At 57.8% G+C, this 46,065-nt stretch carries 33 protein-coding genes and 4 pseudogenes; 19 read left to right on the forward strand and 18 right to left on the reverse strand.

Going from position 1 to position 46,065, the window contains the following annotated elements; genetic code table 11:
• Positions 1-555 precede the first annotated feature (555 nt).
• Both HU762_RS25410 and HU762_RS25415 read right to left on the reverse strand, forming a co-directional pair.
• The gene (locus HU762_RS25410; protein WP_238340439.1) at positions 556-1,197 is read right to left on the reverse strand and encodes an endonuclease NucS domain-containing protein; all 642 of its coding nucleotides are present in this window, start codon (positions 1,195-1,197) and stop codon (positions 556-558) included.
• A gap of 533 nt (positions 1,198-1,730) precedes the next feature.
• On the reverse strand, positions 1,731-2,534 hold the full coding sequence (locus HU762_RS25415; protein WP_186641567.1) for a hypothetical protein: 804 nt from the start codon (positions 2,532-2,534) through the stop codon (positions 1,731-1,733).
• Positions 2,535-3,710: 1,176 nt separating this feature from the next.
• Between HU762_RS25415 and HU762_RS25420 the strand changes: the two genes are divergently transcribed.
• Entirely contained in the window at positions 3,711-5,102 is a 1,392-nt protein-coding gene (locus HU762_RS25420; protein WP_186641568.1) for a hypothetical protein, read from the forward strand.
• 372 nt (positions 5,103-5,474) lie between these two features.
• Here the strand turns inward: HU762_RS25420 and HU762_RS25425 are convergent, their stop codons facing one another.
• From HU762_RS25425 to HU762_RS27005, 6 genes are all read right to left on the reverse strand, one after another.
• The gene (locus HU762_RS25425; protein WP_186641570.1) at positions 5,475-7,196 is read right to left on the reverse strand and encodes an ABC-three component system protein; all 1,722 of its coding nucleotides are present in this window, start codon (positions 7,194-7,196) and stop codon (positions 5,475-5,477) included.
• On the reverse strand, positions 7,193-7,441 hold the full coding sequence (locus HU762_RS27000; RefSeq protein WP_123487461.1) for an ABC-three component system middle component 6: 249 nt from the start codon (positions 7,439-7,441) through the stop codon (positions 7,193-7,195). Before HU762_RS27000 ends, HU762_RS25425 begins: the two co-directional genes overlap by 4 nt.
• Positions 7,438-8,358: an ABC-three component system protein gene (locus HU762_RS25430; RefSeq protein WP_186641572.1), complete on the reverse strand. Its 921-nt coding sequence runs from the start codon at positions 8,356-8,358 to the stop codon at positions 7,438-7,440. The genes HU762_RS27000 and HU762_RS25430 overlap by 4 nt, the downstream gene beginning before the upstream one ends.
• 50 nt (positions 8,359-8,408) lie before the next feature.
• Positions 8,409-8,600 (reverse strand): type II toxin-antitoxin system RelB/DinJ family antitoxin, encoded by a 192-nt coding sequence (locus tag HU762_RS25435; protein ID WP_123487459.1) that lies wholly within the window; start codon positions 8,598-8,600, stop codon positions 8,409-8,411.
• Between the two features lie 533 nt (positions 8,601-9,133).
• Complete coding sequence (locus tag HU762_RS25440) at positions 9,134-10,846, reverse strand: ATP-dependent helicase (protein ID WP_186641574.1); 1,713 nt, start codon at positions 10,844-10,846, stop codon at positions 9,134-9,136.
• Entirely contained in the window at positions 10,843-12,693 is a 1,851-nt protein-coding gene (locus tag HU762_RS27005) for an AAA family ATPase (RefSeq protein WP_186641576.1), read from the reverse strand. The genes HU762_RS25440 and HU762_RS27005 overlap by 4 nt, the downstream gene beginning before the upstream one ends.
• Positions 12,694-12,848: 155 nt before the next feature.
• Between HU762_RS27005 and HU762_RS25450 the strand changes: the two genes are divergently transcribed.
• From HU762_RS25450 to HU762_RS25500, 11 genes are all read left to right on the forward strand, one after another.
• Positions 12,849-13,799, forward strand: coding sequence for a PAS domain-containing protein (locus HU762_RS25450; RefSeq protein WP_202883651.1), 951 nt, complete (start codon positions 12,849-12,851; stop codon positions 13,797-13,799).
• 100 nt (positions 13,800-13,899) lie between these two features.
• Positions 13,900-14,838, forward strand: coding sequence for a serine/threonine dehydratase family protein (locus tag HU762_RS25455; protein ID WP_186641578.1), 939 nt, complete (start codon positions 13,900-13,902; stop codon positions 14,836-14,838).
• Positions 14,839-15,015: 177 nt separating this feature from the next.
• A complete protein-coding gene (locus tag HU762_RS25460; protein ID WP_186641580.1) occupies positions 15,016-16,008 on the forward strand; it encodes a transporter in 993 nt (330 codons plus the stop codon).
• Positions 16,009-16,063: 55 nt separating this feature from the next.
• Positions 16,064-17,245: an MFS transporter gene (locus tag HU762_RS25465; protein WP_186641582.1), complete on the forward strand. Its 1,182-nt coding sequence runs from the start codon at positions 16,064-16,066 to the stop codon at positions 17,243-17,245.
• Between the two features lie 48 nt (positions 17,246-17,293).
• The gene (locus HU762_RS25470) at positions 17,294-18,742 is read left to right on the forward strand and encodes a carotenoid oxygenase family protein (protein ID WP_186641584.1); all 1,449 of its coding nucleotides are present in this window, start codon (positions 17,294-17,296) and stop codon (positions 18,740-18,742) included.
• Positions 18,743-19,057: 315 nt separating this feature from the next.
• Positions 19,058-19,909 carry a fumarylacetoacetate hydrolase family protein gene (locus HU762_RS25475; protein ID WP_186641586.1) on the forward strand — a complete coding sequence of 284 codons (852 nt, stop codon included), beginning with the start codon at positions 19,058-19,060 and terminating at the stop codon, positions 19,907-19,909.
• 2 nt (positions 19,910-19,911) lie between these two features.
• Positions 19,912-20,733 carry an IclR family transcriptional regulator gene (locus tag HU762_RS25480; RefSeq protein WP_186641588.1) on the forward strand — a complete coding sequence of 274 codons (822 nt, stop codon included), beginning with the start codon at positions 19,912-19,914 and terminating at the stop codon, positions 20,731-20,733.
• Positions 20,734-20,754: 21 nt separating this feature from the next.
• Positions 20,755-22,401, forward strand: a complete 1,647-nt coding sequence (locus HU762_RS25485) for a bifunctional 3-(3-hydroxy-phenyl)propionate/3-hydroxycinnamic acid hydroxylase (RefSeq protein ID WP_186641590.1) — start codon at positions 20,755-20,757, stop codon at positions 22,399-22,401.
• A 22-nt stretch (positions 22,402-22,423) separates the two neighbouring features.
• Positions 22,424-23,272 (forward strand): VOC family protein, encoded by an 849-nt coding sequence (locus tag HU762_RS25490; RefSeq protein ID WP_186641592.1) that lies wholly within the window; start codon positions 22,424-22,426, stop codon positions 23,270-23,272.
• A gap of 74 nt (positions 23,273-23,346) precedes the next feature.
• A complete protein-coding gene (locus tag HU762_RS25495) occupies positions 23,347-24,825 on the forward strand; it encodes an aldehyde dehydrogenase family protein (RefSeq protein ID WP_186641594.1) in 1,479 nt (492 codons plus the stop codon).
• An 88-nt stretch (positions 24,826-24,913) separates the two neighbouring features.
• Positions 24,914-25,912, forward strand: coding sequence for a helix-turn-helix domain-containing protein (locus HU762_RS25500; protein WP_186641596.1), 999 nt, complete (start codon positions 24,914-24,916; stop codon positions 25,910-25,912).
• Positions 25,913-26,046: 134 nt separating this feature from the next.
• Here HU762_RS25500 and HU762_RS25505 read toward each other — a convergent pair whose 3' ends face one another.
• Genes HU762_RS25505 through HU762_RS25515 form a run of 3 tightly spaced genes read right to left on the reverse strand, consistent with a single transcriptional unit; the run spans position 26,047 to position 31,783 of the window.
• Positions 26,047-27,444 carry an efflux transporter outer membrane subunit gene (locus HU762_RS25505; protein WP_186641598.1) on the reverse strand — a complete coding sequence of 466 codons (1,398 nt, stop codon included), beginning with the start codon at positions 27,442-27,444 and terminating at the stop codon, positions 26,047-26,049.
• Positions 27,441-30,587, reverse strand: a complete 3,147-nt coding sequence (locus HU762_RS25510; RefSeq protein ID WP_186641600.1) for an efflux RND transporter permease subunit — start codon at positions 30,585-30,587, stop codon at positions 27,441-27,443. Before HU762_RS25510 ends, HU762_RS25505 begins: the two co-directional genes overlap by 4 nt.
• Before the next feature lie 2 nt (positions 30,588-30,589).
• Positions 30,590-31,783, reverse strand: a complete 1,194-nt coding sequence (locus HU762_RS25515; RefSeq protein WP_186641602.1) for an efflux RND transporter periplasmic adaptor subunit — start codon at positions 31,781-31,783, stop codon at positions 30,590-30,592.
• Between the two features lie 112 nt (positions 31,784-31,895).
• On the opposite strand from HU762_RS25515, the gene baeS reads away from it, so the two are divergent.
• Positions 31,896-33,314, forward strand: a complete 1,419-nt coding sequence (gene baeS / locus HU762_RS25520) for a sensor histidine kinase efflux regulator BaeS (protein WP_186641604.1) — start codon at positions 31,896-31,898, stop codon at positions 33,312-33,314.
• 2 nt (positions 33,315-33,316) lie between these two features.
• Positions 33,317-34,000 carry a response regulator gene (locus HU762_RS25525; protein ID WP_186641606.1) on the forward strand — a complete coding sequence of 228 codons (684 nt, stop codon included), beginning with the start codon at positions 33,317-33,319 and terminating at the stop codon, positions 33,998-34,000.
• Between the two features lie 98 nt (positions 34,001-34,098).
• On the opposite strand, the gene HU762_RS25530 is transcribed toward HU762_RS25525, so the two are convergent.
• The 3 genes from HU762_RS25530 to HU762_RS25540 all read right to left on the reverse strand — a co-directional run bounded on the left by HU762_RS25530 (position 34,099) and on the right by HU762_RS25540 (position 36,598).
• Entirely contained in the window at positions 34,099-34,548 is a 450-nt protein-coding gene (locus HU762_RS25530) for a hypothetical protein (protein WP_186641608.1), read from the reverse strand.
• 107 nt (positions 34,549-34,655) lie between these two features.
• Positions 34,656-35,918 carry an ATP-binding protein gene (locus tag HU762_RS25535; protein ID WP_186641610.1) on the reverse strand — a complete coding sequence of 421 codons (1,263 nt, stop codon included), beginning with the start codon at positions 35,916-35,918 and terminating at the stop codon, positions 34,656-34,658.
• Positions 35,915-36,598: a response regulator transcription factor gene (locus HU762_RS25540; RefSeq protein WP_186641612.1), complete on the reverse strand. Its 684-nt coding sequence runs from the start codon at positions 36,596-36,598 to the stop codon at positions 35,915-35,917. The genes HU762_RS25535 and HU762_RS25540 overlap by 4 nt, the downstream gene beginning before the upstream one ends.
• Positions 36,599-36,822: 224 nt before the next feature.
• Here HU762_RS25540 and bamA point away from each other — a divergent pair, with 224 nt between their 5' ends.
• The 4 genes and pseudogenes from bamA to HU762_RS26825 all read left to right on the forward strand — a co-directional run.
• The gene (bamA, locus tag HU762_RS25545; protein WP_186641614.1) at positions 36,823-39,189 is read left to right on the forward strand and encodes an outer membrane protein assembly factor BamA; all 2,367 of its coding nucleotides are present in this window, start codon (positions 36,823-36,825) and stop codon (positions 39,187-39,189) included.
• An 82-nt stretch (positions 39,190-39,271) separates the two neighbouring features.
• Positions 39,272-41,321: pseudogene (locus HU762_RS25550) on the forward strand (2Fe-2S iron-sulfur cluster-binding protein).
• Between the two features lie 3 nt (positions 41,322-41,324).
• Entirely contained in the window at positions 41,325-41,903 is a 579-nt protein-coding gene (locus HU762_RS25555) for a sarcosine oxidase (protein ID WP_186641616.1), read from the forward strand.
• A gap of 55 nt (positions 41,904-41,958) precedes the next feature.
• Positions 41,959-42,191: pseudogene (locus HU762_RS26825) on the forward strand (IS3 family transposase); the annotation flags it as partial.
• 119 nt (positions 42,192-42,310) lie between these two features.
• Here HU762_RS26825 and HU762_RS25560 read toward each other — a convergent pair.
• Both HU762_RS25560 and HU762_RS25565 read right to left on the reverse strand, forming a co-directional pair.
• Complete coding sequence (locus HU762_RS25560) at positions 42,311-42,655, reverse strand: type II toxin-antitoxin system RelE/ParE family toxin (protein WP_186641618.1); 345 nt, start codon at positions 42,653-42,655, stop codon at positions 42,311-42,313.
• A gap of 13 nt (positions 42,656-42,668) precedes the next feature.
• Positions 42,669-42,917 carry a type II toxin-antitoxin system Phd/YefM family antitoxin gene (locus HU762_RS25565; RefSeq protein WP_186641620.1) on the reverse strand — a complete coding sequence of 83 codons (249 nt, stop codon included), beginning with the start codon at positions 42,915-42,917 and terminating at the stop codon, positions 42,669-42,671.
• A 276-nt stretch (positions 42,918-43,193) separates the two neighbouring features.
• On the opposite strand from HU762_RS25565, the pseudogene HU762_RS26830 reads away from it, so the two are divergent.
• Positions 43,194-43,461: pseudogene (locus HU762_RS26830) on the forward strand (IS3 family transposase); the annotation flags it as partial.
• 90 nt (positions 43,462-43,551) lie between these two features.
• On the opposite strand, the pseudogene serS reads toward HU762_RS26830, so the two are convergent.
• A pseudogene (gene serS, locus HU762_RS25570) lies at positions 43,552-44,831 on the reverse strand (serine--tRNA ligase).
• Positions 44,832-45,184: 353 nt separating this feature from the next.
• On the reverse strand, positions 45,185-45,949 hold the full coding sequence (locus tag HU762_RS25575; protein WP_186641622.1) for an amino acid ABC transporter ATP-binding protein: 765 nt from the start codon (positions 45,947-45,949) through the stop codon (positions 45,185-45,187).
• Between the last annotated feature and the right edge of the window lie 116 nt (positions 45,950-46,065).

Below are 46,065 nucleotides of genomic sequence, written 5' to 3' on the forward strand. Positions count from 1 at the left end.
CCCTTGCCGGGTGTGTAGAGGACTTGCACCTCCAAGTCACCAGCGTGGCCACCACAGCCAAGCTGGTTGCGCTTACGCGCAACGCGCCATGCCTGGCGCACGCACAAAAAAGCCACTCGTCTGAGTGGCTTTCTTTAGATCTTGGAGCGGGAAACGAGACTCGTATCTGGTATCCGACTCATTGAAATCTAAGGGGTTTCTTTCCTTGCCTGAGCAGGAAAAGACTTAATTCTGGACTTGTTTTTAAGGAGTATCAAGGGCCAAGAAAGCGGGATTTCGGGCTGTGCCATTTTCCTTCGCCCCATAGCCAACCAAACTGGAATCGTCCCGGCGGCTGGAAAGTTACTCACTGCTTCTTGGATACCAGATGGATCGTCGAACTGCTCCCGCTGAGCTCAAGACCCCTTGTCTTGGAACTGCTTCAATCAAAGCCGCACACTATCAATTCGTTGGCGTTGCTCTCACGCCTGGGCGACCGCTCAAAGGGCTGCTTTCGGCCAGAAGCGGTCAATCGACGGCTACGAAAGTGGGGGCTATTCGCCCTTCATATTTCATCTACATTGGTCCATCTGCTTCAAGGATTTGGTTCAGGCTGAACGCTACTTCATATTCAAAAAGCGAGACATTAGGGACTGCCACGATAGCGTGACGTAAGTTTGAGCTTATGGATTTCGCAACGATGACGCCCTTCACCATCTTCCCGTGCGCGAGGTTCTTCTTGATCCAGCCCATGTATCGGCTGATCTGACCGATAGCACGGTCTGCCACACGTCCACGTTTCAGTTCGAAAATCACGAACGCGTCATCTGAATCAAGTGCGAGTATGTCGATTGGCCCAACGTCGGTAGGGTATTCAACTCCATCACGACCTTGAGGGTCGACATAGAGGCGAAGGGTTTTATCTTCCAGTTTCAGCGATTCGATATTGTGAGATATGAAATCGCGTAGCTGCCATTCTAGTTCAAAAACTGTCTCTCGATCTGAGTCTGACGTGTCTTCGTCTCCAGGAGCCAGGTCTTCGTCTTCGATGGCTTGGATGGCTGTTTTAGGTGTGCCGGGATGCAGGACCAGAACCTGTGTTTCAGTTTCTTCAGTGATCCATCCCATTCGAGTGAATGCACGACGAAGCTGCTGGGAATTCGTGTTTGGATCGATAGGTGGTGCGTCATTGGGATTCTGACGGCACCATTCTTTCATCGATAGAGCGTGTGCTCACCATCTAAATCGACCAAAACAACAGAGTATTTCTTGGGTGGCTGCATCTGGGGGCGTCCATGACTGATGGCCTAAGACAGGCAGGTTAGCTGGTGGGGTAAGACTACCACTGTGGCAACGTTGCTCGCCTATCGCCACCGGTAGCTACGCGCAGCTCTCAGATGGCCCTGGTTGCCACTCTTGCCGTTCTACGGACGGAGGTCGGTCGGCTAAGAATCCGCTTTAGGCTGGTTCCTTCCGGTGACGAAGGACTGCAAGCGGGCAAAAGCGGACCTTCAATTCGCACTGCTTTCCTCTTTGAAGTGAATATCGCGTATTCGATGACTGCAGGAGCGGATACTCCTGCCGCCGCAGTTAAAAACGGGCTCAATGTAAATGCTGATGCCGCGAATACCGAGATAACCGGCTGAATGGCTCAAGTATCGTGGCTGAGCGGAGCCTTGGGTAGATATAACGATGGTAAGCCGCGTAACCACGTCCCGTTGAGCGCTTTATTATGCATGCATGCTATTCAATCAAAGACGTTCGATCATGTACCTGACACAACCCGTCAGCGCGCTGACGACCAATCCAAAAACAACCATATTCTTGGCTGTAACCATTATCGCCTCTTTCGCTATAGCTCGCATTTCCTTTTCTTCGGGCATGGTGGGATTGACGCCAACTAGAACCATGTTCTTGGATAGAATTAAGGCTCTGTTTAAAAACCAAGAAACGATGATCCGCTGGAAGCGCTCAATTATGCTTAGCCCAAAGTAGCAAAAAAGTCCCAGCCCGGTAGTCAATAACGCTAGCGTTACTTCATAGCCGAAGTTTTGGGCCGCAAGCGCAGATTTAATTATTATTAACTTTTCTGACGTGTCAATGTGATATGCCACAAATAAAGGAAACATCACTGAAAATGGCAGCAGAATATACTTAGTCGCGTCCGCACTTCTTTTTTCGTCTTGAAGTGCATTTCCTACGAATGCTAAAAACCCCAATGATAAAAACATTGCAGGTGCTACAGGTGACAAGAAGTCAGAAAAGAAAAACTGAAGCAGCAGCAGAAACACAAACAAGGCATTCGCAACCTTATAGATGGCGCTCGACAGAGCTGAAAGTTTGGTTCGTCTGACTTTGGGCCAAATCCTTTCAAGAAATTTATTGACTCTTATTTGAAGCGCGTAGCTTTTGAGAAATTCATCGTTTTCAATAATCTGGGGCTGATTATCAAGTATTACACTAATCAATTTTAGCTGATATACCGCATAAGCAAATGCGCCCACCAAGGCCGTATAGCCGGCAGCTATTATCCAAAAAATTAGCTCTATGTGCATGGTTGCTACGCCTTTCAATGTAGGAGACTTGCATCTGCGAAGATGGCTAATTGACATTAAAGCCCGTACTTAAGAAAAACACAATACGGGCCTCCCTAGATGCCTCTGAAAGGATTGAAGGTGTGCATGAAATTTTGAGTATTTCTAACAAAAACCTCGGCTAGGTTCAGATGCTGCGCCATAAAAATTGATGGTCAGAGCATCTCCGATCCGATCCCAGTTTTACCTTCTCATGCTCGAATGTAGTCTGCCTCACTGTCAGCTTTGGGTCGAAAGCTGCCATTAACAGGTGGAGGCAATAATAACTAACAGAGTCAGAACTTATTTAGTTTTCAATAATTGCTGGCAAGCAGCCTTGCGGGTAAGACTGCTTTTACGCTCTCATAGTTCGGGATAAATTTGACGTATTAAATTACGTCCGACTAGACAGCAGCGTCCGTGACAGGTGCGACCATAGGAGTGGTGAACTTGCAGTCAGCCATCGTACAGTTGAGAGAGAATAGCAGGGACTGCTTTCGGCGGGTCACTCTTTGACAGACCATGATAGTTACTGAAAATTTAGTTGAGGCTTACGATTTTGTAGACGCTCCTAGCTATATAGTCTGATATCTCATAAATATGGGCTAATAGACAATTTAAAGCCTGAGTGTTAGCGCGTTGTTGCAAACTGCACCCGCCACTATTTTTACGCCTTTTTGATGAATTCTTGCAATGCCCCTAATTTTTCCAGCGCAGCAAACGCATTGGGAAGTTTAGAACCGAGCGCTAACTTTCAAATTCGTACACACATTCACTCCTGAACCGTAAGATTTCGCAGTTTGGACATATGGATAAGCAGAAGCTTCTGGGTGGAGCATGCAGCGAGTCGGCGGTTCGCTGCTGGCCAACATCCGTCTAGGGTATGCGCGCAAGCCTTAGTCCAAGTCGCCTCTAGGAGCGGCCTGGGCTAGGCTGTGCCAATCACACTTCTCGTAACTCCCCCAGAGGTTACACTTGACCCATTGTGGCGTTTCACATCGGAGATGTATTAGCAATCACAACTCCTGCCCAGGAGCATGGGATGGGGTCGGTTATGGACAGATTGATAGCCAAGGGCTATCATAAAATCTAGTTCTACGGATATCTGTCATACTATCAGTCACCAATCATCCCTCAATAATATCACTACAGTATTCTATGAAGACCTCTCATGTTAACGCTATTTGGCAAAAGACCTCATCAGATGGTGCCACCGAATCAGAACGCTATCTTTCAAAGCTAGCGAGGAAAGCGTTTCTGAACTTCTGGAGTTACTCAAACCCCTATACAAATGAGGGAAATGGCAAAGAGCTTTGCGATTTTCTTGTAGTGTTCGGAAATGACATAATTATATTTTCGGACAAACATTGTAAATACCAAGACAATGAGAACCATAATGTCTCATGGAATAGATGGTACAAAGCAGCCATTGAAAAATCATCGAAGCAACTAGCGGGTGCTTCCTCATTCATTGAAAGATTCCCTGAGCGAATCTATTTAGATTCAGAGTGTAAATATCCGCTACCTATCCCACTGCCACCTGCCATAAGTAGAAAAATACACTTGGTGGCGGTTACTCGAGGATCAGCAGAGGCTGCGGAGAAATACTGGGGGAATGGTAGCTCCGGCAGCCTCTTCATAAACACAACTCTAAGTGAACGAGATCACAAAAATCGTCCATTTATGGTGGGATGGCCAATAAAAAATCGCCGATTTATTCATGTCTTCGACGAATTCACTCTTGATATCATTCTGGATGAGCTGGACACAGCCCCAGATTTCATCGAGTACTTAACAAAAAAAGAGGATCTGCTTTCTGTAAAAGGCAGGGGTTTCGTAATTCCCGGCGAAGAAGATCTGTATGCAGATTATTTTTTGCACCCACTTGAAAATTATCTTGGTTATTCATTTACCCCCATTCCACCGAACGAAAAACTCGTTACGTATGAGGAGGGCACATGGAAAAAGATTTTCCAGAGCAACATATATCGCTCTTGGAAAAGATCGAAGGAAATTAGCTATGAGTGGGACAGGCTGATTGAGCACCAGACATCACATATACTCAATAAAACGGCCGACATATATGCCTCTAACGGTTACGATTTGGCAGATGTGCAAGTGCACGAGATGGTTTTGAGAGCAATGGCCGAAGAAAGGCGCAGTGTCAGAAAGATTCTTGCTGAAACTCATATGGATGCGCTAACAAAAAAACACCCTGGGGACAGGCTTGCGAAAACAATGGTTATCCCTAATCGGCCAAATCGAGCTTATGTCTTAATGTCCTTGAAAGCGCCATCAAATCAAAGCTATGAAGAGTACCGTGCTGTACGAAAAGCGTCACTTATTTGTTATTGTCGCGCCGCACGGCTCAGAGCAGGTGGAATTCAAGAAGTGATCGGTATAGCATCAGAGCAATTGGATTCAGGCACGCTGACGCAAGACTTTGCGTTCCTGAAGTTCGATGCTGAGTTGACAAGTGAGCAAAAAGAACAGGAAGTATGTGCCTTACGAGAAGCGGGCGTATGGAAGGATGACTGGCAGTGCATCTAGGCTCATATCATGGTGTTGAGCGCACTATATTAAGCTGATCCGCACTGGCCAAACCATTAAGTAGACCAGATCATCCATACCACCAATGCTTATCCTGTACAGACGTCGGTTTGAACAATGATAAGCTGCAGACTCATATAGATTTAGTCGCTTGCTATGCGACTAAAATGCCTATCGCCTTAGCAGTGATGGGTCGATTCCAGCCTTTGATGACAGGCTGCTTCCGGCCAAAAGCAGACCCTCAAATGGGTCTACGATATTAGGGCCGATTCAGTGGATCAACCACGATCCTTTGGCCTTCTTATCCATTGTATTTCCCCTAAGGTCCACTGCGACCGCCCTGCCCAGAGCTAAATAGCGCAAATCAGCTCTCTAACCAAACCTTATGCCAAACAAACCGCCGTCTTCGGTGGCGTCAGTCAAACGCTTGGGCAGGACATAGCCATTGAGGTCGAAACCATCGAGGGTCTCTTTGAAGGCATCGTCTTCATTCATCGTCACGATGTACTGAAAACCAAGCTCTTGGGCAATCTCAGAACCAAGGCGCAATGCGCTGATTACCTGGCGGCCGTCAACACCATCGAACAGGTGGCTGTCATGGATCAAGAATCCAGGCCCAATTTGTCGGCTGATGCACAGGCGCATAAGCATCATGTCGAAGCAGAAGATTTGCATGTTCTTGATGCCTTTGCTGCGCTGCCCTTGCATTGGAAACTTGAAGACTGGTCCATTCGAGGTTTCATCGATCGTCATGCTCCCCGCCGATTCATACAGGCGTTGAGAGGTTTCCTCGAAGGCGACGATAGCTTCAGCCAGCCTGTCCTTTTGCTCGGTGAAGTCACGCCGTAGGCGGATCGTGAGGCGGTTGCGCTCGATCTCTAGCTCGTTCTTGGTGCCTTCGAGCTGCTCTGCGGCTTCGAAGCGTTGCCGCAGGGATTCCACTTCGAATTCCAGCCGTCCCAGCTCGCCTTGCAGTTTGAGGAACTGTTCGAGCGCACCATGGCTCCTGAGAATGCCCAGGATTTCTCCGCGCCTCTGGTCGAGCTGCGCCTTCTTACTATCACGTAGCTCGATACGCATCTTGGCGGCTTCAAGTTCGCTGGACAGATAGTCCCTGCGATTGCGCACCACAGAGTCATGAAAACTCTTCACATCCTCGTAGCGGCGTTTGACCAAGTCAGGCAGGACGATGCCCGCCTCTTGGTAGACCGCCTGGAGATCCTCATGGTCAGGAGGAACCTCGGAGGCGAGGGCGTTTTCCAGATCACGAATAGCTGAGAAGTCGATGGTATTGGCGTTGGCTAACTCGTTGAGCTGGCGGGTCAAGCTGGAGCTTTCGACTTCCAATTCCCGGTACTCAGGCAAGACCTGAAACGTCTCAACTTCCGCGTGAAGCCTCTTGAGGCGAGCCTCCTGAATGGTCAGCTCTGTGCGCAAGTCGGCGGCCTTGCCAATAATTGAGCCGAATGCACCGTTCCCGGCCGCCTTCTTTAACTCTTCAAGGGTCTTTTCCCGATCCCGGACAGCTTGCCAGTCCCTGGCAATCTGCCAGTCCAGTCCGAGCAGGAACATCAGCGCCATCTGCATGTCGCCGGTACCCTGCATCGTTGCCTGTTTTTCCGGCGTCATGAAGGCACCGCTCGCCTGTCGGCGCACAAAGTAGGCAAACAGCGATCTGAACGAAGGCGGCTTGCTGCCTGCGGCTTCAAGGCTAGTCAGACCAAACATTTGTTCGCCAAGGAACGTACACCACTCGGTGGCCGAGAACTTCACTTTCGCGGCTGGTGGGGCAGTCACGAAAACTTTGGCTTTGGAGCCACCACTGCGTTCGACGACAGTGGGTTCCGACTTCAAGTCGAAGTCCATGCCGAAAGTGTGCTCCGCCAATTCCTGGGTTCGGAAAATCGAGTCCGGCCCCGCGTCAGCACCAAGCAGAAAATGCACTAACTCCACGAAACTCGTTTTACCAGCGCGATTGCGTGTTTGTTTTGTGGTCGCTCCCTCGGTTTTTTGAGCGAGCAGCACATTTAGACCTGGTTTCAGATCTCCAAGATTCTTAAAGGTCGGCAGAGTACTGAAGATGTTGTGAATCAAGCTTTTCTCCGTGTCACAAGGCCGTTTTCGAGCTCAATGATTCCAAGGGCGTACAGAAGATCGAGGGAAAGTAAGAACCAGTCGTACGTAACTCGCCGAGGCATGGCAGTCACGCCCGTTTCATGCCTACTCAGCTCCTCCCAAAGTGCGGAGACAGTCTTTGGCCGTGTGAGAAACGTCAAAATATGACCGCCGACGGTCAACAATGCGCGATCCTGCGGAAGATGCTTGGATGGAAGGATCATGCTGTCCCCACCGTTTGAGCGTCCTCGAAAATTTCGCACTTGTCGAAAAGGTATGCCATGACTGCCAGCACTGCGGCCTTATGTGTGGGAGTGGTGTTCGCTGAGCCGCCAGCCCACGCTTCAAGGCGACCGAAAATTTCATCAGGATGCAGTAGAGGAGCGCTATCCCGTAGGGCTATGTATTCGCGCTTGAACGTCTGTGCAATTTGTTCGCCGTAGGTAGGGTTCTTCCAGTTATTGAAGAACTGCGCAACGAGCGGTGACTTCTGCATACCGATCTTCAGGAAGTCGGCCACAGCTTGAGACAGAAGGTTTGCTTCGATCTTCCCACGTGATACGTCTTTGACTTCGCTAGTAGTGGGCGCTGGAGTGACACTGATGTGGCTGAGCACGGCCATCAGGTCGCTGTAGCCCAGGTTGACATTTGCCTCCATTGTGAGCGACGGCCCAAACCAAGACTCAAGGTCCTGCAAGCTCAACTGACGAAACTTCGCCAGCATTTCTTCGTAGCCACAGTGGCCGATTCTGATCTGCGGGTTCTCTTGCCCGAGCTTCGCAAGAGCTTCGATGATGTGAGGACCCAAACGGCCATCGGGTGCGTTGTGCACGAAGGTCCACTCATCGAAATGCTGCTCCCAGTGGTCTTTCGCTCCCTCGAAGTCTTCGTTGATTTTCTTGATGGCTTCAGCAGCGCTCAACTCGTTGGGGGCATAACTCTGGAACAAAATTCTTGCCGACGGCAGATATCCATCGTTCTTGCGGTCACCAACATTTCCCCAAGGCCGGCAAGCCATGAAGTCGTTAGGGTGGGCTTTTGACATTAGCCTCTCGAAAAGACGTTGAAACCCGTCCCCCTTGGTTTCCAAAAATGCGATGCGGAAATCTTTTTCATAATTGAGCTGCTGTATGCGATCCATGCGTTTTTAGACCCGTGAAGTATTTTTCTTGATTTTCTTCAGGCAAGCCTTCAAGGCTTTTTGATTTCGGAGTGGGGCTGTGCTCGATTGATATCAAATGGGAGGGCCTTGTCCGCCGCGATGCGAACGAGCAGCATCCGAATCGCATCCGAAAGAGACAGCCCCATACTAGCCAGCACATGGCTAGCTTCATCCTTGATATGGCCGTCGATCCGAGCGCGAACGACATCACTGTTTGCCATTGGATTTCTCATAGCGATTTGTAGCTACATTGTGCTCCAATTGGGCTGCCATGTCATTTGCTTCTTGCTCAATTGGGCAGGTGTCCCGGTGTTCCGCCGTCACGCTCGGGGCTGCCCCCCTTTGCATCGTGCCGAGTTACACGATCCTTGATGCCTTGGGCCCTTTCACGCTTGCGTAATCTGCCTACTAATACGTGGCATGTGTGGACCGCGAAGGCATCCCTAGCGGCGCGGGCCAACTCGGCGCCCAGATCAGGACGTTCTACCGTCAGGCGGTTGGATACAGCGACAACTTGCCACGCGCTTCTGCCGGAAAATTCTGGCCGAAACGGCGCTCCACCATTGGCTGCTATTGGCCGACTCCCGCCCGTCGCGACAGGCAGAGATCGTCAAAAGCGGACTTAACGTGAACCATTCAGTGCCAGCAATTTTGGGGCTGAGGAGCTCTTTATCTCTTCAGATAGGCGCGCCTACGACCGCTTTCAGCTGCGGCCGGATTAGCAGGGAGAGGTGTAAGCAGGGGAAGTCTTGATTCACAGTAAGGGGCAGGGATCGCGCTTCGGAGTCACAATGGTGGTCCGACGTATCGCCCGAGTCACGCCCACCCGCAGTACTAAAAGATCCTGGGCGCAGATTTTTGGATCCTGCGGGGCTTTGGCAATGCGCTGGAAAAGGCCGTCGTAGATGATGACCTCGTCGAACTCCTTCCCTTTGGACTTATGTATCGTCATCAGATGGATGCCACGCCAGTCCTTTTGAGCTGCAGCGAAATGCTCCTGCATCAAGGCACTCCGGACTGCCTCTTCAGCACCCATGTACTCTCCTTGGGCACGCCACAACGCACCCAAATTGGTTCGCAATACTGAGCCTCGGTGCAGCAGTCGTAGGTAGCGAGCATCTGTTGCTACTTGCTTCAAGGCTTCCGCAGTGGACGATGCCAACAGGCCGCGCAGGTGTAACCAGTCTTCCGCAGGGTCGCCCGTTAATTGCAGTTGCCGCCGCAATTCTGAGATGCGCTGAACTTCGCTGACAATCAACAGGCGCTTGGAACCGCGGATCTTTCCCGAGGAGAGGAACCCGCTAAGAGCACCCGCCAGGTCAAGCTCGGTCTGTGGGGTAGGCCTGCCCCCGCGCCGCCCGCGAATGTGCGAGTGAAGTGCGCCGAGCATGCGGCTCGCCACATCGCCAGCGGTACCTCCCGCCAGTAGCGTGGCGATAACGCCAGCGGCTAGAGCCGGCGGTTCAGCATCCATTGCGACGTCGTGATTTAGCGCTGGCAGACCATCAGCTGCAGAAGAAAGGTAGTCAGAAAACTCGAGCATCAGCCGCCTGGATGGCACCAGGATTGCGATCGATTTGTCAGGTACTTTCTTGAGGCGATCCAACGCCGAGAGCACCGCGGCCTTGGCGGTGAAGTGCAGGCTCTTGCCATACATGAAGTTGTAACGCGTGATTTTGACCTGCTGGTAGGCCTTGCCCTTGTTTGCTCCAGTGAGCAGGTCATTCCCATAGGCCGTGATATCGGTACCGCTGCTGCGATGATTTTCACCCGCGAAATCGAAATGGGCGGCGCCGAAGTTCTCCAGAAAGTCTCCCACCCGCCTGGGATCAGCACCTCGAAACTCATAGATCCGCTGTTCGGGGTCGGCCAGTGCAATGAGGCGACTGCGCCTCCCAAGCTGCTGGATCAGCGCCCATTCATCACTGTTTGTGTCCTGAAACTCGTCAAGGATGATGATGGGATATGTGTCGGAGAAGATGGCGCCTAACCGATCACTTCGGCTCAGCAGCTCGCTGGCCAAACTTGCGAACAAGTCGAAATGCAGGCGGCCCTCCTGTTCGAAAAGGCGTCGCTTTTCATTTTCGTGCTGGGCCTTATCGATATCTGCCAAATGCGCTGCTGCTTCGGGCGGAGGCAAAAGCTGCAGGTTCGGTCTGCCATTCAACAGATAGGCATGGCTTCGGAGAATGCTCCATGCGAAACCGTGGTACGTGCTGACCTCTAGTTGCTTCAGATCCTCGGGAGAGATCAGCTCAGAAGCCTTTTCGATGATGCGCGCTACGGTCGGCCTGGCGAAGCTCAAGAAGAGGACCTTCTGGCCTGGCTTGAGTATTCCTGAGCGAATCTCATTGCGAGCTTTGACCAGCGCGACGTGTGTTTTGCCGGCACCAGGGCCACCTAGCGCCAGGGCGTGCCTGACGCATTCCAGAAAGTTGCTCTTCTGATCGCTCCACACTTTCGTCATGCCAGAGGCTGGGGCGGGGACGGTTGGAATTTCCCATAGGCGGCTGCCGCCTCTGGGAGAGGGGGCACGCCGACTAGCTGGGGAGAAAGTGGAGGCAGCGGAGGTGGCTCAATGACGTTCTTGATGGCTGCCAGCGTGGTTCTCACGTATTCAGGCATGTCATTGGCGGTTGGGCAGGAGGCGAGCAAGTCGCCGGCGTCACCACCACCCTTGGCCCAGCTGAAATAGTTCAACAGAGCCGCTTGCAGGTCGGCCAGCGGCGTTGCGGGCGTTGGCGTCCATGCAGCGAGATGCTGCGGCCAATCGCCGCCAGCAACTACAACAGCAGCATAGCTGCGGAGTGCGACCTCAGACACGCCATACAACACAAGGTTCTCGAAGCCCTTAGTCGCGGACTCATAGGCATGATCGACCGAGGCAATGATGGTTGCGAGCGCCTCCTGTGATTGCTTGTCGAACACCGCGAACACGATCTTGCCGAGAGACCGGAAGAATGTACCCAGAGGAGCGACATTGGTCTCGCCGCGAGCATCGACGATAGCCACTCCAAGGTTTTCGAGAGATTTGAATCGCGTGGGATCCAGCTCGGCGAGCCGGCGGGCGGCGGCAGGCAATGCGTCGAACTCCGTACGGCCCTCAAGCACAAGTACGTAGCGGGCAAGTAGAGCTTCGCAGAACCGAGCTTTAAACTCTGTGCGATATGCCTTGGGCTTGACTGCTGGTGGGTATGTTGCAGGGACTCCGGTCATAACACCGGCCGTGCGCTTGAGAACCACCACCTGGGCAGGATCGAACTCCTCCAGCACGTAGGGTGAGTGGGAGGTGAAGATGGCCTGTGCCGACTTCTGGCGTAGCGAATTGATAATTCGTTTCTGGGTGTGCGGCGGAAGCGCGATCTCTGGCTCTTCCATCGCGAAGATCACGCTTTGCTTGAGTTCGGCGATGATAGACAGCAGAGCCAATACCAGCGTGTTAATCGTGCCAGTGCCTTGGTGCTGATATGGGGCGGAATAGACGGAACCGTCCGGCCTTTTCGCTCCAGTGCCCATGAAGACAGTCAGGGTTCGACGGAGCATGTCGCGGGTGAGGTCCGAAACCCGCATGTGGGGTTGCTCTGCCCAGTCGGATGGTACGTAGTGCCGTACTGCATCCTGGACTGCGACAAGTAACTCGCCGATATCCTCGGTCTCTCCAACTGGCAATGCCCTCAGTTGGTCGAGCAAGTCTTCCCACATTGTCAGTCGTGTCTCCTTCAGCCGAAGGATTACGTCCAACAAAGAGCCTCGCTCTAGGCTGAGTGCGCGGGCGCCGGTTCGTAGGGTGCGAAGATAAAGAAAACCGCACTTTCGTTTGTCGGGCGCAGAGAACCGCAGGTAGGAGCCATCCGGCATTTCGGGAGTGGCGTAAAAGGTATCCCCAGCGAAGTCGTCCTCTTCTACGTCATACCAGCCGTTGAAGAAGACGCGTATTGCTGCGCCAACATGGGGGGCGTCTGTTCCCTCTGGGGGTGCCCCCACAAGCAATGTCTTTGCCTGTGAATCCCACCACTCGATATGGTCGCGGAAATGCCGCAGCTGCTCATCAGAGAGTCCAGCGACAATAACCTCGATCTGGATCGGGACGACCTCGTTCTTGGCCGGATCTACGTACGTACCTGCATAGAAATCGTGCTCATCAATTACAGGACGGCGACTCAGGCGCTCCGGGCCAAGTACCAGGTCCACCGCTTCCAGCAATGTGGACTTGCCGGCGTTGTTGTCACCAATAAAAGCAGTGTGTCCATTGAGGTGGACCTCACCGTAGGCGATGCCTCTGAAGTTCCGGACGCGAACACGCACAAGATGCACTTCGACCCTCCTTGTCTATCGAAAACCAATCTACTGATTCTAGTGCCTCATGGTAGGTGCGATTCGACTGTATCGCCACTTGAGAGCTCCTTCGGGTCGATCCGCGTACCGCGCGCGCGCAACCAAGGGCCGCTGTTGGCCGACTGATGCCTCTCATGAAGGACAGCACCGCCAAGAAACAGTCTGTCGCCAGCCTCATCTGTCGAAGAGTGATTCCAAAGACGTCACTTCGTTCGCTGATGTTGCGAGCTCATAGGGAAACGAGCCCATCGAGTCAGCAGCAGAAATATCAACATTTCGTTGACTCGAAAGCCAAAATTGCCCTATATATTCAACACTTTGTTGAGAAGCGCAATTTAATGACTGAGCCACTGTCGGGCCCCCTGTTTCAGGCGCATCTGCTGGGTCTTTTGGCCGGAACCGTACGAGCCCTTGGAAGCGTATTGCCTCGCAATACTGAGGTCGTGCTCCATGACCTGCGAACGCCTGAGTATTCCATAGCCGAAATCGCTAACGGTCACATCACCGGCCGCCGTAAAGGTGATTCAGTCCTAGCAGGAATGCGGGCTGACCTTGCGTTCAGTGACGCGCTTGAGGAGAAGCTGGAGTCGATTTCGCTCCTGGTGGACTATCCGACACTCTCCAAAGATGGCCAGCCTCTGCGTAGCAGCACAGCACTTTACCGTGACCTAAACGGTAAAGCGTTTGCGGCCTTGTGCATCAACGTGGACCAGGCATCCGTCGTCGATGCTCTCAACGTGCTGCAGGGGATGGTTGGTCATCCGGAGAGTAGTGCTCATCCTCCAACTGCGGTTACTCAAGCGCCTGACATAGCCGAACCGGCCCATCACACCCATCAGACCATTGACGAATTGATGCGCGAAATTATTCGTGGCGCCACTGAGCTCAGTCCGGGCACGGGCCGTACCGATATCAAGCGAGCCAACCTCTTGGCCGTATCGGAAATGCAAGATAAAGGGATCTTTTTGATCAAGGGCGGCGTGGAAAAGGCTGCCGCTGCCTTGGGCGTAACCCGTTACTCGATTTACAACTACCTTGCAGAGCTGAAAGGTACGGATCGGTCAGGCCGTCACTTCGAGCAATGAAAGAACGCGGTGATAAATCAGTCTCGTCTGTTGATCAGGCGCGAAGCATTAATAAAAGCGTATGCCTTGGCCTGAACGTGGCCCACGTGGAGAGCACAGCATGTCCCTGAGTATCAAAACACCGCTTCTCGAATCCCTGCCATTGAGTCAGATCAGTGGCACCAGGATCTGGATGAAAATGGAGGCCCTGCAGCCTTCCGGCTCTTTCAAAATCAGGGGTATTGGGCATGCCTGCGAACAGCACCATGCCCGCGGTGCCAAACGCTTCCTCTCCTCGTCCGGAGGCAACGCGGGCTTGGCGGTGGCCTACGCAGGCCGCCGTCTTGGCCTGCCAGTGATCGTGGTTGTGCCTGAAACAACGTCAGAGCGTGCAAGACATCTCCTCGCGCTGGAAAATGCCGAAGTTATTGTCCATGGCAGATCTTGGTTCGAGGCCAATGAGCTCGCTCGGTCCCTACTGACCCCTGCAGACGCATTCTTGCACCCCTTCGACGATCCTTTGTTGTGGGAAGGTCATGCGTCTATGATCGACGAAATCTTAGCGGACGGCGTGGTCCCAGATGCAGTGATTCTATCGGTGGGAGGTGGGGGACTTATCGCCGGTGTCCATGAAGGACTGCGCCGAAACGGACTCACCCAGGTACCGATTTTTGCAGTCGAAACTGAAGGTATGGCTTCGTACAGTGCCTCTTTGAATGCGGGCCATCTGGTCGAGCTGCCATCTCTGTCCGGCGTTGCGACGTCACTGGGCGCGCGCCAGGTCTGCACTCGAGCGTTCGAACTATCCAAGGAGCGCCCGGTTTATTCGGTATTGGTCACTGACCTACAAGCCGTCAACGCATGCCTGACGTTTCTGGATGACCACCGTACTCTTGTCGAACCCGCTTGTGGCGCCTCACTCGCGGTCGTTTACGGAAATACGCTTGACCTTAAAGGCTTCCAAAACGTGGTGGTAGTCGTCTGTGGTGGCTCGACAGCAACTGTCGGCTCCTTGAAGGGATACGGAATTAAAGCTGATACGCCTGGCTCGGCGAGTTAGCCGAAGCTGTCGCGGCCATTCGCTGAAGCCTGGCCCGCGTTGAGGATCATCGCCCCCGGCATGGCACGCTCAGTCAACTCTGGCCGTTGCGCTCAAGCATCACCCACCACCGGGACTTAAAGTCGAAGTGCCAGGGGACATTCCCCCGCTCACAATTCCAAGAATAGAGCCACTTCGATGAGTCTGACCAAATCCCTGCCAGCATGCCTGGCACTCAGCTTCGCCTCATTTGCCGCCCATGCAGCCGACGGCCCTCCTCCACCTTCCGTAAGCCAACCCAGCGGTATCAACCTGGGCGGCACCAGCTTCTACGACGGGTTTGCAGGGCCACCCGGGCTGACTCACCAGACCTACCTGAAATTCAGCACCGCCAGCAGCATCAAGACCAACGGTGGCAAGAATAACGCCGCCTTCGATGATCCGAAGATCAACGTCATCACGATGATCAATCAACTGAGCTACTACTCACCAGACACCTTCGCAGGGGGCGCACACCTGGGTTGGAGCCTTTTGGTGCCCGTGGTTTCCCTGGACGGTGACTTCGGTGACAACGGCGCCAAGCTCAAGGACAACGCCACCGGCCTTGGCGATGTCACAGTGGGGCCCCAGGTACAGTTCGATCCGATCATCGACGCCAGCGGCCGGCCGGTTTTCGTGCAGCGCATGGCCTTCGACACCATTCTGCCAACGGGCAAGTACGACAAACACAAAGACCTTAACCCGGGCTCCAATCACTTCTCGTTGAACCCGTACTGGGCCGCGACCTGGATGCCTGCGCCCCGCTGGGAAGTGAGCTGGCGGCTGAACTACTTGTACAACTTCAAGAATGACGACCCGGCGAGCAGTTCGCAGCAGTTCTTTGAAGGGCAAGCGGTGCGCGATACCCAGTCAGGACAATCGGCATGGGCCAACTTCACCGCCTCGTACGAAGTGTTCCCGAAGGTCTCGGTCGGCATCAACGGCTACTACTTCCGGCAGATTTCGGATGACAAGGTCAACGGCAACACCCTGACCGACTCCCGGGAAAAGGTGCTGGGCTTTGGCCCGGGCCTGTTCTGGAAAATTACCGAAGACAAAGCCTTCTGGCTCAATACCTATAAAGAAACCGGCGTCGAGAATCGCTCCCGAGCGGATTACCAGGTGCAGGTTCGCTACGTTCACAAGTTCTGATTGACGTGTAGGCCGGCTCACGCATGAGCGGGCTCTTTACCTGAGGTGATGCTTCATGAACGCACTCGACTCCATCGACAGCAAAAAATCACTGGGCGCCATCTGCCTGATGATGGTCATTTCCCTGGGGACGCTGCAGATCCAGCCGATCCTGGGCGGTGCCTTGATCGACCAGCTCGGCCTGCCGCTCAATGCGATCGGCGCGATCTTCGCCGCGGAACTCATGGCGATGGCCATCGCTTGCGGGGTCTGCGCCCTGTTCATGGCGAGCGTCGACCGGCGCCGCTTCGCCCTGGTGGCCTTGTTGATCCTGGCATTGGGTAACCTGGCCAGCACGCAACTGCACAGCCAGGCCGGACTGGTCATTTCCAGGATGATCTGCGGCGCCAGCGGCGGCGCGGTCATGGCGGTGGTCTATGCCACCGCAGCGCTGCGCACGTCCAAGGATGCGACCTTCGCGGTCATCAACATCGGCAACCTGTTGTGGGGCATGCTGCTGGTGACCTCCATGCCGCTGGTCCTTCAAACATTTGGCGTGAATGGGGCGTTTTCCCTGTTGGCGATCACCAGCGTGCTCGCGGGGCTGGGTTGCTGGAGAGTGCCCAAGCGCTACCCGGACGCCCATCGCGCGGCCAATGGCTCGATCCAGCCATTCGGTCTGACCGCCATGCTGTTGATCCTGCTGTTTGCCCTGCTGTTCTTCGGTCACTCGGCCCTGTGGGTCTATCAGGAACGCATCGGCAAGAGCATTGGCCTGGAGCCCCAGCAGATTGGTGGAATCCTCGGCGGCAGCATCCTTGCCGGTGCCCTTGGCGCCGGGCTGGCCGGGCTGATCGGACGACGCCTGGGCCTGCTGTTTCCGCAACTGTTGAGCTTCGGCACGGCATTGCTGGCGACCTTGATAATGGTCTATGGCACCAACCCCGTAGCGTTTGTCACCACGGCTTGCCTGATCCATATGGTCTGGTTTTTCAGCCTGCCCTACCTGCTTTCCATGGCAGCGGAACTGGACCCTTCCGGTCGATTGGCGGGCCTGGGTAACGCCGCCATTTTCGTCGGCCAGGGGCTGGGGCCATTCGGGGCCGCACTGGTCGTCGGCGAGGGCCATTTCAGGGCGGTGGGATGGCTGGCCGCTTCCGCCTATTTGCTAGCCTTGGTGGTCTCGTGCCTGGTCGTTGCCCGCTTTCGGCGCGGCGTGAAACCGTCCGGGCCGGCCATGTCTGCACAATCGGCCTGACGCCGCACCTTGCCAATGAATGAAACCGCACACTGATGAGATTGCCCGATGACCACTCCCTATCCCCAGACGCCTGAATTTTGCGGCGCACTCTACACACCCAGTCGCGTTGAAGCAGAGGTGTTCGACCTGGAAATTGAAGGCACTCTTCCCGCTTCGATCCATGGGACGTTTTATCAAGTCGCGCCAGACCCGCAGTATCCCCCCATGCTGGGCACCGATATCTTTTTCAACGGTGACGGCATGGTCAGCCGTTTCCATTTTTTCAACGGCAAGGTCTCGCTGCGACGCCGCTACGTGAAGACCGATCGCCTGCTGGCCCAGCGCCGGGAAGGTCGCTCGCTCAATGGTGTCTATCGCAACGCCTTCACCAATGACCCGCTTGCGGCGAAGAACAACACTACGGCCAATACCACTGTCATCCCGCACAACGGTGTGCTGCTGGCCCTCAAGGAGGATGCCCTGCCCTGGGCGTTGGATCCCGAAACATTGGAGACCCTGGGCGAATGGACTTTTGACGGGCAGATCAAATCCGCAACCTTCACGGCCCATCCCAAGCTCGATCCGGTGACGGGCAATCTCCTGGCCTTCAGCTATGAAGCCAAGGGCGACGGTACGCCTGACCTGGCCTACTTCGAACTTTCGCCGGACGGAAAACTGCTGCACGAGATCTGGTTCCAGGCCCCTTACGCGGCCATGGTGCACGATTTCGCGGTGACCGAACGGTACGTGGTGTTCCCGTTGATTCCGTTGACGGTGGACGTCGAGCGCATGAAAAACGGCGGGCCGCATTTCCAGTGGCAACCCGAACTGCCTCAACTGTTCGCCATCGTGCCGCGCCACGGTAACGCGCAAGATGTACGCTGGTTCAAGGGGCCCAAGGACGGTTTCCAAGGGCATACGCTCAATGCGTTCGACGAAAACGGCAAGGTGTACGTGGACATGCCGGTCACCGGCGGGAATATCTTCTACTTCTTCCCCCAGGCCGACGGCTACGTACCACCGCCCGAAACCCTGGCCGCCAGCCTGATGCGCTGGACCTTCGACCTAAACGGCACCGAGGAGGATGTCCAACCGCAGCCACTGACGGAATACCCCTGCGAGTTTCCACGGTGTGATGATCGCTACATCGGTCGAAAGTACCAGCATGGTTTCCTGCTCGCCTTTGATCCTGAGCGTCATTACAACCCAGCAAATGGGCCGATACCCTTCCAGTTTTTCAACCTGCTGGTCCATTTGGACATGAAGACAGGCATCACCGACGCCTGGTTTCCTGGTGACAGCGGCTGCTTTCAGGAGCCGATCTTCATACCGCGCTCTGCTGATGCCGAGGAAGCCGATGGCTATGTAGTTGCCCTGCTCAACCTCATTGCCGAAGGGCGCAGTGAACTGGTCGTGCTGGATACCCGTGACATGGCCAGCGGTCCCATTGCCCGGATCAGGATCCCCTTCCGGATGCGCATGTCGCTGCATGGCTGCTGGGCACCGAACGATTGATTGGCATCGGGCCCTGATGCCCGTCAATTAAGCACAATCCCTGTGGGAGCGAGCTTGCTCGCGATGGCGGCGGTTCAGTTACATGAGTATTGAACTGGCTGGCCTCATCGCGAGCAAGCTCGCTCCCACAGGTTTAGAGCCCTTTCCGCACCTCCCCTTGCTCCCCTTGCTCCCCAGGTCCGCCAAAAGGGACAGCCTCGTCAAAAAATACATAAATTCCATATTTTAGGATTTCTCCATAATTCCCACTTTACAGGATTTTATAGCAAGACTAGATTAACCCTCATTGCACCCTCCCTCTCTCCAGGAGCCTCCATGAAACTCGCAAGCTTTATTGTCCAAGGCCGTAGCAGCTACGGCGTGGTCGAAGGTGATCAAATCATCGACCTGGAATCGCTCAAGCCAACCCTCGGCAACGATCTCAAACAGGCCATCGCCCACAACCGCCTGAACGAACTGAGCGCTGCGCGCCTGGCAAGCCTGCCGCGTATCCCCTTGGCTGACGTGACGTTCCTGCCGGTGATCCCGAACCCGGGCAAAGTGCTGTGCATCGGCATCAACTACGCCACCCACGTGCGCGAAACCGGTCGGGAAATGCCGACCTATCCGATGATCTTCACCCGCTTCGCCGACAGCCAGACCGCCCACTTGCAACCCATCGTTCGCCCAACGGCGTCCCACAAACTTGATTTCGAGGGCGAGCTGGCGGTGGTGATCGGTAAAGCGGCCCGCCACGTCAAACACGCCGACGCGCTGGACTACGTCGCCGGTTATGCCTGCTACAACGACGGCAGTGTTCGCGACTGGCAGAAGCACACCATTCAGTTCGTCCCCGGCAAGAACTTCCCGAACACCGGCGGTTTCGGCCCCTGGCTGGTGACCGCCGACGAGATCGGCGACCCGCAGGACCTGGAATTGACCACCCGCCTGAATGGCGAAGTGATGCAGCACACCCGCACCAGCGACATGATTTTCGATGTGCGCCATCTGATCGAGTACTGCTCCACCTTCACCGAATTGGCCCCCGGTGACGTGATTGTCACCGGCACCACTGGCGGCGTCGGCGCGTTCCGCGAGCCGCCGGTATGGATGAAGCCGGGCGATCAGGTCGAGGTCGAAATCGCTCGAATCGGCACCCTGCGCAACAGCATCGTGGACGAGCAATAAGCATGGAAAACCTGCATACCCCTGAACACCTGCCCGAGCAGGATGGCGACAACAAAGGCTCGAGCCTGGAGCGCATGCTGCGGGTACTCGACCTGTTCACCGAACAGAGCCCGATCTGGGCGGTGGACGACATGGGCGGCGCCTTGGGTTTTACCCGCTCGACGATCTACCGCTACGTGCGCGAATTGGCCGAGGCCAACCTGTTGTTCCAGGTCGAAGCCGGGCGTTATGCCCTCGGCGCGCGAATTATTACCTGGGACCGCCAACTGCGCCTGAGCGACCCCCTCGTGCGCGCCGCACAAGCGCTTGAGCCCAACTTCCCACAGTGGAGCGAACAACAGGTCTGGCTGATCTGCCGGCTGTTCAAGGACCAGGTCGTCTGCATTCACCAGCACGGGGACTTGTTCAGCGAGGTCAGCTACTCCCGTGGTTCGCCCAGGCCGTTGTTCCTGGGTGCGACGTCCAAGGCGATCCTAGCCAACATGACCCCGCGTCAACACAGCCAGCTGTTTCTCGACCACCCCGAAGAGGCGCGCGCCAGTCAACTGGGCCAGACCTGGGAACAGTTCCGTCGTTCGCTGCAGCAACTGCGTCGCCAAGGCTATGTAGCCAGCGCAGGTGAAGTCGACGCGGGCGTCTATGGCCTGGCCGCGCCGATCTTCGACGGCGATGGCAAGGTCGTCGGCAGCATCAGTTGCGTGCGCCCGGCGCAAGAGCGCGACAGTGCCCAGGAAGAGACACAAGGGCAGCAGATCCTTGCCCTGGCCCAGGATCTGTCGCAACGCATGGCTGCGCTCGCCAACCGCGCCAAGCCACTGGGCTGAGCCATCCGCAAGGGAATAACAATGACAACCCTCAAACGCATCAACACCCAGGTCCTGGTCATCGGTGCCGGCCCTACCGGGCTGACCCTGGCCAACCTGCTCGGCCAAGCCGATGTAGACACGCTGATCATCGATCGCAAGCCGGGCACCGTGACCGAGCCACGGGCGGTTTCAATCGATGACGAATCCTTGCGCACCATGCAGGCCATCGGTCTGGACCAGGCTGTGCTCAAGGACGTGGTTCCCGGCTACGGCGTGCATTACTTCACCCGGCCCGGCGGTCGCTGCTTCGGCAAGGTCGAGCCGACCGGCAAGCTGTATGGCTTCCCCAAGCGCAACGCGTTTCGCCAACCGCTGTTTGAAAACACCCTCAGGCTAGGCCTCGAACGTTTTGCCAGCCTGACGGCTCGGTTCAGCCACGAGCTGGTGGAATTTACCCAGGACCCACACGGCGTGTGCGCGCTGGTGCGTGACGCTGATGGGCAGATGATGGAAGTCCACGCGGCTTACCTGGTGGCCTGCGACGGCGGCCGTAGCCCAGTGCGCAAGCAGCTCGGGATCGAGATGGTCGGCTCGAGCTTCTCCTCGCGCTGGCTGGTGGTCGATACCGACCAGGACGACGACCCCTTCTGGCAGACCCGCGTGTATTGCGACGCCCGGCGCCCGGTGGTGGAAGTACCCGGCCCTCACCGTACGCGCCGATTCGAATTCCTGCTCAAGCCCGATGAAACGGACGAACAGGTGCTCGACGAAACCTGCCTGCAAGCATTGCTGCGCCCGTTCAAGGGAGACGCGCCGGTTTCCATCGTGCGCAAGACGGTCTACACCTTCCACGCCCGGGTCGCCGAGCAGTGGCAGGTGCAGCGGGTGTTTCTCGCCGGCGACGCCGCGCACCTGACCCCGCCCTATGCCGGGCAAGGCATGAACAGCGGCGTTCGCGATGCCCATAACCTGGGCTGGAAGCTGGTCGGCGTACTGAAGGGAAAAATGGCAGAAAGCGCACTGCTGTCCTACGAAAGCGAGCGTCGTGATCATGCGTGGGCATTGATCAAGTTGGCCTTGAACCTCGGCGTGGTCATGGCACCGGCCACCGTCCTGCGCGCTCGCCTGATCAGTGGCGCATTCGCCTTGATCGGCCTGTTGCCGCCGTTGCGCGATTATTTCCTGCAAATGCGCTTCAAGCCCAAACCCCGCTTCACCCGGGGCCTGGTGCTGACCGAGGGGCAAGCAGGCACGTTGTCCTGTGGACAGATGTTCCCGCAACCGATGCTCACTGACGCCCACGGCCAGGAACACCTGCTCGATGACGCCATCGGCGCCGGCTTCGCCTTGATTCAATACGGTGACCCGACCCGCCAGCGTATCGATGAACTTAAGCATGGCCTCTGGAGCCACCTTGAAGCCAGACGCATCCTGATCCTACCCGCGTCCGTCCAGGCCATGCCGTCGATACCGGGCTGCACGGTGCTCCAGGACCGTGAAGGCCAGCTCAAAACCCTGCTGGGCGATTCGCACCCGTTCCTGCTGCTGCGTCCGGATCGCTATATCGCCGCGATTTTCGACAAGGCCACCGAAACCCGGACCGCCGAATCGTTGCAGTCGCTGTTCGGTATCGCCGTGGCCCACAGCAGCGCAATCGAGCCGAGCATCGCGCCCGTCTTTCATTAAACCTTCACGCACAGAGGTGGTTATGCAAACACTCCAGACTTCCACACCTGCACGCCTGTGCTACCTGCACCTGGCGAGCAAGGACGCGCAACGGCAAATCGATTTCTATCGACGGATGCTGGACATGGACAGCCAGGCGCAAGCCGATGGCAGCTGGATGCTCAGCGGCCCGCAACGCGCCATGCTCGTGTCTCCCGCCGACCACAGCGGCCTGCTCGCGGCAGCGTTCGACCTGGGCAGTCAGCCTCGACTGCAAGCACTGCGGGTTCGCCTGCTCGGCAACGGCTGCGTCATCGAAGAGCTCGACTCGCCGTTGCTTGAAACGGGGGCGTTCCTGATCCGTGATCCCCAGGGCCGGCAAACAATATTTGGCGTCGCTCACCCCGCACTCCACGCCCCTCGCCAAGGCATGCCGGGCCGCTTGCAGCACGTGGTGTTCCAGACCACGGAGCTGGAAGCCATGATTGATTTCTACGTCAACACGGTGGGCTTTACTGTTTCGGACAATGTCGTGGATGAGCAGACCGGCCAACTGATGACGTGCTTCCTGCGCTCGGACGACGAGCACCACACCTTGGCATTTTTCCGCGGTTCGAAAAACGAGTGGGACCACCACTGTTACGAAACCAACGAATGGAATGACATCCGCGACTGGGGGGATTGTTTCGCCAAGGAGCGCATCACCATTTTCTTCGGGCCCGGCCGACATGGGCCGGGCAACAACCTGTTCTTCATGGTGGTCGATGCCGATCGCAACCGCCTGGAGTTCTCGGCTGAGCTGGAAGTCACCGACGCCAGCCGCCAGCCCGGCGTCTGGGCACAGGAGGAGTACACACTCAATTCGTGGGGCCGCGCCTGGATCAGGAGCTGAGCAGTTTTCCCCATCGGCGTTTGCACCCTTGATTTCTAAACGAGGCGACCACCTGCCTCCAAAGGTAAAAGACCATGACGACTCAACCGCTCGCGCCCTACGCCATCAACGGCAACCAATACATCAACGGCACCTGGCGTGCAGGGCGCTCCGCACGCCGCCTGGACGACCGCAACCCCTTCAACGGCGAACAGCTGCTGGAGATGCCCCTGGCCTCGATTGCCGATCTCGACGACGCCTACCAAGCGGCGCAGCAGGCGCAGGCCGCATGGGCACAACTGCACCCCACCCAGCGCAGCGCTCAACTTGAAAAGCTCGCCCAAGTCATCCAGAACCGCCGTGAAGAGATCATCGACTGGCTGATCCACGAGTCCGGCAGCACCCGGATCAAGGCGAGCATGGAGTGGCAATTCACGCTGAACCTGGTGCGCGAATGCACGACGATGCCGATGCAGGTTGAAGGTCGAATCCTGACCAGCTACAAGCCCGGCGAACAGAGCTTTGTCTTCCGCGAGCCCTTGGGTGTGGTGGGCGTGATCAGCCCATGGAATTTCCCGCTGTACCTGAGCATGCGCTCGGTGGTGCCGGCACTTGCCCTCGGCAATACGATCGTGCTCAAGCCCGCCAGCGACACAGCGGTGACCGGCGGCCTGCTGATCGCCCACCTGTTCGAAGAGGCCGGCTTCCCCGAGGGTTCGCTCAACGTCGTGGTCGGCGCAGGCTCGGAAATCGGCGATGCCTTTGTCGAGCACCCGGTGCCGAGCCTGATTTCCTTCACCGGTTCGACGGATGTGGGACGCAATGTCGGCCGTATTGCCACCGGAGGCAAACACATCAAGCGCGTGGCCCTGGAACTGGGCGGCAACGCGCCGCTGGTGGTACTGGATGACGCCGACATTGACGTTGCGGCGCACGCTGCGGTGGTCGGGCGTTTCCTGCACCAGGGCCAGATATGCATGAGCGTCAACCGGGTGATCGTCGACCGCTCGCTGTATGCCGATTTCGCGGCGCTGGTGGTGGAGCGCGTGCGCAACCTCAAGACCGGTGACCCTGCCCTGGCGGATACGGTGATCGGGCCAGTGGTCAATCAGAGCCAGCTCGATGGCCTGCAGCGTAAGCTCGACGGCGCCCGGAGTGCTGGCCTCAAGCAGCTTTGCGGCGGCCCGGCATCCGGGCTGGTGCTGCCTGCCCATGTGTTCGGTGAAGTGGGAGCCCATCAGGAACTGGCCCGCGATGAAACGTTCGGCCCCCTACTGCCGCTGCTGGTCGCAGAGAGCGAAACCCATGCATTGGCGTTGGCGAACGCCAGCGAGTATGGCCTGTCCAGCGCCGTGTTCACCCGGGACATGGCCCGTGGCTTGAACTTCGCCCGTGGCATTGTGGCGGGCATGACCCATATCAACGACATCACCGTCGATGACCAACCCAATGCCCCGTTCGGTGGTGAAAAGAATTCGGGCCTCGGTCGCTTCAACGGACACTATGCCCTGGATGAGTTTACCCGTGCCCATTGGGTGACCTGGCAGACCGGAGGCCACCACTACCCGTTCTGAGTCTGTGGCACCGTTGATCACACCCGGATCGGGCAAATCGACCCCTTTGCCTGATCCGTCAGAAAAAAATAATAAACAGAGGCGAAAAATGAACCATTTAGCCTGCGTGTCCACCGATCAGGTCGTTCGCGCCGACCGTCTGATGAAATGGAAAGAGTTCATGAGCGATCACCTGGGGCGCACGCCGGATTACATAAAACGGCTGGAATCGACATTCATAGATCCGTTGCATGACAGCAACTTCCAGGGTCGGCTGGAGTACGGGGACCTGGGCCAGTTGCGATTCTGTCGAATGACCGCCAGCGCCCATCGGTATTCGCGCCACCTGAGCAAAGCGATCGACGCCCTCGACACGCCGCGCATGTTGATCATGCAGGTGGCTGGCGTCAGTCATTTCGAGCAGGGCCAGCAAAGCAGCGTGCTGGCCCCTGACGAAATGCTCCTGGTCGACTGCGGCAAACCTTTCAACGTGACCAGCACGCAAGGTTGCGAACACTTCATTCTGTTATTCCAGGGGGCATCCGGGCAGCTTACGCAAACCGGCGACATGCATCTTAATGGCCGCAATGGACTGGGGCGGATGCTCATGCACCTGATCAGCGATGCCTACAACCAATACCCTTTGCTGAACAACCATTCGGCCGGGCTGATCGGCGACAGCATCACCGGGCTGCTGGATAACGCGCTGAAGAACAAACAGGAAGAAAAGCAACTCGAACACGACTTCCGCTTCTTCAAGCAGAACCGCCTCAAGGCGTACATCGAGCGCCACCTGGCCGACCGCGACCTGACCATCGAACGCATCGCCAACGCCGAACAGTGCTCGGTACGCAGCCTGCACCGCGCCTTCCAGGATGAACTGGGATGCAGTGTCAGCGAATACATCTGGCAGCGGCGCCTGGCCCGCTGCGCTGAGGACCTGCGCAGCCGGGAACACGCCCATCGCTCGCTCACCGAGATCGCCTACGCCTGGGGCTATGGCAGCAGTTCCCACTTCAGCCGGCATTTCAAATCGACGTTCGGCATGTCGCCTCGGCTATTTCGTGACACCGCGAGCGACAGCCGAGAGAAATCGACGGCGGCTTGAGCCTGGTTCCAATTCATCTGGGTTCACGATATCCCCTGTGGGAGCTGAGCTTGCTCGCGATGGCGGTGGGTCAGTTTGCAGGGATGTTGAATGTGCCGCCTTCGCGAGCAGGCTCGCTCCCGCAGAGAGACTCCTTAATTCCAGCCGCCGCCTATCACCTTGTACAACGTCACGCGGTTGCTCTGCTCGGTCAGGCGCAGGGTGATCAGGTCCTGTTGCGCGCTGTACAGGGAACGCTGGGCGTCGAGGGCTTCGAGATAGCTCTGGGAACCGCCACGGTATAACGCGTCGGAGAGTTCAAAGCTCTTGCGACTGGCGTCGGTCAACGCCTGTTGGGCCTCGATACGGCGATCCAGGGTGCTGCGCTCCGCCAGGGCATCGGCCACTTCCTTGAAGGCGCTCTGCAGTGTTTGCTGGTAGGTCTGCACCTGGATCTCGCGCTCGGTCTTGGCCGAGTCCAGCGTCGCGCGGTTACTGCCGGCATCGAAGATCGGCAGGCTGATGCTCGGGGCGAACGTCCAGGCGCCGCTGCCGGACTTGAACAGGCCGGACAAGGCCGAGCTTGAGGAACCGGCATTGGCCGTCAGGCTGATGCTGGGAAAGAACGCCGCACGGGCCGCGCCGATGTCGATATTGGCCGACTTGAGCGTGTGCTCGGCGGCCAGCACATCGGGGCGTCGTTGTAACAGACTGGAAGGCAGCTCTGCCGGCACCTGCACCAGCGCCGCGGCCGATTCCAGGTACTCGCCCGGCAACAACTCTTCGGGAATGTCGCTGCCCACCAGCAAGCGCAGTGCGTTGCGATCCTGCAGGATCTGGCTTTCATACGCCGCCGCGTCGACCCGCGCCGACTCCACGGTGGTTTGCGCCTGGGCCACGGACAGACCGGAGGAGCCGCCCAAGGCGTGGCTGCGTTGGGTCAGTTCGTAGGTCGCCTGCTGGCTGCGCAAGGTCTCCTGGGCCAGGTGCAGGCGCTCGTTGTCGGCCGCCAGGGTCAGCCAGGCGGTGGCCACTTCGGCCACCAGGCTGATCTGCGTGCTGCGTCGGGTTTCGGTCAGGGACAGATAGTCTTCCAGGGCTTCGTCCTGAAGGTTCTGTACCCGTCCAAACAGATCCACTTCATAACTGCTAAAACCCAGTTGCGCACTGTAGTCATGGGTAGTCGCCGCCGAGCCCGTGTTGGACAACGAGCCGGGCGTGCGACCGTGAGTGCCACTGACACTGGCATCAATCGAAGGCAAGGACTCGGCGCGCTGGATGCGGTATTGCGCCTGGGCCTTTTCAACGTTCAGGACCGCCAGGCGCAGGTCGCGGTTGTTGCTCAGCGCCAGGGACTGCAAGCGCGCCAGGCGGCTGTCGGTGAAAAAGTTTTGCCACTCGATGTCGGCACTCACCTCGCCCTTGGGCGTGCTGGCGACCGGCAGCCACTGCTCGGAGACTGGCGCCTCAGGGCGCTCATACTGCGGCGCCAGATTCATGCAGCCACCGAGCAGCGTGAGGATGGCCAGCAATGGCCAGCGGAACTTGATCATGCGTCACCTGACTGGGCGGATGGAACAGAGGTCGAAGCCGTGGAAACGCGGCCGAAACGCCGGCGAATCTGCACGAAAAACAAAGGGACGAAAAAAATCCCCAGCACCGTGGCGGACAACATGCCGCCCAGCACACCGGTACCAATGGCCTGGCGTCCGGCGGAACCGGCACCGCTACTCAGGGCCAGGGGCAATACGCCGAACATGAAGGCCAGGGATGTCATGAGAATCGGCCGCAAGCGTTGGCGCACGGCGATCAGCGTCGCCTCGCGCAAGCTGTTGCCCTGCTCCTGCAGGTGCTTGGCGAACTCGACGATCAGAATGGCGTTCTTGGCGGCCAACCCAACGGTGGTCAACAGCCCGACCTGAAAGTACACGTCATTGCTCAAGCCACTGACACGCGTGGCCAGCACCGCGCCCACCACCCCCAACGGCACCACCAGCATCACCGAGAAAGGCACCGACCAACTTTCATAGAGCGCAGCGAGACAGAGGAACACGAACAGCACCGAAATCCCGTACAGCAACGGCGCCTGCGAACCGGAAAGGCGCAACTGATAGGACTGCCCGGTCCACTCGTAGCCGATGCCCTCCGGCAATTGCTTGACCAGCGCTTCCACCGCATCCATGGCGTCCCCGGAACTGACGCCGGGCGCCGGATCGCCAACCACCTCCAGCGAGGCATTGCCGTTGTAGCGTTCCAGCAACGGCGAGCCGTAGCTCCAGGAACTGCTGGCGAACGAGGAAAACGGCACCATCTCATCGTTGCTGTTGCGCACGAACCAGTGCTCCAGGTCAGCCGCCTGCATCCGCGCCGCAGCCTCGCCCTGGACGTAGACCTTCTTCACGCGCCCCTGGTTGAGGAAGTCATTGACGTAAGTGCCGCCCAACGCCGTGGACAGCGTGGTGTTGATGTCGCTGGTGCTCAGGCTCAAGGCCCCGGCCTTGCGATCATCGATGCTGACCTTGAGCTGCGGTGCGTCGTCCAGGCCATTGCTGCGAACCCCGATCAAGCGAGGATCCTGGTTGGCCAGCTCGATGAGTTTTTCCCGCGCCGCCACCAGCGTGTCATGCCCCAGGCCGGCAAGGTCCTTGAGTTGCAGGTCGAAGCCGGACGTCTGTCCCAGGCCGCGCACGGCCGGCGGTTGCATGACGAACACATTGGCATCGCCGATGCTCGACAGCGCCATGGTCGCGCGCTGGGCGAAGGACGCCGCATCCTGCCCCGCCCCCGTGCGCTCGCTCCAGTCCTTGAGCCGGATAAATGCACGGGCGCTGTTCTGGCTGTTGCCGTTCATGCCCAGGCCGGAAATGCTGATCAGCGCTTCGACTTCCGGCTGTTCGAGCAGGTAGCTTTCGAACTGCTTGACCACCGCTTGCGTGCGGCTGTCCGTGCCCCCGACGGGCAACTGCACCTGGGCCATGAGAATGCCCTGGTCTTCGTCAGGCAGGAACGAAGTCGGCAAGCTGAAATAACCGGCGGCCATCACCAGCAGCACCAGCCCATACACCAGCCAGCCGACGCGCCCGCGCTGCAAAATGCCCCCCACCTGGCGCTTATAGGCCTCGGCAGCACGCTCGAACGTGCGGTTGAACCAGCCGAAAAATCCGCGTTGAGCGCCATGGCCCTGACCATCGGACGGCTTGAGCAGGGTCGCGCACAAGGCCGGCGTCAGCGTCATGGCGACGAGTACCGAGAGCACCATGGCCGAGACGATGGTGACCGAAAACTGCCGGTAGATCACGCCTGTGGAGCCGCCAAAGAACGCCATGGGAATGAACACCGCACTGAGCACCAGGGCGATGCCGACCAGGGCGCTGGTGATTTCATCCATCGACTGGCGCGTGGCGTCCAGGGCCGACAGCCCCTGCTCGGCCATCACCCGCTCGACGTTCTCTACCACCACAATCGCGTCGTCCACCAACAGGCCGATGGCCAGGACCATGGCGAACATGGTCAGGGTGTTGATCGAATAACCGAACAGCGCCAGCACGCCGAATGTCCCCAGCAGCACCACCGGCACCGTGATCGCGGGGATCAACGTGGCCCGCACGTTCTGCAGGAAAAGGAACATGATCAGCACCACCAGGACAATCGCCTCGCCCAGTGACTTGACCACTTCTTCGATGGACAGGCTGACAAAGGGCGTGGTGTCGTAGGCAATCACGTTTTTGAGTTGCATCTCCGTCGGATAGAACGGCTCCAGTTCCTTGAACTTGGCCTTCACCGCCTCACCGACGTTCAGGGCGTTGGCCCCGGCGGCGAGCTGGACGCCCATGGCGGCAGCGGGTTTGCCGTTGAGGGCAGAGCTGACATCGTAGCTTTCACTGCCCAGTTCAACCCGCGCAACATCCGCAAGCAGCACCACCGCACCGTCGCTGGTGGACTTGACCACCACATTGCGAAACTCCTCGACGGTTTGCAGCTTGCTGCGGGCGCTGATGGTGGCGTTCAACTGCTGACCTTTCACCGCCGGCATGGCGCCGAGTTGACCGGCAGAAACCTCGGTGTTCTGCGCCTCCAGGGCGGTGCTGACATCCGAGGGCATCAGCGCGTATTTTTCCAGCAGGGCCGGGTCCAGCCAGATGCGCATGGCATAGCCGGAGCCCAATGTCTGCACATCGCCGACACCGTCGATGCGGCTGATGGAATCGAGCAAGGTGCTGGAAATGTAATCGCCGATCTGCGTGCCGGTGACGCTCGGATTGTCGGAGGCCAGGGCGGCAATCATCAGGAAGTCCGAACCGCCCTTGGTCACGGTCAGGCCCTCGCTTTGCACCGACTGCGGCAGCCTCGACTCGGCCTGTTGCAGCTTGTTCTGCACCTGCATCTGGGCCACGTCCGGGTTGGTGCCGGCGGTGAAGGTCAGGCTGATGCTGGCGCTGCCATCAGAGCTGCTGGAGGCCGACATGTAGGTCAGGTTGTCCAGGCCCTTCATTTGCTGTTCGATGACCTGGGTCACCGAGTCTTCCACGGTCTTGGCCGAGGCGCCGGTGTAGGTTGCGGAAATACGCACCGTCGGCGGCGCGATGTCCGGGTACTGTTCCAGGGGCAACTGGCTGATGGACAAGGCGCCAGCGAGCATGATGACGATGGCGATGACCCAGGCGAAAATCGGTCGGTCGATAAAGAAGCGCGCCATCTTCAACCCTCCTGCGCAATGGCAACAGGCGTCGCTTTCTGCGTACGGCTGCGGGTACCGGTATTCTGTGCCACGACGGTTTCACCGACCCGGACCTTCTGCCCGCCCTCGACAATCACCTGGTCTCCCGCGTTCAGCCCCGCGGTGACCCACCACTGGTTATCCACGGCGCGGTCGATGGTCAGCATGCGCTGCTCGACCTTGCCATTGACCACCACCAACACCGAAGTCGCGCCGCTGGCGCTGCGGGTCACCGCCTTCTGTGGAATCAGGATGGCCTTGTCATCCCGCGCCTGCTCCAGCACCGCTCGCACGTACATGCCCGGTAGCAACAGTCGGTCCGGGTTGGCGATTTGCGCCCGCAGGGTCACCGTGCCCGTGCCCTCATTGACGCTGACCCCACTGAACTTCAAGCGACCTTCATGGGCGTAGGTGCTGCCGTCATCGAGCTTGAGGCTGATCCGCGCTTCACCTTCGCCATTGCTCTGCAGCACACCGCTGGCCAGGTCGCGCTTGAGGCGCAACAGTTCGGTGGTCGACTGGGTGACGTCTACATACATCGGGTCCAACTGTTGCACGGTGGTCAGTGCGCTGTCCTGGTTGGCCACCACCAGCGCGCCGGGCGTGACCGTCGAGGTTTCGATGCGCCCACTGACGGGGGAACTGATGCGGGTATACGCCAGGTTGATGCGTGCGGTGTCGACATCGGCCTGGGCCACTTGCACTTCCGCTTCGGCGGTCAGCAGGCTGGCCTGGGCATCCTCGTTGTCCTGCTGGCTGATGGCATCGATCTTTACCAACTGGGCGTCACGCTTGGCCGTGGCCTGGGCCGACTTCAAGGTGGCGCGTGCCTTGGCGAGGTTCGCCTGGGCCTCAGCCAATGCGGCCTTGTAAGAGGAAGCATCCAGTTGATACAGCGCCTGCCCGGCCTTGACCTCGGCCCCTTCGACAAACAGGCGCTGCTGAACGATACCGCCGACCTGCGGGCGTATCTCGGCGACCATGAACGCCTGGGTACGCCCGGCCAGTTCCGTGGTCAGCGCCTGGCTTTGCGGCTGCACAGTGATCACGGAGACCTTGGGCGGTTCGACAACCGGCGCCGATTCACCGGAGCAACCGCCCAACAGGAACAGAACGATCAGGAACACCAGCACGGCGCTGGTCACCAGGGATTTGGCGAATAATTTGGTCGACATAAATGCCTCTGCAAGACGGATGGTTCAAGCCAGGCGCCATACTGCGAGGCAAATGTGCAGGAAAATTGAAGATTGCCCGCCGCCCTTGAATCTTCCTCACACCAGGGCCTAAATGGACGGGCCATTCACCGACCTGCCCGAGCCCATGAAACTGAGCATCTCCACCAAGCTGTTTATCGCAGTGCTGGCAAGCGTACTGTTCGTCATCCTGAGCATGGGGGTGGCCAACGGCTGGAGCTTTGGCAAAGGCTTTCTCGACTACCTCAACGAACAGGCCCTGCTGCGCATGACGCCGGTATTGCCTCGCCTGGCCAGCGCCTACGAGCGCGAAGGCAATTGGGAGTTCCTGCGCAACAAGCCCGATCGCTGGTTCGAACTGCTACGCCCGGAGCCGGTGGAAAACACCACCTACCCGGAACGGCCACCCATGTCGATGTCCGATCTGACCGGCGCGGTGTTTCGCATCGCCCTGCTCGACCAACGAAAGCAATTGGTCATGGGCTATTCGGCCATTGACGACGACGCCCTGATGCGCCCGATCGAGGTCGCGGGGAAAACCGTCGGCTGGCTGGCGGTGACACCGTTCCAGAACGTGACCGAAGCCGGCGGTGAGCGCTTTCGTCAGTATCTGGTGCGCACTAGCCTGGCCGTGGGCGTGCTCTCGTTGCTGTTGGCGATGCTGATTGCCTGGTGGATCGCCCGTACCCTGCTTGACCCGGTCAAGCGGGTGGCCGCCGCCACGCACCGCTTGGCCGCCGGGGAATACAGCAACCGCGTGTCGGTGGCCTCCAATGACGAAGTCGGTCAGTTGGCCCGAGACTTCAACCAGCTGGCATATACCCTGGAACGCAACGAAAAAATGCGCCGGGAGTTCATGGCCGATGTGTCCCACGAACTGCGCACCCCGTTGTCGGTATTGCGCGGTGAGCTGGAAGCCATCGAAGACGGCGTCCGCACCCTCGACCCGTCCTCGATGAAGTCGCTGCAAGGCGAAGTCAGCATGCTCAGCAAGCTGGTGGATGATCTCTACGAACTGTCCCTGGCCGATGTCGGCGCGCTGACCTACCGCAAGAGCGAATGCGATCTCAACGACTTGCTGGGCGATTGCGTGGCGATGTTCCAGGAGCGCTGCAATGCCCGGCATCTGCGTTTGGAGCTGGAACTGCCGACAACGCCGCTACGGTTGGAAGCCGACCCCAAACGCTTACAGCAGCTGTTCAGCAACCTGTTGGAAAATGCCGTGCGTTATACCGACGAGGGTGGCGTGTTGCACATTCGTGCCGCCAGCGAGGACGACGTCGTGCGCATCGACTTTCTCGACTCCGGCCCCGGGGTCGATGCAGATCAACTACCGCGACTGTTCGAGCGTTTTTACCGCGGTGAAACCTCACGCAATCGCGCCAGTGGCGGCGCCGGCCTGGGACTGGCCATCTGTCACAGCATCGCCCTGGCACATGGCGGCGGCCTCAGCGCCGATCACTCGCCTTTGGGCGGCCTTTGGCTGACCCTGCGCCTGCCACGGAACGCCTGAACATGCCCCCTGACAGCCCAATCCTTATCGTCGAAGACGAACCCAAGCTGGCCGCATTGATGCGCGACTACCTGATCGCCGCCGGCTACGCGACCCAGTGCCTGGACAATGGCCTCCAAGTGGTGCCGGCGGTACGGGCCAGCGAGCCGCGGTTGATCCTGCTCGACCTGATGCTGCCGGGGCGCGACGGCCTGCAAGTGTGCCAGGAGCTGCGCAGCTTCAGCGCCGTGCCGATCATCATGATCACTGCCCGCGTGGAGGAAGTCGATCGCCTGCTCGGGCTGGACCTGGGGGCCGACGACTACATTTGCAAACCCTTCAGCCCGCGTGAAGTGGTGGCCAGGGTCAAGGCGATCCTGCGGCGCAGCCCGCAACTGCTCGTCACCGCGCCAGCCCGCCTGCTGATTGATGAAGACAGCTACCAGGCGTCACTCGATGGCGTCGCCCTGGACCTGACGCCCTTGGAACTGCGCCTGCTAAGCACGCTGGCCCAGTCCCCGGGGCGGGTGTTTTCCCGGGATCAATTGCTCGACCGGATCTATTCCGATCATCGGGTGGTTACCGATCGTACGGTTGACAGCCATATCCGTAATTTGCGGCGCAAGCTTGAACAGGTTTGCCCAGGTGAACAGCCGATCGAGTCGTTGTATGGCGTGGGTTATCGGTTTCAGCTTGCCGACGCCTGAGGGCCAGTTTGCGGTGGATGTTGGCTGTGCCGCCGTCATCGCGAGCAGGCTCGCGATGGGCGATAGATCGACGCCGTAGATGCACCGGGCGGTCGAGCCTATTGATCCGCTGAGTAGATAATGGTTTGAGCACTGCCTCCGATAGTAGGCCGACGGGTGAAGTAGGTGTCGCCTTCGTCCGTCTGGATTTCGTAGTCGATCTTGCTGGCGATCCGACCCGATGCATCGGCGTGCTTAATGATTCTCAGCACCCGCTGGAATTTCACACCTTGAGTACCATTGTGGGCAGGGCCGGTGAGCACGTTGACCGTTTGAAACCAGCCGTCGTTCTTCTTGTTCGACTCCAGGGTGCCGGTCAGCGCCTCAAATCGCTCCAGACGGGTAAAGCCCCAGAGCGTCTGTTCCTCGATGGCTTTGTCCCGGGTGGTAGAGCCGGTGAAGACAAACAGGTTGATGGCCGGGTTGTCTTCGCAAAAGAAATCATAAGGCACCAGCCCATCGACCATTTTCTTGCCTGGAACAAAGCCCTTCTTATGGACGAGAAACATGACCACCTCCATGCCGGAACAACAGCAACTGCTGAGTAAATTTGAGCCGGAAGTCTACTGCGGCTGGGCGTACAGGGCCGTCAAGCCAATGTAATATCGCGTAAAGATCATGCCCGCCGGGGCAAGTTGATTTCCACGGTCAGCCCACCGGACGGCTCGTTGCGCGCCTGTATGGTGCCGCCGTGTATCTCCACGGCCCTTGAGGCAATGGCCAAGCCCAGGCCGAAGCCAGTGCTGGCTTCGTTCAAGCCCCTTTCGAACGGGTTGAAAATGCTTTGTAGACGCAAATGTTCAACACCCGGGCCCTGATCGCTGATCTGCACCACCAGGCCGTCTGCGTCACCATCGGCCTCGACCACGACCGCCACCGTAGTGTTTGGCCGGGTATGGCGCACCGCGTTTCGAATGACATTTTCGAAACACCGATACAACAGCTCGCCGCTGACCCGACTGACAAAGGCCGGGCACGCCTGCAAGCTGACCTGGCACCCTTTCATTTGCGCTTCGAATCGAGCGTCCTCGACGATCACCGCCAGCAACTCGACAACATCGACTGGCTCGCGCTCGATACTCTCTGGTCGCCCCTGCAGGCGCGCCAGGGTCAACAACGCCTCGATCAACGTGTCCATGCGCACCGACTCACGGTCGATGCGCTCCACCATTTCCAGGCGAGCCGGATCTTGTTGCAGCAGCCCGATGGCCGCTTGCATGCGGGTCAAAGGCGAGCGCAATTCGTGGGAGATGTCGTGCAGCAAGTGTTGCTGAGCTTCTACCAACAGCTTCAGCTGGTTGGCCATTCGGTCGCAGTCTTCGGCCAGATCGACGATTTCATCACGTCGGTCCCCCATGATCGGCTTGACTCGGGTTTCGAAGCGCCCCTGGGCCACGTCACTCATGGCGCGCCGAAGATAGGCCAGCGGCCATGCCAGGTAGAAGGCCATATAGCCGCTGAACAGCGCACTCATGACCGTGCCGATGATCAACGGCGTCCAGTGGCTCGGCCCCCTGTCGCCTTCTTTGCCCAGGGCATGGGTGGATCTAAGTGACAGCGCGATGCCGTCCTTGCTGATGACCGATCGCTCGTAGGCTGGTTGCGGCACCGGCGTTCCGGCCAACAGCTGACCTGCATGGTCGTAGACGCCAACGGCCTGGTCATCCGGATGCTCCCACACCGCCAGCAGTTGCCGGCCCGACTCGATGCCAAACTGTCGCAATAACTGCTCTTCTGTGGCAAGGACCGTTTCCAGATGAGGATCGCCCGGCCTGGAACTGCCCATGACCAAGAGACCCAACCCGACCAGAAACGTCAGGCTGGTGGCGAGCCAGAACGCCAGGAACAGTTTCCAGAACAGCCGGCTGGGCTTAATCATTCGGCGATCAGCAGGTAACCGAGGCCCCGCACGCTCTGGATCCAGGCCTTCGCATCGGGTCGCGGCCCGAGCTTGTGGCGGATACTGCTAATGTGCACGTCGATACGCCGGTCGTAGCGGGTCAAAGGACAGCCCAAGGCATTGAGGGACAAGTCCTGTTTGCTCACCACCTGCCCGGCACAACGGGCCAGCTCTTCGAGCAGGCTGAACTCGGTGCTGGTCACCGCCAGCTCGCGTCCAAGCCATTGGGCCTGGCGCTTGCCGGGCCACAGGACCAGGGGGCCGGTCCTGATCACTTCGCCGATGGGCAGATCCGCCGGCCGCACCCGGCGCATGATGGCCCGTAGACGCGCCACCAGCTCCCCTGGTGAGCTGGGCTTGGGCACATAGTCATCGGCACCCAGTTCCAGGCCGGTGATCTTGTCGATGTTGTCGCCACGGGCCGTCAGCAACACCACGGGCACCTGGTTCACCGCCCGAATGCGCCTGAGCACCTCTATACCCGATAACCCTGGCAGCATCACGTCCAGCACCACGATGCTGTAGCGACCGGAAAGCGCCTGGACTTCGCCCTCCTCGCCGCTGTGCACGGCCGTCGCCTCAAAACCTTCACGCTCAAGGTATTGGCTGAGCATTCCAGTCAGTTCCTGGTCATCGTCGACAAGCAATACGCGAATCATGGGACGCTCTTGAGTGGGAGACGGTGCATTATCGCCATTGCATGGCACAGCGTCATCGCCACAGGCCAACCTTTACCTAACTTGACACTGGGTTAACCGCACCAAACGCACCGAGCTTTTATGCTGCATTTCCACCAGCCTGCTCGCTGCGCGGTGACTTGTCTTGCTTTGAGATATCCGCGCCCGCCTACGCTGCTTGTCGATGTGTCCTGGATAAGATCTTGATGAATTTTTCGCGCCTGCTCTGCTCGGCTGCACTGCTGCTCAATGCCACATTTGCACACGCTCAAGGCTTCAAAATTTCCGACATCCGTATCAATGGCCTTCAGCGCGTTTCCGCCGGCAGCGTGTTCGGTGCCTTGCCCTTGAATGTAGGTGACCAAGCAGATGAGCGGCGTCTGGTGGAGTCTACCCGTGCGTTGTTCAAGACCGGTTTTTTCCAGGACATCCAACTCGGGCATGACGCTAATGTCTTGGTGATCACTGTAGTCGAGCGCCCGTCGGTCGCCAGTATCGAGATCGAAGGCAACAAGGCGATCTCCACTGAAGACCTGATGAAAGGCCTCAAGCAATCCGGCCTGGCCGAAGGCGAGATATTCCAGCGCGCCACCCTCGAAGGTGTGCGCAACGAGCTGCAACGCCAGTACGTTGCCCAGGGCCGCTACTCGGCCACCGTCGACACCGAAGTGGTGCCGCAGCCGCGCAACCGCGTCGGCCTGAAGATCAACATCAACGAAGGCACCGTGGCGGCTATCCAGCACATCAACGTGGTGGGCAATACCGTCTTCGCCACGCAAGAATTGACCGATCAATTCACCCTCAAGACCACAAACTGGTTGTCATTCTTCAAGAACGACGACAAGTACGCCCGTGAAAAACTCTCCGGTGACCTGGAACGCCTGCGTTCCTACTACCTGGACCGCGGCTACATCAACATGGACATCGCTTCGACCCAGGTGTCCATCACCCCAGACAAGAAGCACGTCTACATCACCGTCAACGTCAACGAAGGCGAGAAGTATACCGTTCGTGACGTCAAGCTCAGTGGTGACCTGAAGGTTCCTGAAGACCAGGTCAAGTCGCTGTTGCTGGTGCAGAAGGACCAGGTGTTCTCGCGCAAGCTGATGACCACCACCTCTGAACTGATCACCCGTCGCCTGGGTAACGAGGGTTACACCTTCGCCAACGTCAACGGCGTGCCGCAGCCGCACGATGAAGACCATACCGTCGACATCACCTTCGCCGTGGATCCGGGCAAGCGTGCCTACGTCAACCGCATCAACTTCCGTGGCAACACCAAGTCCGAGGACGAAGTGCTGCGCCGTGAAATGCGCCAGATGGAAGGTGGCTGGGCGTCGACCTACCTGATCGACCAGTCCAAGACCCGCCTGGAGCGCCTGGGCTTCTTCAAGGAAGTCAACGTCGAGACGCCGGCCGTGCCGGGTGTCGATGACCAGGTCGATGTGAACTACAGCGTCGAAGAGCAGGCTTCCGGCTCGATCAGCGCCAGTGTCGGCTTCTCGCAAAGCGCCGGCCTGATCCTTGGAGGTTCGATCACCCAGAACAACCTTCTCGGCACCGGCAACTACGCCAGCCTGGGCCTGACCCGCTCGTCCTATCAAAGCAAGTACAACATCGGCTTTACCGATCCCTACTTCACGCCGGACGGTGTGAGCCTGGGCTACAACGCGTTCTACAACGCCACCGACTACAACGAATACTACGATGACGACTATTCGTACTATTCCATCAATAGCTACGGCGCCGGCACCTCTCTCGGCTACCCAATCAATGAAACCTCACGGCTGAACTTCGGCGTCACGGTGCAACATGACAGCATCGAACCAGGGACCTACAGCGCCGACGAGATCTACGACTTCATCGAGCGTGAAGGCAAGGATTTCACCAATTTCAAGGCTAATCTCGGCTGGTCGGAATCGACGCTGAACAAGGGCGTGCTGGCCACCCGCGGGCATTCGCAAAACCTGAATCTGATGGTCACCGTGCCCGGCAGCGACCTGAGCTTCTACAAGATTGACTACACCGGGCAGGCTTTCCTGCCGGTCAGCGACGCCACCTCGCTGCGGTTGCATACCAAACTGGGCTACGGCAACAGCTACGGCTCGACAGACGGCTTGCCGTTCTATGAAAACTACACCGCCGGTGGCGAGGGCTCGGTGCGCGGTTTTGAGAGCGGCTCCCTCGGACCGCGCAACACGCCAGCCACCGGCACCTACGCCAGCGCCGGCCAGGCGTACTACTCCGACCGGGATACCGAGTCACTGGGCGGCAACATACTTATCACCGGCGGCGTGGAATACCTGTTCCCAATGCCCTTCATCAAAGACAACAAGTCACTGCGCACCTCGGTGTTCTGGGACGTCGGCAGTGTCTATTCCGACAAGTGCTACCTGAGCACCACCCAAGGATGTGACGGGCTCGACCTCAGCCAGATGGCCAGTTCGGTGGGCGTCGGGGTGACCTGGTACAGCCCGCTGGGGCCGTTGAGCGTCAACGTGGCCTTTCCGGTCCGAACGCCGGATAACGCCGATACGCAAGTGTTTCAGTTTTCCTTGGGGCAGACGTTTTGAGCTGAGCAATGCAAGCATGAGTGGATGCATCTCAACGCATACAATTGAGGTACGGTCGGACTACCGTCAAGGAGACCGCCAAATGAGCCGCCTACCCACGCCCATGGGCCTTTTGATCAACCGTGATCAGCCGCTTGATTTCTGTTTCGACGGCACGCCATACCAGGGTTTCAAGGGTGACAGTATCGCCAGCGCGCTGCTCGCAAACGGACGGTTTCTGCTGTCTCGCTCGTTCAAATACCACCGCCCTCGCGGCCCATTGACCATGGCCGGGCAGGATGCCAACACGCTCGTGCAACTGCCGAATGTACTGGCCGACACCTATCCGTTGGAAAGCGACGTAGAGGTTACCGGGCAAAACTTTAACGGCTCGCTGGATAACGACAAGGATGCCTACCTCGGCAAGTTCTCCAAATTCATGCCGTAGGTTTCTACTACCGCTCGTTCTACAAGCCTAAAGGCATGTGGAAAGCCAGGCTGGCGGCAAGCTCGCCTACGATGACCAATTGGCCGAGTTCACGATCAGTGGTCTGCCGAAAAACCTGAGCGTTGCCGGTTCTGTCCAAGGCTATCACGCGCTGGACAACGTCTTGGCCGATGCAATCCATGCCGCTGCCGCGATAGTCACTGCGCTCAATCTCGATCTCACAGCCAAGCCATTGCCGATGCGGGCCGAGGCTCAGGTCAATTTCCCCTGGCCGATCTTCCCCCACCCCAAGGGTAAGGTCTTCGTCGATTTCGATGAGGACTTGCAAGTACGCGACATCATCAACGCGATCAAGATTGGCTATCGAGACATCCAGCTGGTCAAACGCTACTCCACGGTGGGCATGGGTCCCTCGCAGGGGCGTCACTCTGCGTTAGCGACCGCGCGACTGGTGGCGTCTTCGACTCAACGTAGCGTCAGCGAAACCGGCATCTCCACCGCCCGGCCCCCCTTCGAAGTAGAAAAACTCGCTCATGTGGCCGGCCGTGCTTTCGACCCGTATCGACAGACGCCCATGCACAGACGGCACTTGGATGCCGGAGCCAGGATGATGCCGGCTGGGATCTGGCAGCGTCCCGCGTATTACGGCAAGGCGAGCGAACGCGACAAATGCATGCAAGCCGAAGCGCAGCACGTGCGCAACAAAGTCGGCATCATCGACGTCTCGACCCTCGGCGGCCTGGATGTCAGAGGACCGGACGCCGCCGAACTGCTCAACCGCATGTACACTTTCGCCTTTCTCAAACAACCGGTGGGGCACTCGCGTTACGCGCTGATGACCAATGAACAGGGCGTGGTGATTGATGATGGTGTTTGCGCACGCTTCGCCGAAAACCATTTCTATGTCACCGCCACCACCAGCGGCGTGGATCGCATCTACCAACAAATGCTCAAGTGGAATGCGCAATGGCGGCTGAACGCCGACATCGCCAACGTCACGGCAGCGATCTCAGCAGTCAATGTCGCGGGGCCGGATTCACGCAAGGTTCTGGAAAAGATCTGTACCGACCTGGATCTATCGGCACAAGGATTCCCGTATCTGGGCGTGCGTCAAGGTACCGTTGCCGGGATCAAGGCACGTCTCATGCGAGTCGGTTTTGTCGGTGAACTGGGCTATAAAATTCACGTCCCTGCTCGGCACGCAGTGAAACTTTGGGACGCGTTGATGGACGCCGGCAAGTCTTTCGATATCCGACCTTTCGGCGTCGAAACCCAGCGGTTGCTCCGCCTTGAAAAAGGCCACGTGATCATCAGCCAGGATACCGATGGGATGACACACCCATCTGAAATTGACATGGGCTGGGCGGTCAGCAGGAACAAACCGTTCTTCGTCGGCCGTCGCTCGGTGGATATCCTCGAAGCCCAGCCGCTGAAACGCAAGCTGGTGGGCTTCACCTTGCCCAAGGGCAGCTTGCAACCGCTGGAAGGCCACTTGGTACTCAACGGCCCGGACATCAGCGGCAACGTCACCTCCTGCGAATACTCCGCCACGCTGGGCCGAATCATCGGCCTAGCCTACGCCGGTAACGAGCAGAGCGCCCCGGGACAGCACATTTCGATTCTCGTCGAAGGCGGCATCCTCGTCCAGGCCGAAGTGGTGCAACTGCCCTTCTTCGACCCCAACAACCAACGCCAGGAGGGTTAAGCCATGACCAGTCTGAAAGGCCATGAGACCATCACGCAACCGTACCACCTCATGGACCAGACCGACCTGCCCCGGGTCGGCTTTCGTGGCAGCCACAGCGCCGAGTACCTTACCGTGCGCGGCTTCACCCTACCGGACATTCCCAACCGCGCCACCGCCCAGGCCGACGGCAGCTGGGTGGCGCGCCTGTCACAGACCGAATATATGTTGCTGGGCAGCCTCCAGGATCAAGGTCAGCGGATTGCCGATGAAGAGGCACGCTGGGAACTCGGCCACCAGGGCAACTACCTGTTGCCCCGCCAGGACAGTCACGCCTGCCTGGTACTCAGCGGCGGTGCGATTGCCCAGGTGATGGCCAAGCTATGCGGGGTCGACCTCAGCTTCCCTGCCTTCAGGCCGGGGGCGGTGACGCAGACTTCAGCGGCACGGATCAATGTGATCCTGATCCATACGGGAAGTGCGGAGGCGCCAGCGTTTCATATCCTGTGGGATCGCGCCTCGAAGCAATATTTCAACGAGGCGCTGCTGGATGCGCTGGAGGAGTTCGGGGGCAGCCGCTACAACTCCACTTCACTGCTTTGACCTTCCGGGTGTGTTGACGTGTCGCCATATAGTCATGGGTATACAAGTCAACATCGTCGGGTTATCACTCAAGACCTTTCAGCGTTGGCCCCTGCCGCAAGAGCTGCAAGCTGATGCGCGCACGACCACCTTGCGGGCTAAGCGGCGCAATGCGCTGAGCGGAATTGAGCACCAAGCCATCGTAGCCCAGTGCAACAGCCCGAGTATGCCCACTTACCGCCAAGCCAAATCCTTCCCCGCCTGGCAGACCAAGCCAGATATCGTGCATCGGAAGCCACATTTTACCGGGAGCACGGCAGAGGCCTAAGTCGACGGCCTCGACGCGTTGTAATGACGAATGATTCGATTCCGGCAACTAAGTGCCGGGACACAGACTAGCAGTCCGCTCATGGCGGGAACCGTCAGAGCTAGAAGGCTTTAAGCAAACAGTAGCGAACGAGGGCCCGTTCGACGCTTTGCTTATCTCTCAAGACCAGACCAACGGCGACAGTCTGATCCGCGTCGTAGATCTCGTAGAAGACGCGGTAACCATCTGTATTAAGTTCACGATATTGCATGACACCCAGCTCGCTCAATTGAGGGCTAACGGGATAACCGAAGGGGATGGACGTGAGGTTATTTGTGATGATGTCAACGACGGCATCAACCCGCTGGTAAGCAGATTGCAACCCATGATAATCAGCCAGATATTCAATCTGGTCTTCGATACTTTGCTGAGCGATTTCAGTATAACGAACGGTGAATCTGGTCATTTAGACTCCTATATTATTTGTGGGCAAACCTCCTGCTCAAACGGGCTTTCAGGTCATCAGTGGAACAATGTTTACCTTGGGCATACTCGCGAGAGCTGATTGCGAGCATTTTCACAAGAGCAACTGCTTCGTCACGGCGCTTATGGTCAACATAAGACTCCACAACATAGGCAGGAACACCATTTTGCGTGACGACCAGCGGCTCATCTAATGGCAGGTCGGAAGCGTGCTTTTTCAAGAAACTTATTGTTTCGACTCGCATGAGCAGAAACCCTCCTTTGCGACGTCCATCCGGACGCCAATACTCTGATCGTTCTGTGTCAACGCGACCCAGAACCTTCCGGGCGAAATTGCCCGACACCGCTTACAGTACACCAAATTCAGACCAAAACAAGACCGACAACAGAAAACATTTTACGAGCCACGTCAATATTTATTTTTATTTCAACCTTTCGGACCGGGGCCTGCGAGCGGCCTGCCAACAGCACCACAGAGGCCGTAACCGACAGCCTCGACGCGCTGTGCGGATCAGAGGCCCAACCAGGTATGGTCGTAGGACATCACGTATCTTCCCTCGCCGATACGCGACAAATGTTACTAGCGGTAATTTGATCGAGGATAAGCTGGGGATCACACCCGCTCGCAGTCAACCCCGCCTAAGCAATGACAACCCATACTCGGAATCACTGTCTAGAACACTGAAATGCTGTCCGCTATAGCCCTTGGAAGGCTTTGCCACCTTGGACGCTGCACGGACTCGGCCGAGGGATTTTATGCGCTGCTACATCAACCAACACAGGCATAGCAGCTACTCGCCGACACGCCAAGACGTGCAGCTACGAGTAGCTGTGGTTCCACCACTCCATGACCGTGAGTTGCGTGCAGTCAATCGGCATTTAACGAATGCTATCAATACCGCCCATATAGGGCTTGAGCACCTCCGGCACACGGATAGATCCGTCCGCCTCTTGGTAGTTTTCCAGCACCGCGACCAAGGTGCGCCCCACCGCTAGCCCAGAACCATTGAGGGTGTGTACCAATTCCGGCTTACCAGTTTCTGGATTACGCCAGCGCGCTTGCATGCGACGGGCCTGGAAGTCACCGCAGTTGGAGCAAGAGCTGATCTCGCGGTATTTTTCCTGGCTCGGCACCCATACTTCCAAGTCGAAGGTTTTGGCGGCGCTAAAACCCATGTCGCCGGTGCACAGAACCAAAACACGGTATGGCAATTCGAGCGCTTGCAACACCCGCTCGGCACAAGCTGTCATGTCCTCCAAAGCCTCCATGGACTTCGCCGGCTCAACTACCTGAACCATTTCGACCTTGTCGAACTGATGCTGTCGGATCATGCCACGAGTGTCACGGCCAGAAGCACCTGCCTCACTGCGAAAACATGGGCCATGGGCGACAAATTTGAGGGGCAATCGTTTTGCATCGAGAATCTGCCCTGCGACCAGATTGGCCAATGGGACTTCCGATGTAGGGATCAGATAGAAGTCAGCCTCACCTTCACGGGTGATCTTGAAGAGGTCTTCCTCAAACTTCGGCAGTTGGCCGGTGCCCTGAAGAGCAGACGCATGGACCATATAGGGGATGTAGGTTTCCTCATAGCCATGCTGTGAGGTGTGCAAATTGATCATGAACTGCGCCAATGCGCGGTGCAGGCGCGCCATCGGGCCATGCAAAACGGAAAAGCGGGCGCCGGACAGCTTGGCTGCAGCTTCAAAGTCCAGCCCTCCGCTAATTTCACCCAGCGCTACATGATCTTTGATATCGAAGTCGAACACACGCGGAGCACCCCAGCGGCGCACCTCGACGTTGCCTTCTTCATCGGAGCCTATTGGGACGCTGGCGTCCGGTATATTGGGAATGGCTAAAACGATATCGTCCAGTTCCGCCTGAATGCTGTCCAGTTCGTTTTTACCAGACTCAAGTTCGTTGGCTACCCGCGCGACGTCAGCCATCAAGGGCGCGACGTCTTCACCCTTAGCCTTTGCCTGCCCAATGGATTTTGAACGGGCATTACGCTCAGCTTGCAATTGCTCGGTGCGGACCTGCACTGCTTTTCGACGGGCTTCCAGTGATCGATCTGCGTAACATCTAGGCTAAAGCCACGGGAGGCCAGACGATTCGCCACTTCTTGGGTTTGGCTGCGTAAGAGTTTGGAGTCGAGCATATCGGTTTCTCTCAGCGTGAGGGTGGCTTTGAAGCCCAGTCGTGAATAAGCGAGCCCAGCTGACAGGCGGCTGCTCGGCACGCGGCAAACATTCCTTAAATAGAATTCAGACAACACTTACTACAACCAATCGCCTGTCGAAAATTCAGCTTTGCATATTCAACGGCTTGGCGACTGCTTTCACGATATCCAAGAACTAGCCTCTCCTCTGGACGAGGAAGCAAAATAAATATGCTCGTATGAACCTCATAACCACCATTAGCTTTCGGTAGAATAACTGGCAAGAAATATAAGCAGTACTACGAACCATTCCCAGAATGGGCAATTTCCTGCCCATTCACAGATGAGTTCCCCTAGTGCAAAATTTGACTTAGAAACGCACGTGTACGGCTATTTTGTGGATTATCAAAGAATTCCTTTGGAGAGGCTTCCTCGACAATCTCTCCCTTATCCATAAAGATCACGCGATTGGCTACGGTGCGGGCGAAGCCCATTTCGTGGGTCACGCACAGCATGGTCATGCCGTCTTCGGCCAGGCCGATCATGGTGTCCAGCACCTCTTTCACCATCTCCGGGTCGAGTGCCGAAGTCGGTTCGTCGAACAGCATGATTTTCGGCTTCATGCACAGGGCACGGGCGATGGCCACGCGCTGTTGCTGACCGCCGGAGAGCTGGCCCGGATACTTGTGCGCCTGCTCTGGAATACGTACGCGCGCCAGGTAATGCATGGCGATTTCCTCGGCCTCGCGCTTGGGCATCTTGCGCACCCACATCGGCGCCAGGGTGCAGTTCTGCAATATGGTCAGGTGCGGGAACAGGTTGAAGTGCTGGAAGACCATGCCGACTTCGCGGCGGATCGCTTCGATCTGCTTAAGGTCGTTGGTCAATTCCACGCCATCGACCACGATGCGGCCCTGCTGGTGTTCTTCCAGGCGGTTGAGGCAGCGGATGGTGGTGGATTTGCCGGAACCCGAAGGGCCGCACAGAACGATACGCTCGCCCTGTTTGACGTTCAGGTTGATGTCTTTTAGTACATGGAACTGGCTGTACCACTTGTTCACACCCTGCATCTGAATAATGCCTTCAGGGCTCACAGGCTGTTTGATTGCTTCACTCATTACAGAACTCCTAACGCTTGTGGCCAGTGTCCAGCTTGCGTTCCAAATGCATGGAATAGCGGGACATACCAAAACAGAAAATCCAGAACACCAGGGCGGCAAACACATAGCCTTCA

It is taken from the genome of Pseudomonas sp. SWRI92, assembly GCF_014268685.1.
In the GTDB taxonomy this organism is placed as follows: Bacteria; Pseudomonadota; Gammaproteobacteria; order Pseudomonadales; family Pseudomonadaceae; genus Aquipseudomonas; species Aquipseudomonas marvdashtae.

Coding starts and splice junctions, on each gene's coding strand:
- HU762_RS25410 (WP_238340439.1), bottom strand. CDS start 1,197: ATGAAAGAATGGTGCCGTCAGAATCCCAATGACGCACCACCTATCGAT.
- HU762_RS25415 (WP_186641567.1), bottom strand. CDS start 2,534: ATGCACATAGAGCTAATTTTTTGGATAATAGCTGCCGGCTATACGGCC.
- HU762_RS25420 (WP_186641568.1), top strand. CDS start 3,711: ATGAAGACCTCTCATGTTAACGCTATTTGGCAAAAGACCTCATCAGAT.
- HU762_RS27000 (WP_123487461.1), bottom strand. CDS start 7,441: ATGATCCTTCCATCCAAGCATCTTCCGCAGGATCGCGCATTGTTGACC.
- HU762_RS25430 (WP_186641572.1), bottom strand. CDS start 8,358: ATGGATCGCATACAGCAGCTCAATTATGAAAAAGATTTCCGCATCGCA.
- HU762_RS25435 (WP_123487459.1), bottom strand. CDS start 8,600: ATGGCAAACAGTGATGTCGTTCGCGCTCGGATCGACGGCCATATCAAG.
- HU762_RS25440 (WP_186641574.1), bottom strand. CDS start 10,846: ATGACGAAAGTGTGGAGCGATCAGAAGAGCAACTTTCTGGAATGCGTC.
- HU762_RS25450 (WP_202883651.1), top strand. CDS start 12,849: ATGAAGGACAGCACCGCCAAGAAACAGTCTGTCGCCAGCCTCATCTGT.
- HU762_RS25455 (WP_186641578.1), top strand. CDS start 13,900: ATGTCCCTGAGTATCAAAACACCGCTTCTCGAATCCCTGCCATTGAGT.
- HU762_RS25460 (WP_186641580.1), top strand. CDS start 15,016: ATGAGTCTGACCAAATCCCTGCCAGCATGCCTGGCACTCAGCTTCGCC.
- HU762_RS25465 (WP_186641582.1), top strand. CDS start 16,064: ATGAACGCACTCGACTCCATCGACAGCAAAAAATCACTGGGCGCCATC.
- HU762_RS25470 (WP_186641584.1), top strand. CDS start 17,294: ATGACCACTCCCTATCCCCAGACGCCTGAATTTTGCGGCGCACTCTAC.
- HU762_RS25475 (WP_186641586.1), top strand. CDS start 19,058: ATGAAACTCGCAAGCTTTATTGTCCAAGGCCGTAGCAGCTACGGCGTG.
- HU762_RS25480 (WP_186641588.1), top strand. CDS start 19,912: ATGGAAAACCTGCATACCCCTGAACACCTGCCCGAGCAGGATGGCGAC.
- HU762_RS25485 (WP_186641590.1), top strand. CDS start 20,755: ATGACAACCCTCAAACGCATCAACACCCAGGTCCTGGTCATCGGTGCC.
- HU762_RS25490 (WP_186641592.1), top strand. CDS start 22,424: ATGCAAACACTCCAGACTTCCACACCTGCACGCCTGTGCTACCTGCAC.
- HU762_RS25495 (WP_186641594.1), top strand. CDS start 23,347: ATGACGACTCAACCGCTCGCGCCCTACGCCATCAACGGCAACCAATAC.
- HU762_RS25500 (WP_186641596.1), top strand. CDS start 24,914: ATGAACCATTTAGCCTGCGTGTCCACCGATCAGGTCGTTCGCGCCGAC.
- HU762_RS25505 (WP_186641598.1), bottom strand. CDS start 27,444: ATGATCAAGTTCCGCTGGCCATTGCTGGCCATCCTCACGCTGCTCGGT.
- HU762_RS25510 (WP_186641600.1), bottom strand. CDS start 30,587: ATGGCGCGCTTCTTTATCGACCGACCGATTTTCGCCTGGGTCATCGCC.
- HU762_RS25515 (WP_186641602.1), bottom strand. CDS start 31,783: ATGTCGACCAAATTATTCGCCAAATCCCTGGTGACCAGCGCCGTGCTG.
- baeS (WP_186641604.1), top strand. CDS start 31,896: ATGGACGGGCCATTCACCGACCTGCCCGAGCCCATGAAACTGAGCATC.
- HU762_RS25525 (WP_186641606.1), top strand. CDS start 33,317: ATGCCCCCTGACAGCCCAATCCTTATCGTCGAAGACGAACCCAAGCTG.
- HU762_RS25530 (WP_186641608.1), bottom strand. CDS start 34,548: ATGTTTCTCGTCCATAAGAAGGGCTTTGTTCCAGGCAAGAAAATGGTC.
- HU762_RS25535 (WP_186641610.1), bottom strand. CDS start 35,918: ATGATTAAGCCCAGCCGGCTGTTCTGGAAACTGTTCCTGGCGTTCTGG.
- HU762_RS25540 (WP_186641612.1), bottom strand. CDS start 36,598: ATGATTCGCGTATTGCTTGTCGACGATGACCAGGAACTGACTGGAATG.
- bamA (WP_186641614.1), top strand. CDS start 36,823: ATGAATTTTTCGCGCCTGCTCTGCTCGGCTGCACTGCTGCTCAATGCC.
- HU762_RS25555 (WP_186641616.1), top strand. CDS start 41,325: ATGACCAGTCTGAAAGGCCATGAGACCATCACGCAACCGTACCACCTC.
- HU762_RS25560 (WP_186641618.1), bottom strand. CDS start 42,655: ATGACCAGATTCACCGTTCGTTATACTGAAATCGCTCAGCAAAGTATC.
- HU762_RS25565 (WP_186641620.1), bottom strand. CDS start 42,917: ATGCGAGTCGAAACAATAAGTTTCTTGAAAAAGCACGCTTCCGACCTG.
- HU762_RS25575 (WP_186641622.1), bottom strand. CDS start 45,949: ATGAGTGAAGCAATCAAACAGCCTGTGAGCCCTGAAGGCATTATTCAG.